This window comes from Pseudoalteromonas agarivorans (assembly GCF_024518735.1).
GTDB classification, from domain to species: Bacteria; Pseudomonadota; Gammaproteobacteria; order Enterobacterales; family Alteromonadaceae; genus Pseudoalteromonas; species Pseudoalteromonas atlantica.
Map to the genome: position 1 here is coordinate 1 of NZ_JANIGJ010000004.1, position 57671 is coordinate 57671.

At 40.2% G+C, this 57671-nt stretch carries 46 protein-coding genes (1 of these 46 running past the window's edge); 24 read left to right on the forward strand and 22 right to left on the reverse strand.

Annotation, left to right across the window (positions count from 1 at the left end; all coding sequences use genetic code 11):
- Positions 1 to 804: 804 nt before the first annotated feature.
- Positions 805 to 1290 (forward strand): hypothetical protein, encoded by a 486-nt coding sequence (locus tag NQT65_RS08580; protein WP_024032946.1) that lies wholly within the window; start codon positions 805 to 807, stop codon positions 1288 to 1290.
- Positions 1291 to 1317: 27 nt separating this feature from the next.
- Here NQT65_RS08580 and NQT65_RS08585 read toward each other — a convergent pair whose 3' ends face one another.
- Positions 1318 to 2520 carry an anhydro-N-acetylmuramic acid kinase gene (locus NQT65_RS08585; RefSeq protein WP_256850953.1) on the reverse strand — a complete coding sequence of 401 codons (1203 nt, stop codon included), beginning with the start codon at positions 2518 to 2520 and terminating at the stop codon, positions 1318 to 1320.
- A 147-nt stretch (positions 2521 to 2667) separates the two neighbouring features.
- Here NQT65_RS08585 and NQT65_RS08590 point away from each other — a divergent pair, with 147 nt between their 5' ends.
- The 3 genes from NQT65_RS08590 to NQT65_RS08600 all read left to right on the forward strand — a co-directional run bounded on the left by NQT65_RS08590 (position 2668) and on the right by NQT65_RS08600 (position 5028).
- Complete coding sequence (locus NQT65_RS08590) at positions 2668 to 3156, forward strand: GNAT family N-acetyltransferase (protein WP_256850954.1); 489 nt, start codon at positions 2668 to 2670, stop codon at positions 3154 to 3156.
- A gap of 177 nt (positions 3157 to 3333) precedes the next feature.
- Complete coding sequence (locus NQT65_RS08595) at positions 3334 to 4362, forward strand: NADPH-dependent curcumin/dihydrocurcumin reductase (protein ID WP_256850955.1); 1029 nt, start codon at positions 3334 to 3336, stop codon at positions 4360 to 4362.
- Positions 4363 to 4410: 48 nt separating this feature from the next.
- Positions 4411 to 5028, forward strand: coding sequence for a glutathione S-transferase family protein (locus NQT65_RS08600; RefSeq protein WP_004586963.1), 618 nt, complete (start codon positions 4411 to 4413; stop codon positions 5026 to 5028).
- 154 nt (positions 5029 to 5182) lie between these two features.
- On the opposite strand, the gene NQT65_RS08605 is transcribed toward NQT65_RS08600, so the two are convergent.
- On the reverse strand, positions 5183 to 5851 hold the full coding sequence (locus NQT65_RS08605; RefSeq protein WP_008130878.1) for a response regulator: 669 nt from the start codon (positions 5849 to 5851) through the stop codon (positions 5183 to 5185).
- A complete protein-coding gene (locus NQT65_RS08610; RefSeq protein ID WP_256850956.1) occupies positions 5844 to 7169 on the reverse strand; it encodes a DUF4118 domain-containing protein in 1326 nt (441 codons plus the stop codon). Before NQT65_RS08610 ends, NQT65_RS08605 begins: the two co-directional genes overlap by 8 nt.
- A gap of 281 nt (positions 7170 to 7450) precedes the next feature.
- On the opposite strand from NQT65_RS08610, the gene NQT65_RS08615 reads away from it, so the two are divergent.
- Positions 7451 to 8104: a potassium channel family protein gene (locus NQT65_RS08615; RefSeq protein WP_126009513.1), complete on the forward strand. Its 654-nt coding sequence runs from the start codon at positions 7451 to 7453 to the stop codon at positions 8102 to 8104.
- Between the two features lie 2 nt (positions 8105 to 8106).
- Positions 8107 to 9471, forward strand: a complete 1365-nt coding sequence (locus NQT65_RS08620; protein WP_256850957.1) for a TrkH family potassium uptake protein — start codon at positions 8107 to 8109, stop codon at positions 9469 to 9471.
- A 36-nt stretch (positions 9472 to 9507) separates the two neighbouring features.
- Here NQT65_RS08620 and NQT65_RS08625 read toward each other — a convergent pair whose 3' ends face one another.
- Together NQT65_RS08625 and NQT65_RS08630 are read right to left on the reverse strand one after the other, a co-directional pair.
- Positions 9508 to 9816 carry a YkgJ family cysteine cluster protein gene (locus NQT65_RS08625; RefSeq protein ID WP_004586962.1) on the reverse strand — a complete coding sequence of 103 codons (309 nt, stop codon included), beginning with the start codon at positions 9814 to 9816 and terminating at the stop codon, positions 9508 to 9510.
- Between the two features lie 45 nt (positions 9817 to 9861).
- Entirely contained in the window at positions 9862 to 11790 is a 1929-nt protein-coding gene (locus tag NQT65_RS08630) for a RecQ family ATP-dependent DNA helicase (RefSeq protein WP_256850958.1), read from the reverse strand.
- Between the two features lie 503 nt (positions 11791 to 12293).
- Between NQT65_RS08630 and NQT65_RS08635 the strand changes: the two genes are divergently transcribed.
- From NQT65_RS08635 to NQT65_RS08645, 3 genes are all read left to right on the forward strand, one after another.
- Positions 12294 to 13598 (forward strand): NAD(P)/FAD-dependent oxidoreductase, encoded by a 1305-nt coding sequence (locus tag NQT65_RS08635; protein ID WP_054981625.1) that lies wholly within the window; start codon positions 12294 to 12296, stop codon positions 13596 to 13598.
- 135 nt (positions 13599 to 13733) lie between these two features.
- The gene (locus tag NQT65_RS08640; RefSeq protein WP_256850959.1) at positions 13734 to 15824 is read left to right on the forward strand and encodes a cupric reductase; all 2091 of its coding nucleotides are present in this window, start codon (positions 13734 to 13736) and stop codon (positions 15822 to 15824) included.
- A 111-nt stretch (positions 15825 to 15935) separates the two neighbouring features.
- Positions 15936 to 17435, forward strand: coding sequence for a phospholipase effector Tle1 domain-containing protein (locus NQT65_RS08645; protein ID WP_256850960.1), 1500 nt, complete (start codon positions 15936 to 15938; stop codon positions 17433 to 17435).
- A 420-nt stretch (positions 17436 to 17855) separates the two neighbouring features.
- On the opposite strand, the gene eat is transcribed toward NQT65_RS08645, so the two are convergent.
- From eat to NQT65_RS08660, 3 genes are read right to left on the reverse strand one after another with little or no spacing between them, the layout of a single operon-like run.
- Positions 17856 to 19259 (reverse strand): ethanolamine permease, encoded by a 1404-nt coding sequence (eat, locus tag NQT65_RS08650; RefSeq protein WP_096042685.1) that lies wholly within the window; start codon positions 19257 to 19259, stop codon positions 17856 to 17858.
- A gap of 20 nt (positions 19260 to 19279) precedes the next feature.
- Complete coding sequence (gene eutC, locus NQT65_RS08655) at positions 19280 to 20158, reverse strand: ethanolamine ammonia-lyase subunit EutC (RefSeq protein ID WP_256850961.1); 879 nt, start codon at positions 20156 to 20158, stop codon at positions 19280 to 19282.
- The gene (locus NQT65_RS08660; protein WP_256850962.1) at positions 20158 to 21561 is read right to left on the reverse strand and encodes an ethanolamine ammonia-lyase subunit EutB; all 1404 of its coding nucleotides are present in this window, start codon (positions 21559 to 21561) and stop codon (positions 20158 to 20160) included. The genes eutC and NQT65_RS08660 overlap by 1 nt, the downstream gene beginning before the upstream one ends.
- Before the next feature lie 219 nt (positions 21562 to 21780).
- Here NQT65_RS08660 and NQT65_RS08665 point away from each other — a divergent pair, with 219 nt between their 5' ends.
- Together NQT65_RS08665 and NQT65_RS08670 are read left to right on the forward strand one after the other, a co-directional pair.
- Entirely contained in the window at positions 21781 to 22749 is a 969-nt protein-coding gene (locus tag NQT65_RS08665) for a helix-turn-helix domain-containing protein (RefSeq protein ID WP_256850963.1), read from the forward strand.
- Between the two features lie 942 nt (positions 22750 to 23691).
- Positions 23692 to 24255 carry a cytochrome b gene (locus NQT65_RS08670; RefSeq protein ID WP_256850964.1) on the forward strand — a complete coding sequence of 188 codons (564 nt, stop codon included), beginning with the start codon at positions 23692 to 23694 and terminating at the stop codon, positions 24253 to 24255.
- A 31-nt stretch (positions 24256 to 24286) separates the two neighbouring features.
- Here the strand turns inward: NQT65_RS08670 and arfA are convergent, their stop codons facing one another.
- From arfA to NQT65_RS08685, 3 genes are all read right to left on the reverse strand, one after another.
- Positions 24287 to 24487, reverse strand: coding sequence for an alternative ribosome rescue factor ArfA (arfA, locus tag NQT65_RS08675; RefSeq protein WP_024032961.1), 201 nt, complete (start codon positions 24485 to 24487; stop codon positions 24287 to 24289).
- Positions 24488 to 24649: 162 nt separating this feature from the next.
- Positions 24650 to 27190 carry a TonB-dependent receptor plug domain-containing protein gene (locus NQT65_RS08680; RefSeq protein WP_256850965.1) on the reverse strand — a complete coding sequence of 847 codons (2541 nt, stop codon included), beginning with the start codon at positions 27188 to 27190 and terminating at the stop codon, positions 24650 to 24652.
- A gap of 227 nt (positions 27191 to 27417) precedes the next feature.
- Positions 27418 to 28395 carry a sensor histidine kinase gene (locus NQT65_RS08685; RefSeq protein ID WP_256850966.1) on the reverse strand — a complete coding sequence of 326 codons (978 nt, stop codon included), beginning with the start codon at positions 28393 to 28395 and terminating at the stop codon, positions 27418 to 27420.
- Between the two features lie 111 nt (positions 28396 to 28506).
- On the opposite strand from NQT65_RS08685, the gene nosR reads away from it, so the two are divergent.
- Together nosR and hemH are read left to right on the forward strand one after the other, a co-directional pair.
- Positions 28507 to 29838, forward strand: a complete 1332-nt coding sequence (gene nosR, locus NQT65_RS08690) for a response regulator c-di-GMP phosphodiesterase, NosR family (protein WP_256850967.1) — start codon at positions 28507 to 28509, stop codon at positions 29836 to 29838.
- A 285-nt stretch (positions 29839 to 30123) separates the two neighbouring features.
- Entirely contained in the window at positions 30124 to 31143 is a 1020-nt protein-coding gene (gene hemH / locus NQT65_RS08695; RefSeq protein WP_126009539.1) for a ferrochelatase, read from the forward strand.
- Between the two features lie 782 nt (positions 31144 to 31925).
- Here the strand turns inward: hemH and NQT65_RS08700 are convergent.
- Entirely contained in the window at positions 31926 to 33083 is a 1158-nt protein-coding gene (locus NQT65_RS08700; RefSeq protein ID WP_004589605.1) for a benzoate/H(+) symporter BenE family transporter, read from the reverse strand.
- Positions 33084 to 33460: 377 nt separating this feature from the next.
- Between NQT65_RS08700 and NQT65_RS08705 the strand changes: the two genes are divergently transcribed.
- A complete protein-coding gene (locus NQT65_RS08705; protein ID WP_256850968.1) occupies positions 33461 to 34177 on the forward strand; it encodes a protease inhibitor BamI-like protein in 717 nt (238 codons plus the stop codon).
- 60 nt (positions 34178 to 34237) lie between these two features.
- The gene (locus NQT65_RS08710) at positions 34238 to 34981 is read left to right on the forward strand and encodes a zinc-dependent metalloprotease family protein (RefSeq protein WP_004589607.1); all 744 of its coding nucleotides are present in this window, start codon (positions 34238 to 34240) and stop codon (positions 34979 to 34981) included.
- Between the two features lie 136 nt (positions 34982 to 35117).
- Here the strand turns inward: NQT65_RS08710 and NQT65_RS08715 are convergent, their stop codons facing one another.
- Complete coding sequence (locus NQT65_RS08715; protein WP_256850969.1) at positions 35118 to 36341, reverse strand: alkaline phosphatase family protein; 1224 nt, start codon at positions 36339 to 36341, stop codon at positions 35118 to 35120.
- 191 nt (positions 36342 to 36532) lie between these two features.
- On the opposite strand from NQT65_RS08715, the gene dgt reads away from it, so the two are divergent.
- Together dgt and NQT65_RS08725 are read left to right on the forward strand one after the other, a co-directional pair.
- A complete protein-coding gene (gene dgt, locus NQT65_RS08720) occupies positions 36533 to 37999 on the forward strand; it encodes a dGTPase (protein WP_004589609.1) in 1467 nt (488 codons plus the stop codon).
- 180 nt (positions 38000 to 38179) lie between these two features.
- Positions 38180 to 39859, forward strand: a complete 1680-nt coding sequence (locus NQT65_RS08725; protein WP_256850970.1) for a cell surface protein — start codon at positions 38180 to 38182, stop codon at positions 39857 to 39859.
- 346 nt (positions 39860 to 40205) lie between these two features.
- Here the strand turns inward: NQT65_RS08725 and NQT65_RS08730 are convergent, their stop codons facing one another.
- The 3 genes from NQT65_RS08730 to NQT65_RS08740 all read right to left on the reverse strand — a co-directional run bounded on the left by NQT65_RS08730 (position 40206) and on the right by NQT65_RS08740 (position 44075).
- The gene (locus tag NQT65_RS08730) at positions 40206 to 40769 is read right to left on the reverse strand and encodes a hypothetical protein (RefSeq protein ID WP_064385816.1); all 564 of its coding nucleotides are present in this window, start codon (positions 40767 to 40769) and stop codon (positions 40206 to 40208) included.
- 1811 nt (positions 40770 to 42580) lie between these two features.
- Positions 42581 to 43786, reverse strand: a complete 1206-nt coding sequence (locus tag NQT65_RS08735; RefSeq protein WP_256850971.1) for a type II toxin-antitoxin system HipA family toxin — start codon at positions 43784 to 43786, stop codon at positions 42581 to 42583.
- Entirely contained in the window at positions 43776 to 44075 is a 300-nt protein-coding gene (locus NQT65_RS08740; protein WP_004589614.1) for a helix-turn-helix domain-containing protein, read from the reverse strand. The genes NQT65_RS08735 and NQT65_RS08740 overlap by 11 nt, the downstream gene beginning before the upstream one ends.
- Before the next feature lie 340 nt (positions 44076 to 44415).
- Here NQT65_RS08740 and NQT65_RS08745 point away from each other — a divergent pair, with 340 nt between their 5' ends.
- Entirely contained in the window at positions 44416 to 46488 is a 2073-nt protein-coding gene (locus NQT65_RS08745) for a DNA phosphorothioation-associated putative methyltransferase (RefSeq protein WP_256850972.1), read from the forward strand.
- Between the two features lies 1 nt (position 46489).
- Here NQT65_RS08745 and NQT65_RS08750 read toward each other — a convergent pair whose 3' ends face one another.
- The 3 genes from NQT65_RS08750 to dndA are packed head-to-tail and all read right to left on the reverse strand — an operon-like array spanning position 46490 to position 48750.
- A complete protein-coding gene (locus NQT65_RS08750) occupies positions 46490 to 46807 on the reverse strand; it encodes a hypothetical protein (RefSeq protein WP_256850973.1) in 318 nt (105 codons plus the stop codon).
- Positions 46808 to 46837: 30 nt separating this feature from the next.
- Positions 46838 to 47626, reverse strand: coding sequence for a restriction endonuclease (locus NQT65_RS08755; protein WP_256850974.1), 789 nt, complete (start codon positions 47624 to 47626; stop codon positions 46838 to 46840).
- Positions 47623 to 48750 carry a cysteine desulfurase DndA gene (gene dndA, locus NQT65_RS08760; RefSeq protein ID WP_256850975.1) on the reverse strand — a complete coding sequence of 376 codons (1128 nt, stop codon included), beginning with the start codon at positions 48748 to 48750 and terminating at the stop codon, positions 47623 to 47625. Before dndA ends, NQT65_RS08755 begins: the two co-directional genes overlap by 4 nt.
- 120 nt (positions 48751 to 48870) lie before the next feature.
- On the opposite strand from dndA, the gene dndB reads away from it, so the two are divergent.
- Genes dndB through NQT65_RS08790 form a run of 6 tightly spaced genes read left to right on the forward strand, consistent with a single transcriptional unit; the run spans position 48871 to position 55644 of the window.
- Positions 48871 to 49959, forward strand: coding sequence for a DNA sulfur modification protein DndB (gene dndB / locus NQT65_RS08765; protein WP_256850976.1), 1089 nt, complete (start codon positions 48871 to 48873; stop codon positions 49957 to 49959).
- Positions 49949 to 51616: a DNA phosphorothioation system sulfurtransferase DndC gene (dndC, locus tag NQT65_RS08770; protein WP_256850977.1), complete on the forward strand. Its 1668-nt coding sequence runs from the start codon at positions 49949 to 49951 to the stop codon at positions 51614 to 51616. The genes dndB and dndC overlap by 11 nt, the downstream gene beginning before the upstream one ends.
- Positions 51606 to 53564 (forward strand): DNA sulfur modification protein DndD, encoded by a 1959-nt coding sequence (gene dndD, locus NQT65_RS08775; RefSeq protein WP_256850978.1) that lies wholly within the window; start codon positions 51606 to 51608, stop codon positions 53562 to 53564. The genes dndC and dndD overlap by 11 nt, the downstream gene beginning before the upstream one ends.
- Positions 53564 to 53917 (forward strand): DNA sulfur modification protein DndE, encoded by a 354-nt coding sequence (gene dndE, locus NQT65_RS08780; RefSeq protein ID WP_256850979.1) that lies wholly within the window; start codon positions 53564 to 53566, stop codon positions 53915 to 53917. Before dndD ends, dndE begins: the two co-directional genes overlap by 1 nt.
- 42 nt (positions 53918 to 53959) lie before the next feature.
- Complete coding sequence (locus NQT65_RS08785) at positions 53960 to 54508, forward strand: hypothetical protein (protein ID WP_256850980.1); 549 nt, start codon at positions 53960 to 53962, stop codon at positions 54506 to 54508.
- Positions 54505 to 55644 carry a DGQHR domain-containing protein gene (locus NQT65_RS08790; protein WP_256850981.1) on the forward strand — a complete coding sequence of 380 codons (1140 nt, stop codon included), beginning with the start codon at positions 54505 to 54507 and terminating at the stop codon, positions 55642 to 55644. Before NQT65_RS08785 ends, NQT65_RS08790 begins: the two co-directional genes overlap by 4 nt.
- Before the next feature lie 118 nt (positions 55645 to 55762).
- Here the strand turns inward: NQT65_RS08790 and NQT65_RS08795 are convergent, their stop codons facing one another.
- The 3 genes in view from NQT65_RS08795 to dptH are tightly spaced (at most 13 nt apart) and all read right to left on the reverse strand, a layout consistent with a single transcriptional unit that may run on beyond the window.
- Positions 55763 to 56656, reverse strand: a complete 894-nt coding sequence (locus tag NQT65_RS08795; RefSeq protein WP_256850982.1) for a hypothetical protein — start codon at positions 56654 to 56656, stop codon at positions 55763 to 55765.
- 2 nt (positions 56657 to 56658) lie between these two features.
- On the reverse strand, positions 56659 to 57639 hold the full coding sequence (locus NQT65_RS08800) for a DGQHR domain-containing protein (RefSeq protein ID WP_256850983.1): 981 nt from the start codon (positions 57637 to 57639) through the stop codon (positions 56659 to 56661).
- A 13-nt stretch (positions 57640 to 57652) separates the two neighbouring features.
- Positions 57653 to 57671, reverse strand: partial view of a DNA phosphorothioation-dependent restriction protein DptH gene (gene dptH / locus NQT65_RS08805; RefSeq protein ID WP_256850984.1) — the final stretch only. The gene runs 5042 nt beyond the window's last position; 19 of the gene's 5061 nt are visible here — the last part of the coding sequence; its start codon lies off the right edge, out of view; it ends in the stop codon at positions 57653 to 57655.

Consider the following 57671-nt stretch of genomic DNA (forward strand, 5'->3'; position numbering starts at 1 on the left):
ATTTCAGTTTTGACTTGTTCAATGAGTGTATTCATGACTTACCTCCAAGTTATGGGATAACCCCAAGGTAAGTGTGGCTCAAATGATAAGAATAGGATCTCCGCGTAGCGGCTTAGTTCAACAATTTTATTAGTGCGCTCATCGCGCATATTTCTGCCGACTTAACGCTCACTTATCTACTTTATATAGTTTTAACAAATTACCTAAGGTATTACTATCACTAAGTTTTCTAAAGTTTTTAGGTAAACTTAAATAATCCAATTTGCGCGCAGCGCTCATTTTCATGAATATATGCGCAAAGTGCAGTTTAACCAATCAATTAACGACGATATTTAGCCAATCTCAATGACCTGTTATCGCTCATAAAGGCCTTACTACATTTTTAGCATAAGATAGCTTGGCTTGTGCGGGCACTCTTTTAATACGGGCTACAACATTCAACCGCAATGCATACCGTATTAAATCAAAAAAGATAAGTATGAAATTTTAATTTGGAATCTCTATTTAATGCTTTGATTAGGTAAAGCCTAAAAAACCAAATTCTATTCCCTATGAAGAGAAGCCTATGAGGAAAACCCAAATAAGGAGCACAACACCATTACTACAAGCCTTGCCACGTAAGGCTCTTTATTCCAGATGTGTGACAAACCATTCCAAAGCCGAATGAGAAAGAACATATAGCGATCTTTTTTGATCAAAATACAGCGATTATCCGATTAAGTGCAATTTGTCATAAAACTGCAATCAAAATAGGTGATAATTTAAACTCGAACTGTATTTTTTATAATCTAGAAGTTGAAGTAAATGAGCACACCAATGACGCAACTCACATTTGCGTTACAATCGTTTGAAGACCCTCTCTCTGCGGCTATGGGCCACACAATGGAATACGAGCAGTTAACCTTGCAAGCCAGTGCTATGCATGAAATAACGCTGCAATGCGTATTGCCTGACGACGCCCACGAAAACGATATTATTTCGCTGAGCGCAACGTATCCCAGTGCCCGTGATGCGCAATACTTTACTGAAAAAGTACTCACTAACGCCGACTTAGAGCGTGGTTATGTGTATTTAACATTAAGTAAAATTACCCAAAGCCACTGCTTAGTAATGCAATTGATGCTGCATGGCTTAAATGCCACTTTAAAAAATAGTTTACAGTTTGATATGCAAGTAAATGCGTTTGAGGCTGGTTATAAAAATCAGCAAGCCCTTAAAAGCCAAACTAAGCCACACGGCGTTAAAAAATACTTTCGTAATATGAGCTCAAGTTTATTTTCGTTTTTTTAATGTGTTGGTATACAAATTTATAGAAACTTAATCAGCAAAACTCACTTTACCCATAGTGACCCCTGCAATACCCTGCGCAGTATTATTTAGGTGCTGCTCACCTGCTAGGCATTCGTTGGCTAAAATGGCAAATAGTACGGCTTCTTTGGCATCGGGGTTTATGCCTAAATCGTCGGTATTTTTAAACGCTTTAATAGTCGGGCACAGCGTATTAAGGTGCGCCATTAATAATGGGTTATGAATACCGCCACCACTTGCGTACACCACACACTCTTTAGCACTTTGCGCGCATTCGTTTAACGCATTTGCAATTACCCTCGCGCTAAACATATTTAAAGTTGCCATTACATCTTCATGGCTTAAGTGCTGTGTATTTGTTTGCTGTTGAGCAGCATATAAATAGCCTAAATTGAATACCTCAGGCCCCGTTGTTTTAGGCAGCGCAAGCTCAAAAAAAGTGTTGCTACACATTGCATTTAATAAGGCTGTATTTACCTTGCCCGCTTTTGCTATTTTTGCGCCATCATCAAAGTGCATGCCTTTAAAATGCTGCTGTACGTACGCATCCATAATGGTGTTACCTGGGCCTATGTCGCTACTAAATACGCTATTTGCATCACCGCTTTTAGGTAAAAACGTTAAATTAGCAATACCACCCATGTTTAATAAAATGCGGTTCTCATTGGGGTTTGCAAAAAATAAGTAATCGCCATATACCGCAAGCGGTGCACCTTCGCCCCCTGCGGCTATGTGTTTTTGCCTAAAGTCGCCAATCGTTGTAATACCGGTAGTAACGGCTATTTGGTCGCTGTCGCCAATTTGTAATGTACCATTAGTAAAGCTTTTATGATTATGCTGCGACTGTGGGCAGTGGTAAATTGTTTGCCCATGACTGGCTATTACATCAATACTTGCTGGATTCACCTGCCAAGTATGTAAGCACTGATTAACCATATCGCCATGGAGTTTACCAACCCACGGGTGTAATAAGGTTACTAGTTCTAAATCACACTCTCGTTTGGCAAATACCTGCTTTATTTTACTTTTATACTCGTTGTTATAGTCAACGGTGGTAAAGTTCAGCACTTCAATTTGCGTATTTATACCTGCGCCCGTTACCTTACACAGTGCTACATCGAGCCCATCTAAGGAGGTACCACTCATTAAACCTATAATTAAACGGCTTGGTTTTTGGGCACTATTATAAAGGGCGGCTATGTGTGGGTGCATAAAAGTATCTTAAACAGGTATCATATTTTGCTTATATTAGAGTACTTTAAAACAAAGTTATAGGCGTAAACGGTTAATCTTTGTGATTGTGCAATCTCTAATTGCTTGCTAAGTTGACCCGTATGCAACAGACACTTAATTAAAACAATGATCACCCTAAGAGACTTTAAACCAAAGGACGCGCCACATATTATTAATACCTTAAACGATGAACAGGTTACGCGCTTTTTATCGTCTAAAATTCCATTTCCGTATACTCAAGCCGACGCCGACTGGTGGATAAACCAAGGCTCTAAAAGTGGAATAGTTAAGGCCATTGTTGTAGATGAGCAATTTGCGGGGTGTATTGGTATCACCCCCGGAGAATTTGAATATAGCCGCAGTGGCGAAATAGGCTATTGGCTTAATAGTGACTTTTGGGGGCAAGGAGTAATGACTCATGCTATTTCGCATATTTGCGATGACGCATTTAAAAGCTCAAACCTAAACCGTATTTTTGGCGCTGTATTTGCTGGCAATACAGGCTCTGTAAAGGCACTCACTAAATGCGGTTTTAAGGCCGAGGCTGTGCTCAAACAGGCCATTTATAAAAATGGTGTATTTTACGATAGCCATATTTTTAGCAAGCTAAAATAAACCGTTTAGAATAAATACTCTGCAAAGCTTGAATTACCAGCCTCGCGCCCAAAGCTCGTGTATTAAGGTACAAATTTTTATTTTCGTATAACTTAGCGCGCATTATTGTTTAGGCTCAACCTGGTTTTAAACGCGTAAACATTCGCTAAGTAAATTCACTCTTAAGAGGAGATTTTTATGTCTGCAACTAGTCGTCAACTTACTTTATCATCACGCCCGCACGGTGCCCCTACCGATGAAAACTTTGAACTTAAAACAGTAGATTTACCAGCGCTTAAAGATGGCGAGGTGCTGCTGCGCACTATTTACCTATCACTTGACCCATACATGCGTGGCCGCATGAGCGATGCAAAGTCGTATGCCGATCCGGTTAATGTGGGCGATGTAATGGTAGGCGCTACCGTATGCCAAGTAGAAGAGTCTAAAAACGATAAATACAGCGAAGGCGAATGGGTACTTGCTTACACCGGTTGGCAAGATTACGCCATTACTAACGGCGAAGGTCTTATGCAATTAGGTAAAGAGCCAGAAAACCCATCGTACGCACTCGGTATTATGGGTATGCCAGGCTTTACAGCCTACATGGGCTTACTTGATATTGGTGCACCTAAAGAAGGCGAAACCGTTGTTGTAGCTGCAGCAACAGGGCCGGTTGGCGCAACCGTTGGCCAAATAGCTAAAATTAAAGGCTGTAAAGTGGTAGGCGTTGCTGGTGGCAGCGAAAAATGTACACATGCCGTTGAAAATCTGGGCTTTGATGCCTGTATTGATCACAAAGCTGATGACTTTGCAGAGCAGCTAGAAAAAGCCTGTGATAACGGCATAGATGTTTATTACGAAAATGTGGGCGGTAAAGTGTTTGATGCCGTATTACCTCTACTTAATACCGCAGCCCGTGTGCCACTGTGTGGTTTAGTGTCGCAATATAATTCTACCAGCCTTCCAGATGGGCCTGATCGTATGGGTATGCTAATGGGGCAATTGCTTACTAAACGTATTAAAATGCAAGGCTTTATAATTTTTGACGATTACGGCGACCGTTACGACGAATTTGCACAAGACATGCAAAAATGGCTACAAGATGGCAAAGTACAATACCGCGAACACATGGTAGAAGGTATTGAAAACACCATTAGCGCATTTAACGATATGCTAAATGGTAAAAACTTTGGTAAAACCGTTGTTAAAATTAACGAGCCACTTTAAATTTTACAAAGCGTTACTGCACATGCAGTAACGCCAACAAGGACTGACATGATTAAACTACACCATTTAAACAAATCGCGCTCAAAACGTATTATTTGGCTTTTAGAAGAGCTGGATGTTGATTACGAAATTGTTGCCTACCAGCGCAACACAGAGACCTTTTTAGCGCCTGACGAACTTAAAAAAGTACACCAATTAGGTAAGTCACCAGTGATTGAAGACGATGGCTTAATTGTTACCGAATCTGGCGCGATCACCGATTATTTAATTACTAAATACGGTAACGGTAAATTTGCACCAAAAGCTGGCACTGCCGAATATGTTGAATATCAACAATGGCTACACTTTGCCGAAAGCTCAGCTATTTTACCGCTACTGCTTAAAATGTTTGTTTTAAAAGATGGCGCTAAAACAGAGTTTTTAGAAAATTACGCCGATGCAGAAACCGTAAAAGTAATTAGCTACTTTAACGACCGACTCCAAGGTAAACGTTATTTAGTCGGCGACACGTTAACCGGTGCCGATATTATGATGTCGTTTATTGTAGAAATAGTTAAAAACTCAGGCCAGCTCGCCCACTTTAAACACCTTGTAAAATACGATGAGCAATTACAAAGCCACGAGAAGTTTCATACAGCTAATGAGCTAGAAGCTAAATACGACTAATTTTATACGCCTATGACTGTGGAAACACAGTCATAGCAAACATTTTTGCTGCTCTGTTTTATTTACACTAATTTGCTCAAGCGTATTAAAATTCAATTAAAAATAATTTATCTGGATCATTGTGCTGTAGAGTAAAACTCTAAAGTTCTCATTTTTAGTCAACCAATCGATAACCCACGGCCGGTTCAGTTAAAATATATTTTGGACTCGCAGGGTTAGCCTCTAGTTTTTGTCTGAGTTGTGCCACATGGACTCTTACGTATTCAGGACGCTCTACATACTGCGCCCCCCAGATATGGCTTAAGATTGCATTATGGGTGAGTACTTTATTTTTATTTTGAAACAGCAATAAGAGTATTGCGTACTCTTTTTTAGTGAGTTTTACCTCACCTCCAGAAGCAGTAACACTGTGTTTTTGCGGATCTATTTTTATATTCCCGCAGGTAAATGCCACACTCGGTTGGCTTTGGGTGCGTAATAAAACCCGAATTCGGGCTAGCAACTCATTCGCGCTAAACGGTTTAGTAATATAGTCATTTGCCCCATTATCAAGCGCTGTGACTTTTTCAACTTCGCCATCTCGAGCTGAGAGTACTAAAACAGGTAAGGCACTCCATTGTCTAAACTCAATTAACCAGTCTTGACCATCCATGTCTAAAAGGCCCAAGTCTAACAATACAAGATCGTAACTTTGCTCACTTAAACGTGCAAAGCCATCTAACCCTTTATCACAAATACTTAGCTCGTAGCCACTGGCTTGCAACAAAGTTTTTAAAAAGCTTTGAAGGGGGGGAGAATCTTCTAATATCAAGATTTTAGTCATTACTTTTTTCCCAGATTAACTTTGCGTACGCCATATTTGTTTCGTTATTAATTGTTAATGTAAATGTGCCCTGATGAAATTTAGCAACCACATCACAAATAATGCTGCCTAACCCAACGCCTTCATTGCTACTTGTTTGCGCTTTAGTGATCACGTTATTAGTGAGAATTAGCTGATAACATATCTTTTGCTGATTGCTACTTCGAATAAATTCAACGCTCACCTTTTTATCACCATAACGCCATGCATTTTCGAGCATATTAGCCAGCGCAATTTCTAACAAAGTCACATCCCCTTCGCATGTTGTCTGAGCGTCTATATTGGTATTTATGACAAAATCAGTGAGTTGCTGCTGCCTTCTAGCTTTAGCTTCACTAAGTAGTGCTTGTAAGTTTATTGTTTGCCAACTTAGGTTTTCACCCATTTTATTAACTCGGCTTAACTCCATTACTTTATCAAAGTGCTCATTTAGTATTTTACTTTGCTCATAAATATTACTCGCTTGCTCTTTTATCACGATGTCACTGAGTGTAATCTCATCATCTGCAAGCATGCTCGATGCGCCCATAATAGTCGCCAGTGGTGTGCGTAAATCGTGAGACAAACTGCGTAAAAGTGCATTTTTAGCGCGCTCTAATTCCGCTTGCACCGAAATAGCAGCCGACTGTTGGCGTAATAACGTTTTTTCATGTACCTGATAAAGAAGCGAAATAGCGGTGTCAGCAAAGGATTTTTGCCCTTGCGTTAACCGTTTAGTAAAATTAAACCCGCCCCAGCTAGGGTTAACTTCACTAAGCAATATAAACTCACTATTGCCCTGCGATGTTGCAGGTATAAATGTACAAGATGCGTTCAAATGCTTACTGATGCGCTGCACAAAGTACTTTTTTTGTTCATCCAGCGTATCTAGGCTGTTTAATTCTTTGGCCAGTTCGTACAAGGTGCGACTATTACTTGCATGTAATTGCACATCCCTAACTTTAGTACTGAGCTCCCCTGCCAATTGGCTGATCACAAAACCAACAATGAGCATAACCATAAAGGTTACTAAATATTCTATGTTTTCAATATGAAAAGTAAAATTTGGAGCAACAAAAAACCAATCTGTACACGCTACACTCACTAAGGTGGTCAGTATGGCAAGACGACGATTACTGCGCACAGCAACCCAAGTCACCCATAATAACTGAAGCATCACGATATCGGTGGTAGTAAACCAATTACGCACAGGGTAAATGGCAATAACAACAATTAATGGCATTATTATTGCCAAAAACAATGCGTTATACCAACGTGGTTTAGCCTCTGCCTGATTCATTAATTATTCCTCTAACATTTGAGCACCTAGATTACTGCCTTTTCGATATTGCCTCTATAAAGTTTTTATAAAGTTTTTTATCTGATTCGTTAAATCTTTATAAAGCTTTTAACGCCTACCTTCATTGTTACTTTAATAACTCATATTCTAACTTCAGCAGAAGGAGTAATAGGTGTGTTGGGTTGGATAAAAACAGTGATGCTTACAGCCTATGTATTAACTGTTTATTGACCAAATGAACTTTACCACTTCTCTCTTTTAACTTTAATTTAGGTATCAACATGGCACATTTTACAGTGATCGGATTAGGTCGATTTGGCATTGCAGCAAGCCTTGAGTTAATTCATTTAGGGCATACAGTCACTGGGGTTGATAGTAACCCTAAACTCGCTGAAAAATATGTTGAGCATTTATCTGAAACTGTTGTTTGCGACTCCACTGATGAAGCCGCACTTAAAGAGCTTGATTTAGCGAGTAGTCAGGCAGTTTTAGTGGCAATTGGGGAAGACATGCAATCGAGCATTCTGTGCACCCTTGCATTAAAAAACCTAGCTGTTAAGCAAATATGGGTAAAAGCGAGCACTAAAGCACATCACACAATTATTTCTAAGCTGGGTGTAACACGCATCATTCATCCTGAAGAAGAAATGGGCGTGCGCGTTGCACAAGCGCTTAATTACCCTGTAGTAAACGACTATATTTCCTTAGGCAATGGCTTATACGTTGTTGAAGTAAGTATAAAAGCGCACTTACATAAAACAAAACTAGGGCATTTACTTAAAGAAATAAAAGGCACTGTAAACCCATTATTGGTCAAGCGCGCAAAGCAAACGTTTGTCGAACTTGATGACGACTTTGAGTTACTTACTTACGACATTTTACTGTTATCAGGTAGCCGAGTCGAACTAAACTATCTTGCACCAAGGCTTTTATAATTATGGTTTTATGGCACCCTCTCAAAACACCTATAGATCGAAAAGCCAATGGGCATAAAAAACTCAATGCGGCTCCACCGCTTGTTCTCTGCTGTAGTTTTTTAATATTAATAACGCTAGGGGCCTTGGCGTTAAAACTACCTTTTGCAACCTATGAGCCTATTTCATGGATACAAAGTGCGTTTACAGCTACCTCCGCGGTGACTGTAACCGGATTAGTTGTAGTTGATACAGGTTCAGTATTTACTCCTTTTGGACAAGGCGTTATTGCGCTATTAATTCAACTAGGTGGTCTGGGTTTAATGACCTTTGCGGTTGTAACTTTAATGGCGCTGGGTAATAAAGTTGGCTTTATTCAAAAAACAGTGACCAAAGCAGCCTTTAATCAAACAGATACATCGACTTTGGTAAATACCGCTAAGTCTGTTTTGCTGTTTGCGCTAGTCGTTGAATCTTTAGGCATTATTATTTTAACGCTGTATTGGCTACCTGAAATGGGTTTACAAAAAAGCTTTTTCCATGCACTTTTTTATACTATTAGCGCTTTTAACAACGCAGGGTTTGCATTGAGCCCCAATAGCTTAATGCAATATGTAGAAGACCCCATTGTAAATTTAACAATTACCTATTTGTTTATTATTGGCGGCCTAGGCTTTACCGTATTAACCGATTTATATAAATCAAAGCGTTGGGCTAAGCTCAGTCCCTACAGTAAATTAATGCTGATCAGCACTGTTATTATTAACGTTATTGCATTGTTGCTTATTTACGTAATTGAATACGATAATCCAAAAACACTGCAGCCGTTATCTGAAATAGGTAAATGGCTAGCAGCTTGGTTTCAAGCCGTTACCCCTCGTACTGCGGGGTTTAATACCATTGCTATTGAAGAGTTAAAAAATGCAAGTACCGCTTTAACTATAATGCTTATGTTTATCGGTGGCGGCTCTTTGAGTACTGCAAGTGGCATAAAGGTCGTTACGTTTATCGTTTTAATATTAGCAACCTATAGCTACTTAAGGCGTGACAAGGGCGTCACCGTGTTACGCCGAGAAATAGACAAAGATTCAGTGTATAAAGCATTGGCCTTAACCGTTATTTCAGCGGGAGTCACTTGGTTGGCTATTTTTACATTACTGGTCGTTGAAGATGCACCTTTTTTAGATATTGCTTTTGAAGCGGTATCGGCACTGGGTACGGTAGGACTTTCACGCGGTTTAACGTCATCGTTATCACCGCTGGGGGAGTTTATCATTATGTTTTTAATGTTTATGGGCAGAATAGGCCCGCTCACTCTCGCCTACTTTTTAGCAAGTCCACGAAGTAAAAAACTAAGATACCCAAGCGCACAACTCTCTATTGGTTAAAAACACAAACGCGGGTTTATTAGTTAGTCCGTATTTTTAAATACCCGCTATTTCGCGCTCTGTAATACACTCGTTTGAGGCCATTTCAAACTCGCGGCACGTAAGTGGCCGGTTTTCGTAAATGGTACACATTAGGGTATTGCGGTCGAGTGCTTGGCACCAGCCGTCGTCTGCGCGTTTCATTACTTCGCTGCCCCATTTGTCGTAATCAATGTACTGAAAAGGCACGCCCGTGTCGGTCACTATGCGCACTTCTAATTGACAGCAACATGCCTGGCAATTAGCGCAGGTTACGGGCTCAGGTGTAGAGGAAATAGTTTTACTTGGAATAACAGTATTAGGCATAGTGACTTACTTTTTTGAATAAGCCACTAGGATACAGTAACTAATTTAACGCGCTAGTAGTTTTGCTTTTATATCGCTGTAACGCATCTGCTCACAAAGCGCAAAACCACTCAGTTGGCGCACTTTATTACGTGCAAATAATGGCACGCTCATGCCCGCTAAAAAGCGGCACTGAGTTTCAATACCTACACTGTGAATACCTTTTGTTGCCATGTGCGCTAAAAACTCATCCACTTTTTGATAAACAACGTCATCGGCAATGTGAGCAGGCTCTATTGAATACTCAAGTTTTACAGCATTACCACGGCATACACTGCAATGCCCGCATTGCACTGGCGCATTTTGGTCGTCAAAATAGCGCGCCAAGTTATAGCTTAAGCAACTTTGTAGCTCAAAAAAGCGTACCAATGCAGCTATACGTTTAATCTCAGCTTGTTCTTTTTCGATAAAATAACTGTGTAATTGTTTTGCAAGTTCAGGGTTATTTATAACCTCACTATGCACTTTGTAAACTTGGGTAATACGTTTGGTTTCAAGGGTTATTAGGTTTTTTTCGGCTAAGTAGTCAAGCGCTGCCACTACGCGTTTACGGTCAACTTGGGCGGCTTGGGTAAGTGTGTCGAAATTAAGCGTGCCCCATATTTTTTTAAAATCGGTGTGGCTAAATATTTGCGTTAAAAAGGCTTGGCGCTGCTCGTCAAACTGGCTAAGTAGCTCGTTTTTATCAACCAAAAACTTGTATTTAAAATCGGCGTAATAGGCGTACTGCGGCGTTATTGCACCTTGCATTTCTAGTTGTACCAGCAAGGTTTTAAGCGCTAATTGGCGAATGTTACTTTCGCTCGATAAGCTGTATTCTTGCATTTCCCATTGCTGCGGCTGGGCTTTAATATCGTTAATTACGTATTCAATGCCGCTCAGCTCAGGGGTGTCGCCATACACAAAGTTTTCTACTGTGTTTAGGCCATCTAAATTAGCCAAGGTGTAGCAGTTTGATGGGTTGCCATCGCGCCCTGCGCGTCCAATTTCTTGGCTGTAGTTTTCAATCGATTTTGGTAAATCGTAATGAATAACAAAGCGTATATCTGATTTATCAACGCCCATACCAAAGGCTATTGTTGCCACAACAACGTTAATTTTACCCGCCATAAAATCATCTTGAATTTGCCAGCGTAGTGTATCTTCAAGCCCTGCATGATACGCAACCGCCTGAATACCTTGCGCACTTAGCGTATTAGCCACTTGCTCAGCACTTTGCTGAAGCGTTACATACACAATACCTGGGCCATTTTGCGCACGCACTATGTTTGTAAGCTCAGTGTTTTTATCAGCCGTTTTTACACTTAGCACACTTAAATCGAGGTTAGCGCGGTAAAAGCCGGTTTGTACAATACACTCTGGGGCAATATTAAAACGCTCGCTCATGTCGCGTTTTACTTTTTTAGTGGCTGTGGCGGTAAGTAATAGTACCAGTGGAATATTTAGCTCTTCGCGGTATCGCGGTAATTTAAGGTAGTCGGGTCTAAAGTTATGGCCCCATTCAGATATACAGTGCGCTTCGTCTACCACCAGCATAGACAGCGCAACTTGGCTTATAAACTCTCTAAAACGCTCGTTTTTAAAACGCTCAACCGACACCATTAATACTTTAATTTTACCATTTCGCACATCGTTCATTACCGTGCTGCTTTGCATTTGGTCTTGGCTAGAATCAAGGCTTGCCGCGTAAATACCTTTGCTATTTAAAAAGCTAATTTGATCTTTCATCAATGCAAGTAAAGGCGACACCACCAAGGTTAAGTTTGGTAAATGCATAGCCGTTAGCTGATAACACAACGACTTACCCGAGCCCGTAGGAAATATAGCCAATGACGACTGACCATTTAAAAGCTGCTCAATGGTTTGCTGTTGCCCTGCTCTAAATTGGCTAAAACCAAAATGCTGCTCAAGTGATTTAATTAATGGCGTGGTCATAAATATCCTTTTTGGCTAGGGAATAGGCTTTAACAGCAAAAGTGCAACGTAAATGAAATATTTGCATATACCCCAAAGCATCTCAATATAAGAGTGTCTGTTGGCATTAAAAGCAATTTAGATAAAGCATAGATTGCAAGTATTAGCGGCTTTATTGCAATAATCAACAAAGCACTAAAACCTACTTTAAATCAATAGATTAAAATAATTAAAAGCATTTAGTTTCAGCGTTATACCCTATTAAAAGCAAGCTGCCTTTTATGTAAAGTAACGCCTTTATATTAGGCCCCTGTAAAGCGCTAAATTTTTCATATTGAGGCAATTTAGACCTTAGTATACAACAAATAAGCTTATCAATTGCTGACATATGTTTTATTTAGGCGCAAAATACGCAGCAGATGCTCAATGGTGCTAACAGCCAAGCTAATTTTGTATACCCAAGTGATTTTTTATAAGCGTTATAGGCAGATTATTTGGGTATATTATTTTTTAAGGGCATTGCTATGAATATAACTAAACCTAAAATCGTCGTTATTGGCGGTGGCGCAGGCGGACTAGAGCTAGCAACACAATTAGGGCATAAATTAGGGAAGAAAAAACAAGCCGAAATTCTTTTAATCGATAAAAACCGCACCCACATATGGAAGCCGTTACTACACGAAGTAGCGACAGGCTCTATTGACCCCGATTTAGATGGCGTTGTGTATTCAGCCCACGCTGCAAAGCATCATTATAATTTTCAGCTTGGTACATTTTGCGATATAGACCAAAGCAATAAAACCATTACCCTTGCACCGCACCTTGATGAGCTAGGCCACACTATTTTGCCACAGCGCAGCGTACGCTACGACCACCTTGTTATTGCCATTGGCAGCGTAAGCAACGACTTTAATACCCCTGGCATAAAAGATCATTGCTACTTTTTAGACTCAAATCAGCAAGCTGAGCGTTTTCAGCATTCTCTACTCGACAGCTTTACTCGCCTTCACCAAGACGATAACCAACAGCAATCATTAAATATTGCCATTGTGGGCGGCGGCGCAACCGGCGTTGAGCTCTCGGCAGAGCTTTACCATGTATCTGAATTATTAAAGCTTTACGGCCTTACAAATATGTCGTCTAAGCGTTTACATATTCATTTAATAGAAGCGGGGCCCCGTATTTTGCCCGCCCTACCCGAGCGCATAGCCGATAGCGCAAAACGCGAGTTATTAAAACTCGGCGTAAACGTACGAGAGCAAACACTGGTAAAAGAAGCCACCGAGCAAGGGTTTATAACAAAAGACGAAGAACACATAGACGCCGATATAATGGTATGGGCAGCAGGTGTAAAAGCGCCAGACTTTATTAAAGATTTAGGTGTTTTTGAGCTTACCCGCAGTAACCAAATTCAAGTAAACGAGTTTTTACAAAGCACCGTAGATGAAAGCATTTTTGTTATTGGTGATTGCTGCGCCTTTACCCAAGAAGACGGAAAGCTCGTTCCACCACGTGCGCAATCGGCGCATCAAATGGCGCTATGTGTAGAAAAAAACCTCATTGCCACGTTAAAACAACAGCCATTGTGCGGCTTTAAATATAGCGACCATGGCTCACTCGTTAATTTATCGCGCTACAGTACGGTAGGTAATTTAATGGGTAACCTAACCAGCAATACCTTTTTTATAGAAGGTAAAATTGCTCGCTTTATGTATATATCACTGTATCGCATGCACCAGCGCGCCATACACGGCAGCGCAAAAACCTTTGCATTATGGATAAGCGAAAAAGTACTGCGCGTAGTACGCCCTAAAATGAAACTGCACTAGAACATAAACAACAGCTAAATAGTCAAAAAGCTTTAATAGGTAATGTAAATTATCTTTTAAAGCTTTTTTGCTTTATGCGTATCTAAAATAGTACCATGCAGTTAGATGTAATTGTAATTCAAGGGATTGACGCTAATGAAAAAAGTACTTTTTGGGATTGTAATAATCACTGCTTTAGCTGTTTATTTTTTTCAAACTCAACCGCACTCTGTAGCTGTAGAGCAAGCAGAACAAGTGAAACCAACCACCTTTGAGACAAGCGTAGTTAATAAAAAGCAGCCAAATGAGGACTCACAGCTACAGGTAGTTAATAAACTAAAAAAACAGATTAGCCTGTGTAGAGATCAGTCACAACAACAAAGCAATAAAGTACAAATATTGAATCAATCGCTTGTTTCATTTTTTGTAAGTGAGCTTAAAAAAGGGACATCGGTATCCACGCTTTTAAAGTATACAGATTTATCAAAAATCAATCAGCGTACATACATTGCCCTTTTAAAAGATGCCATTATTGCAGAGCAAAAGCAGCAACTTAACATTACTAGCTCTTTAAACGAGTTAGCTAATTGGCAAGGTATTGAGGCTATTAAGGGCTTCACCAATGATAAAGTAAAAGAAATGATTCAACAGCTTGGAGATAATAAGCATAACCCTCCAGGACTTACTCTGAGTGTACCCCTTGATGAAAATGTACAAAAAGAAACGCTTTACGCTTTATTAAGCAACACCGATACATTTACCACTTACTCTAAAACGTTTCTTAAACTTGAAGGCAGTGAGGTTATTTCTCCGGCTACATTGTTTGTGCTTAATGCAAATAAATTTACGCCAAAAGAGTTTGAGCAGGCTATTTCATCTAACCAATTTACAGTGAATGAAGTGGCTACCGCTATAAAAAACGATATTCCTAATGAGTATATTATTGCGCTTTTACAGCAAGTTCCCGTGCTAGATGCCATGCCGTTATACGAAAAAAACACTGTTTTATATAACTTAGCCGATATTGCGGTCAGTAAATTTAATTTACCTCTTGTAAAAGCACTGCAAACAAAAGGGATTACGCCAACCAACGAGCCAGGCCTATTTACAGGTTTAGATGTGGCTATTGTAAACCTGCCTAAAAGCGGTAACTTAACCCTAGCCCCATTAGATACTAAGCACACCCAGCTTTTAGATTATCTTAAAAAGCGTGGTTACAAAGCACATAGCGGCAATGCGAATGAAGACCTAAATAGCAAAGGGGTATTTTTTGTAAATGACTTTATTTACCAGCAAGGGGCCTATATTAATAAGCAGGACAACCCAGCGCAATACGCTTACTTTAGCCCTATTAGTAAAATTAACAATAACGCGTTACCCCAAATAACTGAGCCTGATAATTCTGATGTTGCCCTTTTTTTAGTAGATTTAAAGCAGCAAAAAGCGCAGCTAAACAATAAAAGGCAAAACTGTGAGCTGTTACAACAACAGTTAAAAGATACAGAGCAGCTGCACACAGTAATGCAAGCTTATGACAAAGTTCAACAGGTTAAAAATAAGCACGGATCTAACTTTGTACGTGTTTTGCACGATATAGACCCTGTTTTAGTCAATTATTGGTGGAGTAGTCTGAGTAACCAGCTTTCAAACGATAGAAGCCAAAGCACATTTAACGAATATTTATCTAAGAAAGAATATCAAAAAGCTTATGAATACAGCCTCAGTACGGTATTAACTCAAGCCGAAACCGATACGCTTTTTTCTTTATTACTCTTAAACCCTGATGATTTAATCACTACTTGGCAAAACCGCATAAACCCTAAGCCACCGCGTGAGTTAACACGATTAAGCCGCTTTTCGCTAAATCATTGGCAAGCACTCGCACAGGCGGGTTTTGATTTTTCGATTACCGATATACATGGGCGCGACGTTTATACACAAGCTGCATCGTCTTCTGTTGAGGCAGTACAGTTTTTAATTGATAATAAAATACCGGCTGATCCAAGTAAGCTTGGCGTAGATATACTCGACTTAGCACTAGAGCAAAGTTATACAAAAGGTGAGTTAACCCCAATGATTCCTTTAGCTTTGCAGCTTGTGGAAAAATTTGAGCCAAACCACTTAGCCCGCGTAGCACGATTAAAAATGTTTTACCCTGCGATTTATCAGCAGTTAATTCAGCTAAACCCAGCGCTTAAGCCTGCCCAGGGCACAGAGCTAAATCATTATATGTTTGATAATCACTAAATAACCCGCTAAGCACGCTAACGCCACTTAGCGTGCTATTTGAAAAATTAATGTCTTTAATATTTAACATTCCCTGTGTAGAGTATTTAAAACAATTAAAGGATTAGGGCTATGACGGGTAAAACGCTAATTTTTAATTTTGATGGTACTGGGGGCGAGCCTCGCGATGCAGAGCAATTTAGCTCAGACCATTTTAAAGAAGACAGTAGTATTTCTAATATTCTTAAGCTGCATTTATTATTAGGCGGCAAACTCGATGACTCCCCCACCACTCCATTTACAAACCAGCTTAGTTTTTATTATCAAGGTATTGGCACTAAAGGTAGCCGCTTAAAACGTATTTTAAACCAAACTTTAGCGCCACGTGGTGACGATGTTGCCAGTATTTTAAATCAAGCCATGAGTGATTTTAAAGCGTATTACCAACTAGGCGACACCCTTTTATTTACCGGTTTTAGCCGAGGCGGCGCACTCGCTCGGCGTTTTGCAAAAATCCTAGAGCCTTTAATTAGCGATAATGTTTACGTCTGTGTATTTGATACCGTGGCCTCAATAGGTTTATCAAAAGTCAGTAAAGCAACGCGCGGTGCCGAGCATGTAATATTTGAAAACCACACCATTGCTAATAATATTTCGCAGGCACTACACTGCGTAGCACTTGATGAAAAACGCCGTGCGTTTGAACCCACCCTAATGAACCATCAAAATAATATTACCGAGCTTTGGTTTGCAGGGGCGCATTCAGATATTGGCGGCGGTTATTACCGCGATGGCCTAGCTGATATTTGCCTGCGCTATGCGCTTGAATGGTTAATTGAGCAACCACTTAATATTAGCTTATTAACCAGCCACGATATTGACTACGAAACCTTATTGCCTGGCAGTAAATTAGTTGACCAAGACGATGTAACCGTAACGCCCGATCCTCTGGCTTTAAGTCATCAGCAAAATTACTTTTGGTTTAATCCCTTTTTTAAATTGGTGGATAGGGAGTGCTATGTACTTATTGATAACGAAGCCAGCAACCTAGAACCACATATACATCAAAGCGTAGCTACACGAATTAATAAACTAACTAGCTATCGCCCAGAATCGCTTAAAAACCTGCATTACAAAATTAGGTATAACGATAACAGCACATTAAGCTTTACTGGTTTAAGCCAACACATTGCCCTTGAAAACCAAAACATGAGCGTATTACAAGTTTCGCAAAGCCAAGATGTAATAGTGTTTGCCAGCGAGGCACATAACAATACAGGGCTTATGTTAGTTGAAGGCGCAACTTATAAGTTTAAACCCTACCCTAATCAATTTTGGTATGACGACGGCATAAAATGCACTGCAAGCGGCTGGCACCGCGATAATGTGCAATTAGGGGTTAAAGAAATCCCCATGGCATTGCTTGAACCATTTAGACGACTTCCACGAGCGCAGTGGTTCTCTTTGGTTGGCGCAATTAACAATAACGACGAATATTTATTTGAAATAGCCAATGGCGCTACAGTAACTATTACTAAATCCGGTGAATTTAGCCCCTTCGCCAATGACTTAAGCCGATTTTACGGCGCCAATGCAGGGAAAATAAAAGTAAAAGTAACCCGCATAAGTTAAATGGGCTGTAATCGCGCAGCTTACTGGCGTTTAAAAATAACGCTTTAACCGAGGTATAAAGTGAGTGTTTCACCACCGAGAAGCGAAGGAGAACACCTAGAGAAGTGACTAAACGTTACGGGTGTTTTCTCTGTGTAGCGCGAAGCGCCTCGGTGTACTCGGTGGTGATATACAGATAACTTATACTAATTTACTTTGGCTGCTCGTTTACTCCTCTCTCTTCTCTTTGTGCATTTTTGTATTAAAGATCAATAAATCACAAAGAGGTTTAGAGGCGCTTCACTTTTAGAGAAGTAACTAATATTTTGCGCGAGCAAGCTTCGTGCCTACCGACAAAATTAACACAGAGGTAAATTACCTTGTAGAAGCGCAGCTTGCTGGCGTTTTAAAAGCAACGCTTTTACCCTAGTGTTAACCCCCTTAATTTGAGGCGGCTAAGTCCGCTTCAGCATCGGCAAGCATGGCAAACTCTTCATCTGCACTTTTAGCAACTAAATGCTTAGCGCTATAGCCAAAGTAATAAGCTGCACCAATCACAAATAGCACCACTGTGTATAAAAATGCACGAGGGTCAAATGCATACACACCCGTTAATGCAATAAGCGATAACACTAACGCAATACCCGATGTAACCACGCCACCTGGCGTTTTATACGGGCGAGCTAGATTAGGTTGCTTAATACGTAACATAATATGGCTCAGCGCCATTAACGCATACGAAACCGTTGCACCTACCACCGCCATGGCTAGCATTAAATCGCCCTCACCACTCAGTGAGGCAATAAAACCAAAAATAGCGGGTACAATTAACGCACGCGCGGGTACTTTGCGCTCTGTAGTAATTGATAACGAACGCGGTAAATAGCCCGCACGCGAAAGCGCAAACACTAAACGGCTATAACCATAAATAATCGAAAAGAACGACGCGACCAATCCCGCTAAGCCTAAAATATTTACCACAGTGGCTAAGCTTGTATTGCCCGTGGCGTTAAGCGCATCAACTAAAGGAACTGCACTGGCGCCCATTGCGTTTGCACCACCGGCAGCAGGAACTAATACCACAACAAGTAAAGCGGTAAACAGTAAAAATAACATAGCGCCAATAATGCCTTTAGGTACATCTTTAGCTGGGTTTTTAGCTTCTTCGGCTGCAAGCGGCACGCCTTCTACTGCTAAAAATAACCACATAGCAAAAGGTAATGCAGCCCACACACCATACCAACCAAGTGGTAAAAATTCATTTGCACCTGCGGCATTAGTTACCGCAACATCAAATAAATTAGCCGCGTCAAAATTAGCAATTAACGCCACGGCGGTGGCAATAATAGCCAATACTGCTAAACCACTTATCACCATCATTACTTTTAGCGCTTCACCCACACCCGCTAAGTGAATACCCACAAACGTTAAATAAAACAGTGCATATACCCACGGGCCATTAAAACCCGTTAACGCCTCAACCGCCGAGCCAATAAATATAACAATGGCGGCGGGGGCTAATGCATATTCAATTAATACCGCAAGGCCAGTTAAATAACCCCCGGCAGGGCCCATTGCTTGACGCGCAAAACTGTAACCGCCACCCGCAGCAGGAATTGCTGCCGACATTTCAGCAAGCGATAACACCAGCGTTAAATACATTATTGCCATTAACACCGCAGCAATGGCAAATCCGCCCCAGCCGGCTTCGGCTATGCCAAAGTTCCAGCCTGCAAAGTCGCCCGAAATTACATACGACACCCCTAGCCCTGCAAGCAATAACCAGCCCGCAGTGCCACTTTTTAACTGCCTTTGTGCAAGATACTCTTTATTGTTATTAGACATGTTGACCTCTTTTTATGGTTTTATTCCGCGATTAAAAAATTTGTGGTTTGAACCTGATGCTCTATTACATCGTCTTGTGTTCTGTCTTTTAAGTTAACCCCAGTAAGCCCGCGCTTTTTGGCCTCTTGCAGTAAATATACGGCTCTTCGGGCGGCCTCAAAGTAGCTAAGCCCAGCAGGGCGAATGTTAGAAATACAATTACGGCACGCATCATTTAGCCCCGTTTTTGGCTCCCACGTTAAGTAAAGGCCAAGGCTGTCGGGGGAGCTAAGCCCTGGGCGCTCACCAATTAATACCATTACAACTTGTGCGTTTAACAGCTCGCCAATGTCATCACCAATCGCTACGCGGCCTTGCTCTACAAGGGTTATAGGCGCTAATTTATAGGGCATTGAATTGCTATGTAATTGGCTAAGCAGCTCGCTTATAAATGGCGCTGCGTTTTTTTGTACCGCCAACGACGAAAGCCCATCAACAACTACAATGGCTAAATCGTATTGCGCCTGTGTACTGCTTTGCCTATTTTGCATAGTGTTTAAAAGCGTTGTACGCCCTGCTTGGTTTAACTTTCGGCCTAAATCGGGGCGCTGTAAATAAGTAACACGATCAACAGCCTCACTTTGTACACTTAGCGGTTTTTCAACCTCGCTAAGCGCATCAATAGCACTAAGAGTTTTTGCCATTTCGCTAATATCTAACGGAAAGTTAACCGCATCGCGCGCCTGAGCATGCGATAACTGAAACGCTAACATTTCAGATGTAGGTAAACTAATGCCTGCGCGGCCAAGGCCTATACGGGCATCGGTAAAACGACGTAAATCGCTCCATGGGTTTTCAACCACTTTGCCATTATTTTGATCGTTGCTGCTTTGCGTGTTTATGCTTTTAACCGCTTTCATTACATCCCTCCTTGTACTGCTTTTAATGGCTTAGCAAAGGCAGTTGGTAAGGTGTTTGATAAAATAGTCTCGGCGGTATTTTCCATAATTTTCATTTTGCTAAGCCACGCTTCAAATTCTGGCGCTGGGCGCGAGCCTAAAACTCGGCGCACATATAAGGCATCATGAAATGAGGTAGTTTGGTAATTAAGCATAATATCGTCCGAACCAGGAATCCCCATTACAAACGAGCATCCCGCCACACCTAATAAGGTGAGTAAGTTATCCATATCGTTTTGGTCGGCCTCGGCGTGGTTGGTGTAACACACATCGCACCCCATAGGTATGCCTAAAAGCTTGGCACAAAAGTGATCTTCAAGCCCTGCGCGGGTAATTTCTTTACCATCAAATAAATACTCGGGGCCAATAAAGCCTACAACGGTATTAACTAATAAAGGGTTAAACTTGCGTGCTACAGCATAAGCACGCGCCTCACAGGTTTGTTGGTCAAGCCCATGGTGTGCATTAGCCGAAAGCGAGCTGCCTTGCCCGGTTTCAAAATACATTACATTATTGCCAACCGTGCCACGCTTTAAGCTCAGCGCAGCATCTTGCGCCTCAGCTAACGTATTTAAATTAAAACCAAAGCTTGAATTTGTAGCCTCTGTACCGCCTATAGACTGAAAAACTAAATCAACCGGCGCGCCTGCTTCTATGCATTCTATGGTGTTAGTGACATGGGTAAGCACGCAGCTTTGTGTCGGAATTTCGTATTTTTGAATTACATCATCCATCAGTGTCATTAACTTAATGGCTTGCGCTACGTTGTCGGTGGCGGGATTAATGCCAATTACCGCATCGCCATTGCCGTATAAAAGGCCATCGAGCATACAGGCAGCTATACCATTTATGTCATCGGTTGGGTGGTTAGGTTGCAAGCGGGTTGATAAATGTCCAGGCAAGCCTATGGTGTTTCTAAACGCGCTTTTTACGTGGCACTTTTTAGCAACAAGTATGAGATCTTGATTACGCATTATTTTACTTACCGCAGCGGCTATTTCAGGGGTAATCGCTTGCCTAACACTTGCAAGTACCGCAGGCGTTGCAAAATCACTTAATAACCAGTTTCTAAAATCTCCCACGGTTAAGTGCGATATAAGCTTAAAAGCGTTTGCATCGTGCTCATCAATAATAAGGCGTGTAATTTCGTCTTGCTCGTAGGGAATAAGTACATCGTTTAAGAATGTTTTTAGCGGTACTTCGGCCAATGTCATCTGCGCTACAGCGCGCTCTTGTGCCGATTGTGCAATAACTCCCGCTAACCTATCGCCCGAGCGCTGCGGCGTAGCTTTAGCCATTAACTGCGCTAAGCTCTTGAATTGATAAGTATGTGTTCCTAAAGTATAACTGTACATATGCCCCATGATTTACTCCGCATAACTAATATTACAAACCTTGGTATAGGTCTTGCCTCATATAAGCTATAAATCAATTTTGAATAGTCACAAGAAGGCTTAATTTGTACCAAGTGGCTATCGAATTTTGGCAAATCGTTTTTTATTATTTTATTTCAGTAAGTTAATGCCTTTATTTGGCATTCACTTAAACCAAAAATATGTTTACTTTAAAAGAGCATCACCTATATGGCGCAGCAAGGCAGCAACAACGCACCACAAAAGAGCAAGGTATACACGCACGATATTGACGAGCAAGCCCATAACCTCACTCAATGGCAGCAAAAGTACGACCAAGTAAGCGATGGCCGCTTTTATGGCTGTATAGAAGGCGTAAATTACAACGATATTCATGCTTTTAAAGAGTACACCGAGCGTGCGCTGCGCCAGCAATGCAACATAGCCCCTAACTCTATTTGGCTTGGCATACCGAGTCAGTCACAGCAAAGTAAAATTAATGGCCTTGATGTAGCAAGCAATCAATTTATGTGCCGTACCAGCAGCAGCGACTTTGAGCTAATTACCCCTGAACAATTTGATATTTACGGTTTGGTTATTGATTGGCATTCCATTGAGTACATGGCGCAGTTACAAGGCGTAACTATTAAAAATCTATCATCTGCACAATCTGCTCGTTTAACGGTAAGTGACTCATCGCTGCAAACAGCAAGGCAAATTATTAACAGTATGGTGGTAAGTAAAGGTTTTGGGCTAAAACCAGAGTCACAGCAAGATATGCTTAGTATGTTAGCACTACACTTATTGCAAGCCGATAACCCGCAGCAAAACATAGCCCCAAGCTACAAACACCGTAAAGCGGTGGTCGATAAAGTAAAAGAGTACGTGGCAGCCAACCCACAAAAAACAATAACCATAACCGAACTTTGCGAGCTTACTTTTGTTAGTAGGCGCACGCTGCAGTACAGTTTCGAAAGCATTTTAGGTATTAATCCGCTTAGGTTTTTACGTTTAACCCGTTTAAATAATGTAAGGCGCGAGCTTAAAGTGGTTGGTCAAACTAAACCTATATCAATCATAGCGGCCAATTGGGGGTTTTGGCACGCAGGGCAATTTACTAAAGATTACACGCAGTTATTTGGTGAAAACCCCTCTCAAACTATCGCCAATAATATAAAAGAAGGCGCCTTTGAGTATTAAATGCTGCGCATCGCGCGCGAGCAAGCTTCGCGCCTACAACTTTCACTTCTCATTTTCTCCTCATTCCCTTCTCTTTGTGCATTTTTGTATTAAAGATCAATAAACCACAAAGAGGCTTAGCCATAGCTCGTAAATAAAACCAATGCATTCACAAAGAGGTTAAGAGACGCTTCGCTTTTAGAGAAGTAACGAGCATCGCGCGCGAGCAAGCTTCGCGCCTACCACTTTTACTTCTCATTTACTTCTCTATCCCTTCTCTTTGTGCATTATTGTATTCAAGATCAATAAACCACAAAGAGGTTTAGAGGCGCTTCGCTTTTAGAGAAGTAACTCACATTTTGCGCGAGCAAGCTTCGCGCCTACAATTTTCACTTCTCATTTTCTCCTCATTCCCTTCTCTTTGTGCATTTTTGTATTAAAGATCAATTAATCACAAAGAGGTTCAGAGCCGCGTCGCTTTTAAAGAAGTAATTAGCATCTTGCGCGAGCAAGCTTCGCGCCTACAATTTTCACTTCTCATTTTCTCCTCATTCCCTTCTCTTTGTGCATTTTTGTATTAAAGATCAATTAATCACTAAGAGGCTCAGCGCTTCACTTTTAGAGAAGTAACGAGCATCTTGCGCGAGCAAGCTTCGCGCCTACAAGTTTCACTTCTCATTTTCTCCTCATTCCCTTCTCTTAGTGCATTTTTGTATTAAAGATCAATTAATCACTAAGAGGCTCAGAGGCGCTTCGCTTTTAGAGAAGCAACTATCATCTTGCACGAGCAAGCTTCGCGCCTACAACTTTCACTTCACGTTGCAGGTTTTATCCTTTTAAATTTAAAAAATAAGTTTCGTTAACCCTACTTTAACCCTCTATAGTTTAAGCTAGCTGCATTAATGTAGATTATTCAATTGTACACGCAACTAAAGGCCACTTTTTAAGTTAGGAATAACCACAATGAAACTTACAAAAGATACAACAAGTACGTTAAGCAAAACCAGCATAAGCCTGCATTGGATTGTAGCTATTTTAATTATTGGGTTATTAGGCTCAGGCCTATATATGGAAAACTTTAAAGCGTTTTTTCTAATGAGTTGGCACAAATCATTTGGCGTAATGCTGCTTGCCTTTGCGTTATTAAGAGTAACATGGCGCATTGTAAATGGTTGGCCAAAGCACGATGTTAAACACCCAAATTATGAGCAAGTGTTAGCTAAAATTGTGCATTACGTTCTTATAATAAGCATGTTACTTATGCCTATTTCGGGGCTGATTATGTCGGGCTTTGGTGGGCACGGCGTAGAGGTGTTCGGGCTAGAGCTTATACCGCACAACCCCAACCCAGAAAACCCACAAAAAAGCCTCGCTTTTAACCAAGGCTTAGCAGATATAGGAAAAACCGTTCACGGTATTACAGCAAATGCGCTTCTTATCGCGTTAGGTTTACATATTGTGGGCGCTTTAAAGCACCATATTATTGATAAAGACAACACCCTTACGCGTATGCTTGGCAAAAAGTAGGTAGTTAAAAGTCTTATTTGATCGGTGCTATTTAAGCCGCGATTAAATAAGACTCTCGTCCGACGTGTTTGTTATTGCGCTTAAACGAGCCTTTCCCTTTTTTAGCTTTAACCACTTGAGGTTTAAACACTTTAGAGGTTACTAGCGCCGCCAGCGCATTATGATTAATAACACCTCGGCCGGTGTCTACCGCACTATTATTTGCGGCTTTGGTTTTCGATTTTTTAGCCATTTTATTTCCTAACTATTTATAACAATAAGAACCTTAAGAAGTGGCGATTGTATGCCTAATTTTCAACCTTGCAAGTGTTTTAACGCTCTTTTTTCATAATAAATAAACATAAAAAAAGCGCAGTAAATAACTGCGCTTAGTAACAAGTTTTAGCTCAAATAATTAAAATTCAAAGCTTACTTTTGCATAATAAGTACGCCCGTCAAAGCCGTAAGGCAATGCACGTACAGGGTATTTAAACGCGCCGTTGGTAATAAAGTTAAGCACTTCGTCATCACCTAGCTCATCTGGGGTTTCATCAAAAATATTATCAGCCCCTACCGATACGTTAAATATTTCGTTAATTTGGTAGCTAACGTTTAAATCCACTAGTACTGCTGATTCAACTGTACTTGTTGGTTTAAACGACCCCGTAGGTGAAAGCTCACCCGGTAGTGAAATATGGTCATTACCAAAGTATTTAACGTCTGTTTCGCCAAAGTAATTAAAGCGAAGCGTTGTTTCATACGCATCACGCTCGTAGTCAAACGTTAAAGTTGCGCGCTCACCTGGCTGGCCGTCGGTAAAAAAGCTACGTTGTAAATCATCAAACGCCACCGACTCAGGAATACCTTCTTCTGCGTTCACGTTATCAATTTTAGTGTCGTTTAAGTTACCCGCAAAGGTTACTCCAAAATTACCGCCCTCTACATCAGTACGATAAGAGGCAATAATATCAACACCTTGTGTAGTTGAATCTACAGAGTTTGAAAAGTAATTAGCTTGCACTGCGCCGGTTGCTTGAAGCGCGGCTACGGCTTCATCGCTAAAGGCAACATCCTCTGCAGAAAGTAAACTACCAAGCGTAATACGGTCTTTAATTTCTACGCGGTAAAAATCAACCGTTAACGAAAGCTCACTTGTTACATCGTAAACAAAACCAGCACTGTAGTTAGTTGAGGTTTCAAGCTCTAGGCTATCTACACCTAACGCACTTGGAAAAGCAGTCCCCGTATTTGCAGTGAACGACTGTGTAAGTGTACCGTCTGAGCCTAGGTTAGTTGTAAATGCGGTATAACCACTTTGCTGAAGCGATGGCGCTCTAAAACCAGTCGATACCGCACCACGTACTGCAAAGTCATCGTTAAATTCATAACGTGTTGCTAATTTACCAATTAAGTCATCGCCCGCATCTGAAAAGTCTTCATAGCGCAGCGCACCACTTACGTTCCATGCATCCGTTACCATGGTTTCTACATCTACATAAAACGCATAGCTGTGGCGATCGCTCTTGTTTGTTGCCTCTGGGCGCAAACCGTTATAAGCCTGAAAACCACACTCAGCAAATTGATCAGGATCGTTCACTGAAGGGTACGAAGCATCGGTATTTGCCAAGCCACATGCATAAGAGGCTTCATCGCCAGGGACTATTTCGTAGTTTTCTTTACGGTATTCTGCACCGATAGTTACATATAAAGGCTCATTGCGGCCAATATCAACGATGCCGTTAAAATCAGCATTAACTGTTGTTTGATCAAATCTAAAACCACCAGAGTAACCGCCGCTTGGGCCTGCATTTGCTGCTATATCGGCATCGCTTGCATCTGGGTTGTTAAATACGTACTCCGCCGCATAAGAGGCATTTATAGTATTACGTGAGGTAAAGTCGTATTTGTTTTCGCCATACACTGCCGATACATCGTATCCCCAATCTGGGTTTATATCGCCTCTAAAACCAACCGCTACTGAAATATCTTCAGCTTCGTTATAAATGCGGGGTAAAAAACCATCGCTGTATACTTGCGTTACATTTTTAGACGCTTCGTTAAAGTTACGGTAAAAACCATTACCCAGCGCGGTGCGCTCAGAGTAGCCACCAAATGAGTACAATTCGCTGTCGCCCATTGGCAAAGCCATGTTGTAAAACAACGAGGTAAATTCACTTTCTGAGTTACCTTGGCTCCAACGTACATCTTCACTCAGCGTGCCTGGCTCAACATTTAACGACCCACCGGTATCTCGCTCTGCACGGTTAGTGCCATCGGCATCACGATACTCAAGCGACAAATTAATAAAGCCGCCTTCGTTACCTAAGTCAAAACCACGGTTTAAACCTGCAGAAAGCGTATCGCCGTCGCCTTCACTGGTGCCGCCGTACTGTACGTAACCCGTTGTTACGCCAGTTGAATTATTAAGCGATAAGTTAATTACGCCAGCTATCGCGTCAGAGCCATACTTAGCTGCTGCGCCATCGCGTAGTACTTCTACACCTTTAAGCGCAGTTAGCGGAATGGCGTTCATGTCGGTGCCTGCAGCGCCTGCACCTACAGTGCCGTTAAGGCCAAAAATAGATTGATTATGGCGGCGCTTACCGTTAACCAACACTAACGTTTGATCTGGCTGTAAGCCGCGCAGCGTTGCTGGTCTAAATAAATCAGAGCCATCAGATACTTGCGTACGAGAAAAGTTAAACGAAGGGGCAGTAGCTTGCAGACTCTGCCCTAGTTCTGTAAAGCCACCTTTGTTTAAATCATCAGCGTCTATTAAATCAATAGGTGACGAAGACTCAGTAGAGGTGCGGTTAGAAACGCGCGACCCTAATACAGAAATTTGTTCGATATTTTGTGCAGCCTCAACAGGTGCTTCTTGAGCGCTTACAATGCTTGGTGCGCTTACGGCAAACGCAACAGCGGCAGCTAATGTATTTAAACGGTATGTTGACATGGTGACGACCCTGTTTAGTGTGTTCTTTAATATTTGTTATTGCGATGTAACGCATCGCACTGGGGAACATCCTAGCAACATATGCAAATAAAAAGAAATGAAAAAAACTAAATAATAGGTCTAACTATGCAAAAAAATGTAAATACTAAAAAATAACACTTAAACTTGTTCAAAACGCATACAATTAAGGATTTTAATTTCAACCCCAAACCAAATTAACACTTTATTTACAATGGGTTTATCACGCTTTCTTGTACTTTTACGGGTAACCAACAACAAATGGTAGTACCTGTTCCTAAAGTACTGCTAACTTCTATTTTTCCGCCGTGATCTTGCAAAATAAAGTTAACAACGGTCATTCCTATTCCTAATGAGTGGGCTGTTTTATGTGTAGTAAAAAAAGGCTTAAATAAGTGCGCTTGGGTATTTTCATCCATTCCACAACCGTTATCTTTCACTTTTATACATACACCCTCATTTTGCTGCGTTACGCTTAGTTCAATAATGGTGCCTTTTTCTAATTCATGTTCGCACGCTTGTTGAGCATTTAATAACAGCTCAACAAAAATTTGATGAATAGACGACAGCTCCCCCCAAATTAGCGGCACTTGCTCAAAATTGGTTTTTATTTCGCAGTATTTAAGCTGCCCTTGCAACACGCCTAAAGCAGAGCCTGCAACCTCGCTTACATCTAAATATTGCTTGTTATGGGTACTTGTAAATTGGCTAAGGTTTAATAAATTATGCACGGTTTGCTTTATGCGCTTTAAACCATCTAGGCTTTCGTTCAACTGCGAGTAAATTTCGTGTCCATTCCATGCCAGTTCGTATTGTTTTTTTAGATCAACCAACACGTTTTTAAATTGCCCTGCATTTAATTGGCCGGTTAAAAACTGCTCGTTATAATGAAGAGATTTTGATAAAAGAGGGCTAACATATTGCAAGCTTTCTATATTACTAATTACATACGAAAGCGGGTTATTTATTTCATGCGCAATACTGCAAGACAAAACACCCACACTTGCCATTTTGTCGGCCTGAACAAACATTTGCTGATACAAAGACAGCTCAGCAACGTTTTTGGTTAGTTCGCCATTTAACACAACTAACAATTGGCTTTTATCGGCAAGCAGTTGCTCTGCGGCTATACGCTTTTGCTGCTCATCTAAAAAGGCTTGTTTGTAGTCGTCGGTTAAAGTGCTCATCCTATTCGCTCCATAAATACGCATCCATGTATAACGTTTAGTTTGCCATACGTAATTATGCAAACTAGGGGCAATTTTTAGGCTATGCTTATTATTTTAAAAGGTAGCACTATGACCAAACCAGCAGACGCTGCACATTCAATCACTGCCGTAGATGTCCTTTGTGTTGATGACGACGAAATTGTTCTGCGCTCACTAACCTCCTTATTAAAAAATAATAACTTTAGTTTTATGACCTGCAAAAGCCCAGTGCAAGCGCTTGAGCTTTTAAACAGCCACGAATTTAGCTTAATTATTAGCGACATGAAAATGCCCACCATGAATGGCGCGCAATTTTTAGAGCAAGCCCGTAACAAAGCTCCCGAAACACAACGTATTTTATTAACCGGCTACGCCGAAATAGAAACCACCCTAGCAGCTGTTAATCTGGCACAAATTAACGGCTACATACAAAAGCCATGGCAAAACGATATGCTTTTGCGCAGTATTAATGACAGCATAGAAAAATTTCAGCTAAAAAAACAAAACAAGCAACTCGAGCTGCAAGTAAAACAGCAAAACAAAGAACTTCTCGAATTAAATAACTCATTAGAGCAACGAGTAGAAAAGCGTACAAAGCAAATTAAGCAGGTACTTAAACAACTAGAAGATGCCAACGAGCGCGAAAAACACGAACACAAAGCCACCGTAGAGCTACTTTATAATTTTATAAACGCCAATCCGTACTTAGATGGCAACAAAGCGCAAAAAATTGCCGACACCTGCACCCAAATAGCACTGTACTTAAACCTCTCGCAAAAAAGTATAGATTTAGCCCCCATGGCGGGTTACTTAGCGCAAATAGGTTTGCTTGCTATGGACCCAGAGCTCTATAAAAAGCCAGTGAGTCGGCTAAGCGAGCAACAGCGCAAAGCCTTTTATACACACCCAAGCACAGCACAATTAATGCTTATGCCTGCTATACATTTACATGATGTATCTGATGCAATTTATCATCAATATGAGCGCTTTAACGGCAACGGTTTACCAAAAGGATTAGCAGCAAACGACATTCCTATTGGCGCTATGGTGCTTAGCGTTGCTCGCGATTATTGGAACGCATTTGAACAAAGCCAAAGCCCTACAGACAAAGAGCGCCACAGCGATGCACTCGAAAGCGTTAAAATGTACAGTGGCACTTTTTACCACCCTAAAATTGTGCGCGCACTCGAGGCAAGCCATAGCAAATTAAATGAGCAACTTAATAATGCGGGCTCTATCATTATATGCAGCGCTCAAGAGCTAAAAGCCAATATGATTTTAGGCCATACGTTACACAGCCACAGCGGTATTATGTTGTTACCTAAAGGCCATGTGTTCGGTAAAAAATCCATCGAAAAACTACAGCAACTAGAAGCCAAAAAACCGACCCCATTTAGAATAATGGTAAAAAGCGCTAAATGAGTGATCTAAACTGTGGCTTTTTTCGTTACAATTACCGTAAATAAGCTAAACTAATTCAAACAGGTACCTGTTAATCTTGGTATAAATTTTAAACTGTTTAATACCAATCCGCTTAATTAAGTAATTTATTTTGAGGGTGGAAAAACGTGTAGATAGCTAGGCAAAAAAATTCGCTATTTAGTTGTTCTAAATGAGAGTTTTTAACGCTGATAGCGACACGTTTAGCCCCGCAAAATGATTAAGTATTATTGCGAATTGGTATCACATTGCTTTAAGGAGCACAGCGTGTCGCGATTTTCTGCAGTCACTGACAATCCCCACGACGGACGTTTTAATCAAAAAACGGGCATTTTACTTACCAACTTAGGCAGTCCAGACGCGCCCACCCCTGCGGCACTGCGTACCTACTTACGTGAATTTTTATCCGATCCGCGCATTGTAGAAATTCCACGTTTAGTGTGGATGATAATACTGCACGGTATAATTTTGCGTATTCGCCCTAAGCGCTCAGCAAAACTATACGAAAGCATTTGGACCGAAAACGGCTCGCCGCTAACGCATATTACCCGCTTGCAACGTGACAAACTAAGCGCACTACTCCAAGAGCAAGGTTATACCAATACCGAAGTTGTTATGGCCATGCGTTACGGCAACCCTTCAATAGAGGCGGGCCTTGAAGCGCTGCGCGATAAAGGCTTAACGCGCATAATTGTACTACCGCTTTACCCGCAATACTCAAGCCCTACCACCGGCTCAACATTTGATGCCGTATCGAGAGTATTGCAAAAATGGCGCTGGGTGCCAGAGCTACACTTTGTAAATGGTTATCACAAAAACACCGCTTACATTGATTCATTAGCTAGCAGCATTAGTGAAGATTTAGAAAAAAACGGCATGCCACAAAAATTAGTTTTTTCATATCACGGTATGCCAAAGCTATTTTTAGATAGAGGCGATCCTTACCACTGCCTATGTTTGCAAACCACGCGTTTAGTGGTTGAAAAACTAGGCCTTGATAAAGATAAAGTAATTAGCACTTTTCAAAGCCGCTTTGGTAAAGCCGAATGGTTAAAGCCATACACCGATGCCACGCTTGCATCGTTACCTGATGAAAACATTACCGACGTTGCAATTTTAAGCCCTGCTTTTAGCGCCGACTGCTTAGAAACACTCGAAGAGCTTGAAGAAGAAAACCGCGAAATATTTGAAAACGCAGGCGGCGAAAAGTACCGTTATATAGCCGCTTTAAACGACAGAGACGACCACATTAACGCTTTATATGATGTGCTAAAACCAATGCTTTAAACGCATCTTAACGTAAAAAAGCGGTGTTAAATTTAACACCGCTTTTTTAGTTGTAAGGTAAGCATTTATTAAATGTCATAGCTACTATTTTGCGCGAGCAAGCTTCGCGCCTACAACTTTCACTTCTCATTTACTCCTCATTCCCTTCTCTTTGTGCATTTTTGTATTAAAGATCAATAAACCACAAAGAGGTTAAGAGACGCTTCGCTTTTAGAGAAGCAACTAACATTTTGCGCGAGCAAGCTTCGCGTCTACAACTTTCACTTCTCATTTAATCCTCATTCCCTTCTCTTTGTGCATTTTTGTATTAAAGATCAATAAATCACAAAGAGGTTTAGAGACGCTTCGCTTTTAGAGAAGTAACTTGCATTTTGCGCGAGCAAGCTTCGCACCTACAACTTTCACTTCTCATTTACTCCTCTTTCCCTTCTCTTTGTGCATTTTTGTATTAAAGATCAATAAACCACAAAGAGGTTAAGAGCCGCTTCGCTTTTAGAGAAGTAACTTGCATCGCGCGCGAGCAAGCTTCGCGTCTACAACTTTCACTTCTCATTTAATCCTCTTTCCCTTCTCTTTGTGCATTTTTGTATTAAAGATCAATAAATCACAAATAGGTTAAGAGGCGCTTCGCTTTTAGAGAAGCAACTAATGTCTCGCGCGAGCAAGCTTCGCGCCTACCGACAAAATTAACACCGAGGTAAATTACCCTGTAGACGCGAAGCTTGCTGGCGTTTTAAAAGCAACGCTTTTACCTGTTTTAACCTATTCATAGGCACTTTTCTTTAACTTTTACGGGTAATCATCAACGTACAAACGCCGGCAATTATTCCCCAAAAAGCAGAGCCCACCGAGAGCATGGTTAAGTCAGACGCGGTTACCAAAAACGTAACTATTGCAGCCTCTGTGTATTGGGCTGAGCTTAAAGCTTGCTGCAAGCTATTAGCAATGGTGCCAAACAACGCAATACCCGCTAAGGCTAAAATTAATGCCTGGGGTAAACTTGCTACTAAACCAACAAGCGTTGCCGCGCAAAGTGCCATAACAATATAAAATACGCCTGCGGCAATACTTGCCCAATAGCGTTTATCGGGGCTTTTATCGGCTTCATCACTCATACAAATAGCAGCGGTAATAGCGGCTAAATTAATAGAGTACGTACCAAACGGGGCTGTTAAAATATTAATAAAACCAGTTACATTAAGCGTAGCTGAGATAGGCGCTTTATAATTATGAGCCTTTAGTACAGCAATACCCGGTAAGTTTTGAGAGGTCATGGTCACTATATAAAGCGGTAAGCCAATACTTATACACGCTTGCAAGTTAAACACCGGCGCTATGTATGCAAACTCACTTATTTTCCAATGAATAGCGCCAGTATCAATATGCCCCATTTGCCACGCCAGTAGCACGCCTGCAACTAAAACGCTAAGCATGGCAAAACGCGCAAAAAATCGTTTTCCTAAAAAATACATAAGCACCATTAGGCCTATAACCAGTGGTAGCTCATTCATAAAATTAAATACATCTATACCAAAGGTGACCAATACGCCTGCCAGCATGGCACAGGCAAGTTCGCTCGGGATGCGGTTCATTATTTTTTCAAACCAACCGGTAACCCCCGACACAAAAACCAATGTAGCGGCAAACATAAATGCACCAATGGCTTCGCCTAAATGGTAGCCCTGCGCGCTGGAAATAAGTAAAGCCGCCCCAGTGGTAGACCATGCAATTAAAACGGGCACTTTATAATAATACGACAACCCAATAGTGGTTATACCCATTACCAGCCCTAGCATTAAAAGCCAGCTTGCGACTAAATCGGGCGTGCCGCCAAGGGTTATAACAACTTGATAAATAAGCGCAATAGAACTTGAAAAACCAATAATAACAGCCACCAACCCTGCGGTTGCTCGATTAAGCAGCTGATCGGAAAACGTCATAAAATCCCTCTTAATTTTAGATTTTTAAGCCCACAACATACGTTGCCTCTTTACGCTTTGCAATTAGCGTTTACGCTATTAAGCGTGAAAAATATTCATTATTTTAAAATTTTTTTTACCTATAAAGGTCACACCTTTCATTGCCAAATTAAAAACAAAAACAATTATTCGCTTACGCTTACACCCCGCTAAAACCCTATAAAAACCCATCCTTTTTAGCTCAACAAACCAAACCCATTATAGGTAAATTGTTTATTTACAATCATTTACAATTCAAATAATTAGCACTTTTATACTACCACTACTAACTTGATCTAATTCTCTAGATGATATAAAACGTAACAATTAGTTAACTAAAAACCCCGTAAGAGAAACAAATGAAACGCGCTATTTTAATAATTGTTGCCCTTGGTCTATCTGCATTTGCTATTTATCAGCTGCTATTTAATACCGAAAAACCTCAGCAGGTAACGGCGCCTGTTGCAGTGGATATAGTGCCCGTTGACTCTCAATTTGCAGCAAATAAAAAAGCACCGCAGCCCATTGATATGAGTAAAGATCCCGTTAACGTAAAACCTAAAACCATTGAGGCACCAGCGCAAAGCAACCAGTTTGAAGCTATAAACAAGGTATCTGCAAAAGCTAAAGAGGTACTTACCAACGCCAACGTACTACCAAGCGATTTAAACAACGAAGCCTACATAGAGTTCGACCTAAATACGTTACAAGCCCTTGAAGCTGGCGACTCGTTTGATATTTCAATCCCACAAACCGCCGAAACCTACAGCGCTGAAATCACCTCGTTATCAGAGGCGAGTAATGGCGATAAAAGCATATTTGGCCAAGTTATTGGTGCCGATGGGCAACTACACACCACGGTTATGACCGTAGGAAACGATGCAATTTATGGGCAATTTACTGCACCTAGCGGCAATTACGTTTTTGAAAGTAAAGGTAAATATGGCTGGATTGCAGCAAAACGCGACTTATACCAAAACCACATAGAGCATCATGTAGATGCGCCCACACCAAAAACAGATAAAACCATAGATATGTTTGCCCCAAAAAAAACTGAACAACCCAACACGCAGTAACCCAACTAAATCAATCAGCAGTAAAACTTCCAACCACTACATAAGTAAGGAAATATAAAAATGAAAAAACTAATCACTACGGCAGCCATTGCCAGCGCGCTATTTGCAACCAGTGCGGCACAGGCAGTAACGATTGATATTGGTATTTTATATACCGACCAATCGGCCGCAGCTACGAGTAATATAAACACTAAAATAAACCAGCTGATCGCTTTTAGTAACCAGGTTTATAGCCAAAATGGGGTAGACATTACACTGCGTTTAGCGGGCACAGAAAACCTAGGCGATTACGCAATTACACCGTCTGAAGATTGGTTAGATGCAGTAACTAACAGCAGCTACGTAGATGGTTTACGCACTAGCTGGAAAGCCGATATGGTTGCCGTACTTGGTACCGGCCAAAGTGCGGGTAATGGTTTAATCTCGTGTGGTTTAGCTTGGGTTGGCCAAGGCACTAACGGTAATTTATACAGCTCGATGAGCGACCGTATGTACTCTATTACAGCTATTGATTGTGGCGCCACTACGTTTGTACACGAACTTGGTCATAACCAAGGCCTAGCGCACTCACGTAAACAAGGCGATACCTCGGGCGGCGTATATGTTGATGGTATGGGCCACGGCGTACAAAACGAATTTGCCAGCATTATGGCTTACCCGCACGTTTACGGTAGCGCAACACAGTACGATTACTTCTCTAACCCTAATTGGAGCGTAAACGGCTTAGCTTTTGGTGTAACTAACCAAGCGTATGCTATTCGTACGGTTACCGACACAAAAACAAGTATTGCTAACTTTAAGTAAGTAATTTAAAGCAGGCGGTATTTAGCCCACTTATAATTATTTCCCTTTAGAGCGCATTTGCGCTCTTTTTTATTTGGCTTAAGGTTTGTTGATCTTTCAAGGTTAAGTCACTAAAAGCCTAAAAGTGCGCAGCTAATTAATGCACTACTATTTTTTGTTTTATAGCAGGCATTAACGTTTTACCGTCACCATCTACTTTACTTAAAAGCTTAAGCCCCATTACTTTGGCAAGTACCGGGTAAATATCAAGATTATTTACCTTTTCAAGGCTTAGCCCTTGTTTAAAAGCAGGCCCTACAGCAATTAACGTAGCCGCCATATCATCGGTATAGGCATAGCCATGAGTACCTAAATACATTGCTTTGCCTTCGTTAGTAAATACCGCTGGCGCATTAGTTTGCACAACAATATCGCCCACACGAGTGCCTTTATTGTAGTGATATGCCGCTAATTGCTCGTCGTTTAATACCGTATAACGCCCGTTTGCTGCTTGTTGCAAACGTTGTTTGTAAGTTGTAATTTGCTCGCTTGTTACAGCAGGCTTTGCATAAATAAGTAACCGCGGGCCGGTATTTTTAACTATAAAATTATCGTTTTGAGGCAATGTAGAAACATCAATACTTTGCTCTGGGTTTACATGCGCCATACCGTGATCGGATACAATAACAAGGTTAATCTCTTGCTCTAGCTTGCTTAAACGGGTTTGTAATTGGCCCATTAGTTCATCTAATTGTTTTACTGCATCGCGAGTTTGCGCTGCATCTGGGCCAAACTCGTGGCCCATGCTATCAACAAGTGAAAAATAACTTGCCACAAAACGTGGGCGCTGCGCTTTAGGTAAGCTTAGCCACTGTATTATTTGATCAACACGGCCTTGGTACTCACTGTATTTAGAATAATGAAAGTAATAGTCGGGCGTCATACCATTAAAGCGCGCATCCGACTCTGGCCAAAAATAAGTAGCCGACTTTAGCCCCTGCATTTTTGCTAAATTCCAAAGTGGAATACCATTTACCCACGTGCTATCGCGCATGCCTTTACCCATGCTGTAGCACTCGTTTTTACGGGCTTTATCACAAAAGTTATTATCTACAATGCCATGATTTACCGGCAGCAACCCTGTAATAATAGAAATATGATTTGGAAACGTTTTTGTTGGGTAAACAGGCATTAGCTTTTGCGCGCGTACACCCTTAGCAGCCATTGCTTTTAAATTAGGCGCGCCGTGTTTTTCTATATAATCCCAACGCATGCCATCTATTGATATAAGTACAACGGTTTGCTCTTTTGCCGCATATGCCGCTTGGCTGGTTAACACTAAAAGAGCCAACATCATCGCCTTTAAAAATACATACTTCATTACAAATACTCGCCTACATTAAAATGCGTTAAATACTGAAAAATATAGCTTTATAATACAATTGCCAGGCCTTAAATGATACAAGCACCTGTACCTAACTCGTCTAGATGTATATATTAACTAGTAAGTATTTAAAACGAATGACAACGCGCATTTCCTTTGCCAGTCGTCACAACTAAGCAAGGACTCCGATGACTATCGACTTTAGTAAAAAAATAACCCCAGCGCGCATGTATCGCACGACTGCAAATTTACAAATGGCGATGGAAAGCGATCGCGGTCGCATAATTAACAGTGCAGCTATTCGTAGGTTGCAGCAAAAAACCCAGGTTTTTCCGCTAGAGCGAAACGCTGCGGTGCGCTCGCGCTTAACTCACTCACTAGAAGTTCAGCAGGTTGGCCGTTTTATAGTACAGCGTATTTTTGCAAATTTAAGCTTTGAGCAACAAACCGAGTTTGGCTTAAAAGGGCTAGAACGCCCACTAGAAAGCTTAGTAGAAATGGCCTGCCTAATGCATGATATAGGCAACCCACCCTTTGGACATTTTGGCGAAGCTGCCATAAATCACTGGTTTAATAATAATTTAGCAAGTGTTACCCCAGCGCGCTGCCAAGAGCAAAATACCGGCATAGGGGTTATTTTTAAGCACTTAGCGCACGATATTTGTAATTTTGAAGGCAACGCCCAAGGCATACGCATAATACATTCGCTATTGGGGTTAAACTTAACTTATTGCCAAAGCGCGGGCATTTTAAAGTACACCCGCCCCGCGGGATTAAACCCAAAAGACATACCGCAAAATAAAAACTACTTAATGAAAAAAGTAGGTTACTACTACAGCGAAAAAACCTTTGTAGAGGCATTGCAAAACGAGCTGGTTATAGAGCCATACTGCCGCCATCCGGCAAGTTATATTATGGAAGCCGCCGACGATATTTCGTATTGCTTAGCCGACATAGAAGACGCCGTAGAAAAAGACATAATAACCACCGAGCTACTTTGTCAGCAGCTAAAAAGTGAATATAAAAAAGCCCTTATAAACCTAACCATTGACGACACCGAACACCTAAATTTTGTAGATAAAGCGGTAGATTACGCACTAGAGCGCGCCAACGCGCAGCCTTACAACTTTAATAGCGAATTTTTTATTTACCTACGCGTGGCCTTGCTTCACCCGCTTGTAAACCACGCCGCCAAGCGTTTTATAGAGCACATTGAGACTATTTACCACGGCGACTTTAACCAAGCACTATTAGAAGATAACAGCCACTTACATGCCGTTACTAAAACCCTTAAACAAGTGGCGCTTAAGCATGTGTTTTCTCACAAAGAGGTAGAAAAACTCGAACTACAAGGCTATCGCATAATTAACGGCCTGCTCGATTGTTATAAACCACTGCTACAACTTAACAGCGACGATTTTAAACGCGCATTAAATGGCGACTCACGTTTATTAATCGAATCGCGTTTGGTTAAAAAGCTCTCTAAAAAGCACTTAAATAGTTATCAGCACGCCATAGATGCCATGCAAGAAGAGCCCGACCACTTTGCCGCTTACGAGTTTTACTACCGTTGTAGGCTAATTCAAGATTACATAAGTGGCATGACCGACCAATTTGCCTATGACGAGTACCGCAGCCTAATGGTGATTGACTAACGAGGGCGTGTTGTTGGGTGGTTTTTACTTATCTCACTAGGTTACAAACCTAACGCCGCGATTTAACCCCCTTAGATTGAACAAATTTTCAATCCACAAAGGTCAACACGCCCTTAGTGCCTAGATATATTTTAATTTTGCGCTTAAAATCAGACTATTGATACTTAAGCGCCGTGTTTTATGATTATTAGACTCTCTCAACTTATTTTTTGCTTTGCTTTATTTTACAGCAGCCAAAGTGCTGCCTATAACGAAGCCATGTGTATTTTAATTAAGCAAGAAATGCAGCAGTACAGTAATAATAAAGCCAGTGCCAAATACCGCAGCGCGGCACGCGATTTTAAAAGAAACTGTAATAAACCCAAGCAAGTACAAACAAAACCAAAACCAGTAGAGCCGCCAGTAGTTGAACAAGAGCCACAACCACTTGCCCTTACCCCCGAGCAAGAACAACAACTGCTTGAGCAAATAACTGCGGCCGAAAAAGCTATAAAACAAAGCGCAAGCAAAGCAACTACAAGCTCTCAGCCTACAAATCAAATAAGCCAGCAAAGCTCAGAAACTAACGAGCCAGAGTCTGCGCCAATTAATACAGTAAAGGATGCGCCAAGCACACCTAAGGGTGAACTTGAGTCTAATAACAGCGAGTTAATACCTACCACTAGCCAAGCGCAGCCGGTGGCCACTGAAACCGCCCCAAAAGCAGCGCCTAAAATAGAGCCTAAAAAAGAGCAGCCAACGGTTAATACAACGCCCAAACCCGCACCTGTACTTATACCTGCGCCAGTTGCAGAGCCACCAAGTTCATTATTGTTACCAAGTTTGCTACTGCTTATTGTGGTATTAATTGGCGCCATGGTGGTTATACGTTTACGCCGCGCTAAACAAAATAAGCCCGAGCCGCCTGTTGCTCCAACGGCTACAGCCCCAAAAAATAACAACAAAAGCGCAGAGCAAGCAGCACCACCCAAAACGGCACCAGCCCAAAGTGATGAGCTTTCAAAACCAGTTGTGCCACCGGTTTCGGCCCCGAGCGAGCCAGAGCCTGCAAGCTCTAATGCACCAATAAACGAGACAATTAACGAGCCATTGTCTGCCAATACGCAAGCCACAGAGGCTGAGCCAGAACAAGCTAAACCAGAAGAAGATGCACCGGCACCTGAACCTGAACCTAAAAAAGTAGCGCCAGAGCCAAACACCGCAGAGTTTGAAGCTGCCGCAAAAAATACATTAGCGCGTATTCAAAATGCAAAAGGCTTTGCAGAGCCCGAGGTAAGAGAGTTTAACCCAGACGCTCCTTCGGTTAAGCGCACGCGTAAGCACAAAGCCGTCGCAGTAGAACAGCCAAAAGCAGAGCCCGTTGAAGAAGTAAAACCACAAGAGTCTACTCTTATAAACGAACCGGCTGCGCCTAGTAACCCTATCAATGAGCCTAATACCAGCGCGCAGCTGCATACAGCCGATAAAAACAGCGAGCTTGATCAAACCACGTTAAATAGCGAACACGACTTTAAAGAGCCCGAAATTCGCACCTACAATCCAGATGCGCCTTTAAAACCAAGTAAAGAGCCTGCACAAGCTACAGTTTCAGCAAAACCAAATAACGAACCCACGTTAGATACGCCAATATCAACAGCTCACCAACCACAGCCAGCCCAAGAAAAGCCAGCGCAACCAGAGCCTGAAAGTACGCCCAAGCAAAGTGATTCTAGCAACCCATTTGCAAACCTTTCGCTAGATGAAAGCTGGGACCCAAATTCAGATAAAAAGCCCGTGATTGAGGAAAAAAAGAAAGCGCCTAAATCACAAGCCTTAATAGAGGCAGAAGAGCGCGCTAAAAACATGCAAACAAAAGAATAGCCGAGCAAATAAGCTCGATATTATTGCTCTATACAAATAATTTTTAACGCAGCAAATACGCTATTTAAAGATAAAACTGCCATTACTCAATTTCCAGCACAAAAAAGCGGCCACAAGGCCGCTTTGTCGTTTAAAAATATAGAGTTGTATTAATGCGCTTAATTAAGCGAGCTATTTTAAGTATGGATTTAAGACTGAGAAAACGTTTTATTGCTACAAAAAATGCCTTGTTTAGTTGTTAAAACTAACTAGTTGTACACTGCTGCACTTTTAGCATCTTTGTATTTGTAACACAGCTGCGCCAAGTTTGGCGGCTTAAAGTAATTAACTATAATTGCGCTTAGTATTATTCGGGGGGCATGTTTTTAATATTTAAATCGTATTGTAAAATACCATCGTTATTAACCGCTACACCCGCTAATTGCACAGAGTGATTAGCAAACTCTTCAGACGCCGATAAATGCGCTAACACGCCAGCTATATCCTCGTGTTTAGGTTGCCCGTCGGTTGCCACAATGCCTGCATTACAATCGTTTTGCTTACACTCAAAGCTGTATAAAAATAGCGACTTTTCAGCAAAGCTGCTTTGCACTTTATCTAAAAACACTTGCTCTGACTGTGCTAAATCAAGCGTACTTTGAATTTGAGCAGCGCTTTCTAGTTCAGAGTATTCACCCACCTCTTGGGGAGTAATCACAATTTGCTCGGTAAGTGCAGTGCCTTCTTTATTAGTTACATCGTGGCTACTTTGCATTGCTTGTATATCTACCACCAGAGGTTGAGCAGGCTGTACAGCCGTGGTGTTAGTTATTGAGTTGGGTAGATTATTTTGAGCCAAGGCGGTCAAATCGTTTTTAAACACGTACAAAGTTGCAGCAGTGATAGCGCATGCAATGAGTAATTTGTTCATAATACTTCCCTCCTTCAACCAATTTACGCAATACAATTAAGTGAAATGCTTTTTAAGTGTAGCCAATGTTAATATTATGTTTTGTTTGGGTGTGTACTGTCAATCTTTAATACTAGACAGTGCAAATTAAAAGAACAATTTTATCAATGTTAATATTTAATGAACCACTGGTAAGCTCAGCGCGCCACACTATAATGCTGGCAATAGCTACACGCTCATTTTGCAACCAAGCAGCACGTTATTTATTTGTAACAAACTGTAAAAAGCAACTCTTTTTATGACCACACCTCAACCAAAAAGTTTGCGTTTATTGTTACTAAAACTTAAATAAAATTACCCAAAGTAAATAACCGCATAATCAAAACCACACAGCAGTTTTAATTTGCTAAAAGATGCAAAGATTACATAAAGAAAGGCACTAACATGAAGGCGCGAAACTTGCTCGCACAAAATGACATGAGCGTACCTCGCGTTTGGTATGAAATTTTTCGCGGCATATAAAGCCGCTGCTACTAGTTAATTGCACCACAAAGGGCACAGAGGCGCTTCGCCTACACGGAGAAAACACAGGAATAAGTAAGTCACTTCTCCTGCTCTTCTCGGTGGTGACATAATCACTTTTGAACAGAACCAATGCGCGTCTACCACTAAATTAAAATACTGTTTTGTAGAGCGAATTCTTACTTATGTGATCATTTATTAAATCACTTATGCTCTAGCTCTAAAAGCGCAGCGTCTCTTAACCTCTTTGTGAATAATTGGCTTAACTTGTTTTTCACCACCGAGGGCACAGAGGCGCTTAGCGCTACACAGAGAAAATACGGGGGTTAATTGGTCACTTATCACTGGTGACATAATCACTTTTGAACAGAACCCAATGCGCGCCTACAAAGTTAAATTTTAAGCTGACGTGGATGTGTGGTGCGTAGGCGCGATTTTATATCGCGCATGTAGATACAAGACGTTGAGCTTGCTCACGTTAGAAACGCAGCTTCTCATTACTTAAAAAATTAACACCGTAAAAGCCCTGCTTTTAAACGAAAGCAATGCGCGTCGACAAGGTTACACCAAGCTTTGCTGTTAGCACTCGACGTAGGCGCGAAGCTTGCTCGCGCTCTGTATTTTTAGTTCCTTATATCGCGTTGGCGATGGCAACCAAGGGGCGAATACCTCCGTGCGCCCCTTGAAGCGCCCCGAGCATTTTCCTCAAAGCCGAAATAGATATGAACGTAACCGCCGTTTATTCGCCGTCCATGGCGAGGTCACGGCTTTAATTGCATTGCCTAAAGGGATTTAGGGACTTGGAATTTGTCGGGAACAAAACTCCGCCATGCAATCAATTACTCATCAATTAAGTCCTTTCGGGCAAAATGACGGGGGAATTGTCTTGGCATTAGCCTTTAAGTTTGTTGTTGGTATTACCATTATGTATATTAAAGTTAACTTTACGTTTTACCTTGGCCAGTAAGTTACCTAACTTATCTAGCTCGATTAACCATCATCTCAAAGCTTTATGATGCTACCCAAAAATAACGAACACAGTAAACAGCGGCTTGAAATTTTAATCAGCAATTACTTAAGTTTAAGCAAACCGGCCGCTATCAAGCTTACTTTTATGCGTTAGATAATGGCGTTTATCAGCCCACAAATAAAGCTCAGGCCGACTAATCTGGCGCTGGTTTAGAGCTACGAGCTAGGTTTTAGCAAAAGCCCGCTACCTCCTCATTTTTTCTTTATGGTACATAAAAGCGCCAACCAATAAATGAGCACTTAATCAGTCATTAACTATCTAATGAATGCTTAAATAACCTTTAACTTATATGAGGGATCACGCTTTCTAAGCGCTTTATGTCAATATCACTGATATTAGCAAAACGTTTAAAGTGCGTTGGCCACTGGCGAGTATAGCTTTCAACCTCTGCAATTATTTTTGTTGCTTGAGCCTTGTTGAGGCCAAAGCGTTTGGCTTGTGACAATAAATTATCGATACTAGCATATCGGCCATCATCACCAAGCCCTATGCCATGCTGCTTTGAGTTATTAATAGGGGTGATATCATAAGCGGGGCTCATACGCCACGTTTGCCCAGCAAAGTGATACAAAAATGCATGATTTCGGCTGTGATCATCGGTATTACCAATAAACACGTTAAATACCATTCGCTTGTAGAGCTCTGTAGCATCAGCAGCGAACTCACCTGTGTGGTGGCGAATAAATTCTGCCAGTTCACCGTAGCTATAGTATGTTGCTAAGTCGCTTATCGCGACTTTTGGTTTTTGTAATAAGCTGTTGGCGCTTAAAAAGTGATGAGTTGGTAAGTCATCGCTTACATCAAAACGTTCAACTAACAGAACATCGCCATTTTCTGTTTCATGAATACGGGTATTTGCAGTGCGAATCCCCAATTCATTAGCCATACGCATAGCGCCATGCTCAGCCCTAGCTAAATTAAACAAATCGTCTTGACGATTAAATTTTGCCAAATAAAGCTTATCATCAATTTTCACAGAGGTTTTAGGTCTTGCTCCCCCCATGCTTTGGCCAAATTCAAAGGCTTTTTTTGCTTCCTGTGAAATCGCTTTATTGGCGAGCAAATCGTCCTTTGCTTGATCTAACAAGGCTAAATCGGCTAATGTATTTTTATTCGCTTTATGTTTTGATGCGCTGCGCGACAAACTAAATACCAAGGCGCCAACACCATACCCAGACCCCGCGAGTAAAAATTCTAGCTCATTCTTTGGCTTGGTATTATGTAACGACAGTATAAGCTTACGCCCCCACGAATCAGCTCCCGCATCACTTAACACCCCAAACACACCTTTATTGGCAGAATAGCTAACTATGCCAGGCTGTAATGGTAAATGCAGCGGATCGAGCGCAAACGCATCAGAGCGCGCAAGGTAACTTTTACCATAATTAAACTCACCTCGGCCAGTTTGTGTATTTAACTTAAAAAAACCACAAATTATGGGGCTGTCTTCTAAACCGTCAATAAATACATAAGCTTCAGAAGTCATCGTTAATCACCTGAGTTTTATTGCTTTTACGCTGTCTTGCATTATAACCGCCCACATCTGCGGCTAGCTCGTTAATTTCATCCAGCAATGAGCCTTGCAATTGAAGAACAACAAGGGCTTCAAACAATATATCGCTTTTTACTACCTCTCCTTGTTCAAGCTTTTGTACCGTGGAGCGAGATACACCAATCATCTTAGCGAACGTGCTCTGGGTATAAAGTAAAGTACGATGCTGACGAATTAAATCACCCAATCGACGCGCCAACTTTAATGCTTGTTCAGATCTCATAAATGACTGCCTAATCGGTCATTAATAAACTAATGATTAGTTTAACGGTATTTAATATGATTGCAATATTATTTAAATAGAGACGTAATGAGTTTTGGGTAGCGGCATTCAAGTTTACCGTAGGGGCGAAGCTTGCTCGCGCTCTGTGTTTTTAGTTCCTTATATCGCGTTAGCGATGGCAACCAAGGGACGTTATTTTTCGAATAAGGTCTGCTATTACTTATTATTAATTCAACTTCAAGTATTGTCACAGCAGAGCGAACCTTGCGTTAGCCTTTAAATTTGTTGTTGGTATTACCGTTATGTATATTAAATTATTTTAAATGTTTGAGTAACTTTGATGGATACTAACTCTTCGCCAAAGCTAAGTTTTCTAAAATATCGCGCTTTCATAAAAAACCTTAAACATGGTAAATCACTACCAACTGCCATTTATTTACATAAAAGCTCATTACAAGAAGCACTAGCACCTGAATTATTAAGCTTTATAATAAATACAATAAACAGGCTTGATGTACAGCAAACTTGGAACATAATTAAACTTTACAAGCGTGATTTAAAATTTACCTTACTTAATTACCCAGATTTTGATGAATACGCATACCCCGCACTCCATACCAGTTATACAATGGAGGCAGATGAGCTAACAATAAAAACAACAAACTACAGTAGCTCAAATAATCCGCCTATTTTGCACCGTAAAGAAACTTTTGTACTACCAAGTTACCCGCTCTACCAAGTATTTAAAGATATTACCGACGAAGGTGAGCGAATAGGCCTGTACCAAAACACCAAGAGTATTGGTTTTAAACAGCAATGGGAAAACTCAATAAAGCGCAAAGGCTTTAAACTTGATGAGCAAGGCAGATTACACAAAGTAGCTGAGTTACCAGAGCCTATAGTTGAAAATGAAGCACAAACAATAAAGCGACATTTAACAGCTATAAATCGTGATAGGCTTTCTGCGCCTTTTCAAAAACTAGCAAAGTACGGTTATTTAAATGGTGATTATTCAATACTCGATTACGGCTGCGGCCTAGCCGATGACGCAACAGAACTAGAAGCACACGGGTTAAATATTAACGCATGGGACCCAGTACACAGGCCTAATGGAAATAAACAAAAAAGTGATATTGTTAATTTGGGCTTTGTACTCAATGTCATTGAAGATCAACAAGAGCGAAAAGACACATTAAAAGCAGCCTATCAGTACACACAAAAACTCCTTTTAGTATCAGTAATGCTTGCCAACGAAACGAAGCAAGAACACTTCAAACAATATAAAGACGGCGTAATCACTAAATGGAACACCTTTCAAAAATACTATAGCCAAGCCCAAATAAGAGCTTACATAGAGCAAGCCCTAAACGTTAAAACAATGGCGTTTGGGCAAGGTATTATCGCTATTTTTAAATGCCCACAATTAGAAGAGGCACATCATTTAGAGCTGCAATTTCAAAATTATAATTGGCAACATATAACCCAAAGGCCGCAGCCAAAAGATTTACCCAAAGCCCAGCAAAAAACCTTGTTTGAAAAACACAAAACTCTGCTTGATGATTTTTGGCAACATTGCCTGCACTTAGGCCGTTTACCTGCAAACGATGAGTTTGAACAAAGCGCAACATTGCGTAAATACTTTGCCAGCCACAACAAAGCATTTAGCTTGCTGCAAAATTACTATCAACAAAATGAATTTGAGCAAGCGAAACAAAAACGAAAACATGATTTACTGGTTTATTTTGCACTTAGCCTATTTGGTAAACGTCAAGCTAAAAGCCATATGCCTGCAAGGCTGACGCGAGATTTAAAAGTACATTTTAGTGACTATAACCAAGCATTAGAGCAAGCAAAGCAACTGCTTTTCTCGATTGCAGACCCCGCTAATATTGGCAATTACTGTTACCAAGCCTTTGAGCAAATTCAGCTCGGTGAGTTACACGACAACCACTCATACATTTTACCCACTCGTTACTTAAACCAACTCCCCGCGATACTGCGTGTTTACATAGGCTGTGCGGTGCAATTGTATGGCGATATTGACGACGTAGATTTAATAAAAATACACATGCGTTCAGGCAAAGTGACATTTTTAAAATACGATGACTTTAATAAAAAGCTGCCACTGCTCACTGAGCGAATAAAAGTAAAAATGCTAGAGCAAGATATAGACTACTTTTACTACGGCGATGCTTACCCCTACCAGCCCTTTTATAACAAAGTAGATTATTTACAAAAAGACAGTAGCGAATACAAAAGCCAACAACGCTTTGATAAAAAGTTAGCTGATATGCTCAAAGGGGTAGACAAAGCAGAGTGGCCTAACTGGCCTATTTTACTTAAGGTGTTTGACTATTGGGGTGTGGAATTAAATGGGGATAGGTTTTTTGGTGCTAAAAAACCTAATTCCTAGACTATATTGTAGTTAACTTAAAGTCTTGATTGCCAAGGTACTCTACCCCTACCTCAGAAGGAAAGCCACTTTTCCAATGGTTTAATTTATTTTCAATTAACCATAGTCCTATTTGTGGATTTCGCAGCTCATTACACTTATTCCAAAAGCCTGGTGTAATATCAACTTTAAAGGAGTGATTATTAGTTTTGATTAATACGTGTCTCCATTGCTCACTAAAAATATTTTCTTTAATTTCTTTTGGGATTCTTATGCCAAAACCAGCACCAGTAATGTTATTAGGCTTTCCCGAGCTCCAAACCGTTGTCTTAAAAAACATATTTATTCCTTGAGTTTTCGTGTATCAAATTCAAACTAAATCAATCTCAAAATCATAAATTGGAATATTACTTCTTGTTACTCCAATTTCGCGGTCAATCATTATCTCAGCAAGTGTTTGCCCGTCAATTAACACAATAGGCACACAACCTCTCTTGAAGGCTATATCTTGAGCTTCTTTTGTAAATTCACTAGTGGTTATAAAAATACCTTGCTGGTACTCGCCCTGAATGTCCCCCCTAAACTGTGAAATATCAGGACGCGACACTTTATTAGTACGCTTATAACGTTTGCATTGAGCTGCAACATGCAATTGTGAAATTCCCACTTCTAAGTAACCGTGAGCATCTATTCCGCCGTCACGGCCGCGTTGAGTCACTATCATATCCTCGAATCCATACCTATCTAAGAACCGCTGGCAGAATAGTTCAAATTCTTCAGGTTCTAAGCTATATAGATGATCAATAATATGATTAATTGTTGTCTGTTTCAGTTTTTTGGCAAGCTCTTTAACTAAACTCAAATTATCTAAAGCATTTTCTGCTATTTGCTCGGGTACTAGAGCTTTTTGCTTATAGGTTACTAACGAATACAGGCCTTTTTCATCTTTTATAAAAAATTTATTTTTTGCTTCGCAAGACCACGATGTTTGCTCACAATGTCTTTCTATTTGAACTCGCAAAACAGCAAGTGGATCTTTTGCACCGAACTTATAAAGAGAGCGCTCTAAAACTTTCGCATATATTTGCTTTATTGAACTCGGTTTACTTAATAGACGAAGGGCTTCAGTGGCTGCTTCCACTATTGTCATTTTTGTCATAATTTAAGCTGTTTCAACTTCTCAATTATTTCTGTAATAGGCAATGACTCTGTCATATGCCCCCATGAGACTCTTATAGCACCAGCAATACGTTTCTCATCTAGCTTCATTGCGGTTAAAACATGTGAAGGCGTATAACTTGATGATGTACATGCCGAGCCATTAGATACAGCCGCTATTCCCTTTAACATAACCATAGCAGCCTCAGAATTAACACCCGGAACTGAAAAATTAAGTACAAATGGAGATGTATTTTCACCGTTGTATTGCGCATCAAGTGTGTTCAATGCTTGAATCAATTCATCTTTTAAGTTTTGTGCTTGCTGTTGCCATAAAACGGCATTTTTTTGAGCAATCTCACACGCTAAACCAAAACCTGCAATAAGTGAAACGGCTAAAGTTCCAGGTCGCAGCCCTTTCTCTTGCCCGCCACCAAACATTATTGGTTTAAGTGGTGGCTTTAAAAAGCCACGCTTTCTCATTATTAACGCACCAATACCTTTGGGAGCATACACTTTATGCCCACTTGCACTTATTAAGTCTACTCGATCATTTTTTAAATCATCACTTAATTTGCCAAAGCTTTGCGCTGCATCAATATGTAAGTAAGCCTCATGAAGTTCAAGCGCATCACAAATTTCATTAATAGGTTGAATAGAACCCGTTTCATTATTTACGTGCATTATTGATACTAGCAAGGTGTCTTCTTGAAGAAGGTTCTTAAGTTGTGCAGGGTTTACAATGCCACTCTCATCAACTTCTAAATAACTTATAGTAAAACCGTTTTTCTCTAAGTGCTCAATTGGCTCTAAAACAGCTTTATGCTCTATTCGAGTTGTGATGATATGCTTTTTATTATTCGCTGCACCAAACTCTTTTAAGCCTAAAATAGCAATATTATTACTTTCAGTTGCACCACTAGTAAAAATCACTTCTGATTTATCCGCGTCAACTACATCTGCAACTTGCTTGCGTGCCCGCTCAACGGTTTTTTTAGCACTTGCACCAAATTCATGAGTACGGCTGCCAGCATTGCCAAATTCTTCAACCATTAATTTATATACTAAGTCCGCAACTTCTTTTGACACTGGAGATGTTGCGTTCATATCAAGATAAATAGACAAGTTAGCTCCTTTTTAATTTTTACACGAGACTTTATACAGAAGATGATTTAGAATGTCTCAATTAATTTGTACGTACGTACAAAGTTAAAAAGCGTACGAACTTTTTTAAAGATTTTTATTATGAACCAAATTATATCTGGAATCTCTTTCCCAGCCATTCGTGGAATACAAGCAGAAAAAGAGTATTACACTGTTATGTGTCCTCTTAAGAGGTTAAAACGAATATTTACGTTTGATGAAACCAATTTATTGCCAGAAGATCGGGCACAGAGAAGCTTAAATCCAAATCGCATTCCTCAGATCAGTAGTTATATTCGTTCAAATCGAGACGACTATACCTTTTCGTCTTTAACAGCTTGTATTGCTGGTGAGTGCTCTTTTCTCCCCACAGAAGAGGAAGGTCCAGGTAGAAATATTGGTACATTATTAGTTGATGAAGACGCTGAATTCTACATTACTGATGGGCAACATAGAACTGCTGCAATTAAAGATGCCCTAGAAAAAGACCCAACTCTAGAAAATGAGCATATATCAGTTGTTTTTTATGTAGGTAAAACATTACAACAAAGACAAAAGATATTTCGTGATTTGAATTTATTTCCAGTCAAAACAGGTAAGTCTTACGGTGTTTTATTTGGTAATTCTCCACAAGAACAATTAACCAATATAGTTGCAAAGCAGTGCAATTTCTTCAATGGGGTAATTAGCTTTGAAGATGGTAATTTAGGCCCTCGCTCTTCAAAGCTGTTTAAGCATAGCTCATTGCATGCTGCAAATATGGAGCTATTTCCAAATGTAAATGAGGATAACTTGCAAACTTGTATTAAAAAAGCAGTCGAATATTGGGACTGTGTTGCTGCAAATTTAAATACTTGGACGCTTGCAAAAAATCATGAAATGCCAGCAAATGACCGAAAAGAATATGTGAACTTTTCTGCAATTGTTCTTAAATGCTTAGGAATGATAGGCCGTGAATTATTAGCACAGAAAAGCTATAAACAAACATTAAAGAAATTAAAAAAAATAGACTGGCGACGGACAAACAAGAGTAATTGGGAAGGACGCTGTATCAGTCAAGGGCGAATGATGCATAACAATAGCGCCGCTTTATTAACTATCGCTACTATTAAAACGCAACTAAACATGGCACTTTCTTTGAAAGAAAAAACTGAAGAAACAAAATTCATAGAGGAACGAAATGGCTACTGATAACGATGTACAGTTCCATTCGGCCTTTGGCGAAACTGGCTTAAAAAGCTCTATTCGCCAAAGCATCGATCATATAAAAATGCTTTATCAAAGTGACTCAATCCCATGGGTAATTGGTTACAGCGGCGGTAAAGACTCAACGGCAATACTACAATTAACTTGGTATGCCTTGCAGGAGTTGGCGCAAGAAGGTAAATGCGAGAAAAAAGTACATGTAATCAGTACAGATACCCTTGTAGAAAACCCAATTGTAGCAATGTGGGTAGGTAAATCTCTGCAGCGCATGAAAGAGCAAGCAGACGAACAAGACTTACCAATTGTTCCTCATCGCTTAACTCCAGCAGTTAAAGACCGTTTTTGGGTTAACCTAATAGGTAAAGGTTACCCAGCCCCTCGTTATAAATTTCGCTGGTGTACAGATCGTTTAAAAATATCCCCATCGAATACGTTTATACAAAACATGGCTGATAAAAATGGCGAAGCTATTTTAGTACTCGGAACACGTAAAGCCGAAAGTACAGCGCGTGCAGCAAGTATGGAGCGCTTTGAAAGCTCAACTACCAATACGCGTAAGGCGCTTGGCTTGACCGAAAACGGTTCACTTGAGCGAGTATGGGTTTACACCCCTATTGCTAGCTGGAGTAACGACGATGTTTGGGTATACCTAAACAGCGTAGATAACCCATGGCACTTCCCTAATCACGATTTAATGGGGATGTATCAAGGTGCAACAGAAGGTGGTGAGTGCCCACTTGTTGTTGATAAATCAACGCAAAGTTGTGGCGATAGCCGCTTTGGCTGTTACGTGTGCACTATGGTATCTGAAGATAAATCAATGAATGCCATGATCTCAAATGATGAAGAAAAAGAGTGGATGTATCCTCTTGTAGCACTTCGCAATGAGATTGAAGTAAACGATGCCAACCGCGCTAAAAAAATTGAAAAATTAACTCGCGATAAAGCTAATCGTGACTTCAGACGCATGAATGGCACTCTAACAGTGCATGTATCTAAACACGGGGCAGATTTAGTGCCTGGCCCTTATATTCAATCTTTTAGAGAGCATTTACTAGGCAAAGTATTAGAAGCACAACAAGCTGTACAACAACTTGGGCCTGAAGAAGTTAAAGATCTTGAATTACTACCACTTGAAGATTTAGAAGAAATTCGTCGAATTTGGCTAGAAGAAAAGCACGAAGCAGAAGACAGCGTGCCAAAAATTTATCAAAAAGTACTTAAAAAAGAATACCCAGGTAAGCAACGCGCTCACCACCCTATTCTCAATTTAGACGTACTTAATAAATTAAAAGCACATTGCCAAGAGCAAGGCGACGAAGACGGTTTGCTATACCAACAAATGCGCTCAGTAATGAGCATTGCTAATAAGCATAAAAACCAGTTACGCAGAGCCAAACTCTCTGACGAGCTTGCACAAAGCCTCGATAAAGGCGCATTTAATAATTTATTCGAAGCAAAGCAATTTGCATTAGAGCGCGAACGTCACCGCTTACAAATACAACTAAATAATTCTCCTAATTTAACTGAAGATGATAAAGCTGCAATTCAAGAAAAAATCATCATGGTAACTAAGTCGATAAAAGAACAAGGCTACAGCTCACTGCTTATCGATTTTGAAGAGGTACACGATGATAATTAAACAACTTACCCTTGAGAACTTTGGTATTTATCAAGGGCGACACGAAGTCGATTTAACCACAGCAAAAGATAAACCTATTATTTTATTTGGTGGTTTAAACGGCGGTGGTAAAACAACTTTTTTAGATGCATTGCAACTCGTGCTTTATGGTAAACATGCAAAGTGTTCTAACCGTGGGCATCAGTCTTATAGTAGCTTTTTAAGCAGCACCAAGAATCGCTATGTTGGCGATCACGATACTGTTGAAATTTCACTTACTTTTACGCACACAACCGATACCACAACCAAAGAGTTTGTTGTTGTACGTAATTGGAAAACCAACACAAAAGACGTAAAAGACAAAGTAACGGTTTACTGTAATAAAGAAGAAGACAGCCACTTAAGCCAATACTGGGATGAGTTTGTAAATGAGTTTATTCCACTTAGCCTTTCCGACCTATTCTTTTTTGATGGCGAAAAAATCGAAAACCTGGCACACCCAGACAGAAGCGCCGATTTAATAAAAACGGGTATTGAAAACTTACTTGGGCTAGACCTTCTTTCGCAACTGCATATCGATTTAAATAACGTTGAGCGTAAGCGTAAAAGCGATAATTTAGAAAGCAGCGTAATTGCCAAAGTTGAAGCGCTAGAGGCTGAGATTGGCGACCAATCAACACTTGTTTCAAATCTTAAAACAGAAATAGCTGGTATCGAAAAGCGCGCAAGCGATACTAATTTAAACATTAATAAAGCCCGCCAAAAGGTACGCTCTGCGGGCGCTCACTTAATTGAAGAGCGCGACTCTATTAAATTTGAACTCGGTGCTATTGAAGAAAAGCTCAAAGCCAATTTAGCCGAGCGCGTAAAATTGGATGCCGGGTGCGGACCGCTTGGCTTAATACCTAATTTAATAGCAAGTACAAAAGCACAAATTAAGAAAGAAGAGCAAGCAGTACAAGCGAATGTTATTCAAAGTGCTATTACAGAGTACGAAGCTACAATTACCCAAACGCTAATTAACGAAAATGTGCCACAAAACGCACTTAAAGCGCTTAATGATAAAATGACTAGTTTGGCTAAAGAGCGTGAAGAGCTCGCAAGTACAGAGTGCTACATTGGCAGTAATGGGGCCATTTTTAATGGACTTGATGAAAAAATTGCGCAAGATAAGTTAGAGCGAGAGACCTTGCTAAAAGCGCGCGAAGACCTTCTAGAGCAGCAAGCATTGTTTGATAAAAAGTTAGAGTCGATCCCCGATTACGAAACTGTGCAACATTTATTGAGTGAACTTGCAGGGCTTGAAGCTGAGCTTAAAAACGACTTTGTTTTAATTAAGCAAAAGAAGCAGTTGTTACAGCAGGCACAAGCGCGTGACGAAGTGCTAAACACTCGCTATGCAAACTTGCTAACTCAGCAAAGCAAAGATACGTTCGAGCAAAAGCGCTCAATTCAAGTGGCTGAACATATTGGTAAACTCAAAAATACCATGAAGTCATTTGCGGATGAGTTAATACGTGAAAATGTAACAGGGCTTGAAGAGCACATTGCCGCTAAGTTTTTTGATCTTTCCCGTAAAAACAACTTAATTACCGGCGTTAAAATTTGCCCTGATTCATTTAAACTTACATTACTCGATACGAATAAAAACCCTATGTCGCCAAGCCGCTTATCGGCCGGTGAAAGGCAGTTACTCGCTATCGCTATTTTATGGGGTTTGGCTGAAGCATCAGGCAAAGAAATCCCCACTGTTATCGATACACCACTTGGGCGTTTAGATGGTAAACACCGTACTAAGCTTATTAATAACTACTTCCCTAAAGCGTCAAGCCAAGTGATTTTATTATCTACGGACGAAGAAATAACTGGTCAATATTACACGCAATTAAAACCTGCTATTTGTCGTGAATATCACATTAGTTACAACGAGCAAGAACAAACCTCAACCTTTACTGAGGGGTACTTTTAATGAATACCACACTTCATACAATTGACTCTATTAAGCTCTCTGAAAAACAAAAGCAGCAGCTTGTTCGCCTTAAAAGTAAAACAGGCATCGAAAACTGGAATGTATTATGCCGTTGGGCACTGTGTATGTCGCTCACTGAAGATTCAATTCCACCTGTTGAAGAAATTCCATCAGACAGTAACGTAGAAATGAGCTGGAAAGTGTTTGCAGGCGAATATGCTGATGTATATTTAGCGGTGTTGCGTGAAGCTTATCAAAAACAAAGTGCACACCTAGAAGGTGTGCACTTTGGGGATTTTGTTAAACTGCACCTGAATCGAGGATTGTCTTTTTATAACATTACAGTTTTATGATAAAATTTTAACTTTAGTAAGCCAATGTTCAAGGATTGACTCTTGCCTATTCATTTAAATCACGAATATACACCAGAGGACCTTTATGGGATGCCTCAGGATCAAATTGATAGAGTGCAAAACCTTTTACAATACCAGAAAGGTTTTTCACTGGCTCCACATTACTACCATAGATATGTCGATGAAATACCTAACTTAGATTGGCATTCTTGTTCATTTTATGACCCAGATGCAGTAATACCAGAGCAAAAAGGCATATATGCATTTTCAATACAATTTAATAATGGGAACCTTCCAAATAATTCATATGTTATGTACATAGGTAAAGGTGGCGAAATAGGGAATAATAGCTCGATAAAAGCCCGTTATAATAGCTATGTGGCTTATGAAGAAGGAAGGCAATTTAAGCTAAAATTTAACACTTTTTTTAAAATGTGGAAGCATCATATTATCTTTAGTTATGCTATTTTACCTGAAGGAGTCTCTCCAGGTGAAGTTGAAAAAAAATTGAATAATATTTTACAGCCACCTCTTAGCATAAATGACTACAGCGCAGAAGTTAAATTAGATCGAATCGGAGCCAATATATGAAGAACCTTATGATACCTTGCTTGAAAGGGAAGATTGGCTCTTGGTTTACTTATACCTCTTTAATGACTTTTGAAGAAATTGCTAACCTAATTCATTTTGCAGATGACTTACACAAAATAAAAAAACTTTCACAAATGATCCAAAGAAGGATTAAGAATGAAAGAGCTACTGATATTGCAAGCTATATTAACAACAATAAAGATCACTTTTTTAACTCTCTTGTTATCGGTATTTATGAAGGAGATCCAACCTGGCATGAATTTGATTTAATTAAATCGAACTCAGAAAAACCAAAGGACGTTATAATACCGGAATACGCCAGTAACTGTTTCGGATACTTGTCACTTACGCAAAAAGAGAAAATGTTTGCTCTAGATGGGCAGCATCGTTTAGCAGGAATAAAGCAAGCATTAATTGACGATGATAAAAATAAGTTTGAAACTTTACCTGTTGTTATTGTGTCACACAAAAACACTCCAGAAGGATTAATTAAATCTAGAAGGCTATTTACTACACTTAATAAAAAAGCAGAATTAGTTAAAACAGAATCAATAATCGCTCTCGATGAAGACGATATTTGTGCTTGCGTTACCCGTGATATTATTGAAAAGAGCGAATATTTTAATGAAGAAAATATTTCTTTTACAACCAGAAATTTAAGTGACAAAAAACATATAACCACCATTGGTGCAATTTACAAAAACATACAAGAACTTGCGGCATTTTACTTCAAAGAACCTTTAACCAGGGTTGACCAAATTAAGTATTCAGAGGGTAATCGCAAAGAATTATTTAATTTTGCAGACGAGTTTTATACAGCAACCATTAAGCACTCCCCTGAGCTACAGGAGGCAATAAATGAAAGTGATTTCCATGCAGTAGTAGCAAAATATAGAGCTAATGATGGTAATGATCATTTGCTATTTCGCCCACTCGGTTGGGATGTTTTTACGCAAGCTTTTATTGCACTCATGAAAAAAGGTATTACTATAAATGGTGCTGTTAATCAGCTCACAAATAAAAGCCTTATCATGTCAGATAGTCCTTTTATAAATAAAATTTGGACAAAAAAGAACACGATTAAAGATTTGGATTCAGATAGTAGAAAGAACCTTTTAAAAAGTATGACAAGTTAAGGCTCGTATTTAATAAATAAGCGATTCACTATAGCGGCTGGAAGAAAAGCGCTTTTACCTAGCCGTTAGAGGGTCGAGTCGGGGGTAAAAATTTTCCCAACTCAACCTTACCTAGATATCAACGGTTGCTCTTTTGAATTAATTTATCACTTAAATCTTTCATCGATTGCCGCAATATAGCTTCTATATATATAATTGAAAACACTCCATTTTGCTTTTGACTAAGCTTTTTATAGTTTTGTGGCCAAGACATAATATTTAGTCTTCCACTTTCTTTTAAATACGTTTCTATATTGGAGACTTCAGAGCAAAACTCCGAATCATATGCATTAGGATAAGAATAATTCCACTCATTCCGTACTGCATTAGGGGTTAATATTGTTGTACTTTGAGTATTTAATATACTTTTCAATAATCTGTACACAGTAACCTTTGTTTCTCTAATGTCATTAACATTATGATAATTAATTATTTTCAATACACTTTTCCATGCTAAGTCATGAGGAGGTGAGCTTGCTCTAAACTTAATAGTGACATAGTCTTGAGTATCAGTAATTACAGTGCCTTCATAATTTTTATTTTCTAATTTATCTCCGTTTCCTGCATCTGCATGCGACAATATCGCATCACAATGACTTTTTTTTAGGAAAATATTATATGAACCAGATAGCCTCGATAGTTCAACTGCAGAATAATATGCAGAATAATAAGCACTAACTATTAGCCATGAAGTTGGGATGTTTTTAACTTCATCAGATAATAAAAAGCGAGACTGCTCGTTTACTTTTTGAAGTGAAAATATAAAGTTAGTAGCTAAAGTCTTAAAGTAAATATTTTCGGGAATTTTCACTTCAAACTCTGTAGAACTAAATAAATTTACCTGACAGTTTAACCCACTTAGCAAAATTTCTTTAAATACCCCCTTTGAGTCAGGTTTATCTATATTTTGCGCTTTATAGTCAAGTTCACTCAGGTGCCCTAAGACAGCATCTTTTATAAAAGAAACAGGCATGATTAAAATATGTCATCGTTTATATTTATTTTACGAGAAACTACATTTATAACCTCACTAGACAGCTCTTTTATAGCTGTTTTATTAGTACCTGAATGTAACTCCCAGTTGATTGTAGAAATAGGCTCTAAAGCAGATTCAAAATGGCTTTTTTTATACCCACCAAAATTACTTTTTGCTACATGACAAATGTCCAGAAAAGCAAACATAAACGCCTGAAAGAAAGCGGAGTTGGTAACTTTTTTATTATCACCAAGGATTTCAACTATTATATTTTCTAGTGCACCTAAAAAGTTAATTAATATCTTTTTCTTTTGCTCCAATGATAGTGCATTGAATGGTGCTTTATTTAATAAAGGTTTAACTGCATTTTGGAAAGCAACATGTGATAGCTTCCCACTTACACTTTTAGTCCTTGACATTTTCCCCGATAATGGCGAAGCAATATTATTGTCCAATTCGTCAAATAACTCTTTTAAAATATACTCTTCACTATTTTCTTCAGCCGTGAACTTCTCTAACTCTAATCTTAAGGTCTTAGGAACTCCCATTTGATATCCGTTCACGTCTAAAAAATATTGTACTTCTGTTGCTTTGTCTAACCCAAAGAAAATACAAACTGGAAGATGAATATCCACTTCGCTTTTATGAGAACCGTATAGTCTATGCTGTCCATCGATAACTAACAAACTACCCTTTTCATTTTTTAGCTCAAGCTTCCGAGTTCTTTTATTATAAACAGGCGCCTGATCTTTTGAACTTAATATTAACGCACCCGGTATTAAGTTTCCGTCATCTATGTATTTAGCTATTTTATTAGCTCGACCTTTTCCTAAAGTTCTTTGATATCCTTGTTCTGGATTTTCTTCGGCCCTTGTAACAGCAGACATTTCAAACAACTGATCAGCTCTCATACTAGCTAAAAAGAAAAAACCATCGTTATATTCAATTTTAATGGCCTCAATTACTATAGTGTTAGACATTTAACCTCCTAAATTAACAAATTCTTGCACAT

Bases quoted from the DNA above. Each gene is read 5' to 3' on its own strand.
- dndD (WP_256850978.1), top strand. From the start codon at position 51,606: ATGATAATTAAACAACTTACCCTTGAGAACTTTGGTATTTATCAAGGG.
- NQT65_RS08680 (WP_256850965.1), bottom strand. From the start codon at position 27,190: ATGTCAACATACCGTTTAAATACATTAGCTGCCGCTGTTGCGTTTGCC.
- arfA (WP_024032961.1), bottom strand. From the start codon at position 24,487: ATGGCTAAAAAATCGAAAACCAAAGCCGCAAATAATAGTGCGGTAGAC.
- dndC (WP_256850977.1), top strand. From the start codon at position 49,949: ATGGCTACTGATAACGATGTACAGTTCCATTCGGCCTTTGGCGAAACT.
- NQT65_RS08640 (WP_256850959.1), top strand. From the start codon at position 13,734: ATGAAAAAAGTACTTTTTGGGATTGTAATAATCACTGCTTTAGCTGTT.
- NQT65_RS08745 (WP_256850972.1), top strand. From the start codon at position 44,416: ATGGATACTAACTCTTCGCCAAAGCTAAGTTTTCTAAAATATCGCGCT.
- NQT65_RS08635 (WP_054981625.1), top strand. From the start codon at position 12,294: ATGAATATAACTAAACCTAAAATCGTCGTTATTGGCGGTGGCGCAGGC.
- NQT65_RS08605 (WP_008130878.1), bottom strand. From the start codon at position 5,851: ATGACTAAAATCTTGATATTAGAAGATTCTCCCCCCCTTCAAAGCTTT.
- dndE (WP_256850979.1), top strand. From the start codon at position 53,564: ATGAATACCACACTTCATACAATTGACTCTATTAAGCTCTCTGAAAAA.
- NQT65_RS08645 (WP_256850960.1), top strand. From the start codon at position 15,936: ATGACGGGTAAAACGCTAATTTTTAATTTTGATGGTACTGGGGGCGAG.
- NQT65_RS08595 (WP_256850955.1), top strand. From the start codon at position 3,334: ATGTCTGCAACTAGTCGTCAACTTACTTTATCATCACGCCCGCACGGT.
- NQT65_RS08735 (WP_256850971.1), bottom strand. From the start codon at position 43,786: ATGACTTCTGAAGCTTATGTATTTATTGACGGTTTAGAAGACAGCCCC.
- NQT65_RS08665 (WP_256850963.1), top strand. From the start codon at position 21,781: ATGGCGCAGCAAGGCAGCAACAACGCACCACAAAAGAGCAAGGTATAC.
- NQT65_RS08725 (WP_256850970.1), top strand. From the start codon at position 38,180: ATGATTATTAGACTCTCTCAACTTATTTTTTGCTTTGCTTTATTTTAC.
- NQT65_RS08750 (WP_256850973.1), bottom strand. From the start codon at position 46,807: ATGTTTTTTAAGACAACGGTTTGGAGCTCGGGAAAGCCTAATAACATT.
- NQT65_RS08700 (WP_004589605.1), bottom strand. From the start codon at position 33,083: ATGACGTTTTCCGATCAGCTGCTTAATCGAGCAACCGCAGGGTTGGTG.
- eutC (WP_256850961.1), bottom strand. From the start codon at position 20,158: ATGAAAGCGGTTAAAAGCATAAACACGCAAAGCAGCAACGATCAAAAT.
- NQT65_RS08740 (WP_004589614.1), bottom strand. From the start codon at position 44,075: ATGAGATCTGAACAAGCATTAAAGTTGGCGCGTCGATTGGGTGATTTA.
- NQT65_RS08600 (WP_004586963.1), top strand. From the start codon at position 4,411: ATGATTAAACTACACCATTTAAACAAATCGCGCTCAAAACGTATTATT.
- NQT65_RS08625 (WP_004586962.1), bottom strand. From the start codon at position 9,816: ATGCCTAATACTGTTATTCCAAGTAAAACTATTTCCTCTACACCTGAG.
- NQT65_RS08705 (WP_256850968.1), top strand. From the start codon at position 33,461: ATGAAACGCGCTATTTTAATAATTGTTGCCCTTGGTCTATCTGCATTT.
- NQT65_RS08615 (WP_126009513.1), top strand. From the start codon at position 7,451: ATGGCACATTTTACAGTGATCGGATTAGGTCGATTTGGCATTGCAGCA.
- NQT65_RS08580 (WP_024032946.1), top strand. From the start codon at position 805: ATGAGCACACCAATGACGCAACTCACATTTGCGTTACAATCGTTTGAA.
- NQT65_RS08710 (WP_004589607.1), top strand. From the start codon at position 34,238: ATGAAAAAACTAATCACTACGGCAGCCATTGCCAGCGCGCTATTTGCA.
- NQT65_RS08795 (WP_256850982.1), bottom strand. From the start codon at position 56,656: ATGCCTGTTTCTTTTATAAAAGATGCTGTCTTAGGGCACCTGAGTGAA.
- nosR (WP_256850967.1), top strand. From the start codon at position 28,507: ATGACCAAACCAGCAGACGCTGCACATTCAATCACTGCCGTAGATGTC.
- NQT65_RS08730 (WP_064385816.1), bottom strand. From the start codon at position 40,769: ATGAACAAATTACTCATTGCATGCGCTATCACTGCTGCAACTTTGTAC.
- NQT65_RS08790 (WP_256850981.1), top strand. From the start codon at position 54,505: ATGAAGAACCTTATGATACCTTGCTTGAAAGGGAAGATTGGCTCTTGG.
- NQT65_RS08685 (WP_256850966.1), bottom strand. From the start codon at position 28,395: ATGAGCACTTTAACCGACGACTACAAACAAGCCTTTTTAGATGAGCAG.
- NQT65_RS08585 (WP_256850953.1), bottom strand. From the start codon at position 2,520: ATGCACCCACACATAGCCGCCCTTTATAATAGTGCCCAAAAACCAAGC.
- NQT65_RS08670 (WP_256850964.1), top strand. From the start codon at position 23,692: ATGAAACTTACAAAAGATACAACAAGTACGTTAAGCAAAACCAGCATA.
- NQT65_RS08800 (WP_256850983.1), bottom strand. From the start codon at position 57,639: ATGTCTAACACTATAGTAATTGAGGCCATTAAAATTGAATATAACGAT.
- eat (WP_096042685.1), bottom strand. From the start codon at position 19,259: ATGTCTAATAACAATAAAGAGTATCTTGCACAAAGGCAGTTAAAAAGT.
- NQT65_RS08755 (WP_256850974.1), bottom strand. From the start codon at position 47,626: ATGACAAAAATGACAATAGTGGAAGCAGCCACTGAAGCCCTTCGTCTA.
- dgt (WP_004589609.1), top strand. From the start codon at position 36,533: ATGACTATCGACTTTAGTAAAAAAATAACCCCAGCGCGCATGTATCGC.
- NQT65_RS08620 (WP_256850957.1), top strand. From the start codon at position 8,107: ATGGTTTTATGGCACCCTCTCAAAACACCTATAGATCGAAAAGCCAAT.
- NQT65_RS08630 (WP_256850958.1), bottom strand. From the start codon at position 11,790: ATGACCACGCCATTAATTAAATCACTTGAGCAGCATTTTGGTTTTAGC.
- NQT65_RS08715 (WP_256850969.1), bottom strand. From the start codon at position 36,341: ATGAAGTATGTATTTTTAAAGGCGATGATGTTGGCTCTTTTAGTGTTA.
- dndB (WP_256850976.1), top strand. From the start codon at position 48,871: ATGAACCAAATTATATCTGGAATCTCTTTCCCAGCCATTCGTGGAATA.
- NQT65_RS08590 (WP_256850954.1), top strand. From the start codon at position 2,668: ATGATCACCCTAAGAGACTTTAAACCAAAGGACGCGCCACATATTATT.
- NQT65_RS08610 (WP_256850956.1), bottom strand. From the start codon at position 7,169: ATGAATCAGGCAGAGGCTAAACCACGTTGGTATAACGCATTGTTTTTG.
- NQT65_RS08660 (WP_256850962.1), bottom strand. From the start codon at position 21,561: ATGGGGCATATGTACAGTTATACTTTAGGAACACATACTTATCAATTC.